Source organism: Paractinoplanes rhizophilus (assembly GCF_042664765.1).
Classification (GTDB): Bacteria; Actinomycetota; Actinomycetes; order Mycobacteriales; family Micromonosporaceae; genus Actinoplanes; species Actinoplanes rhizophilus.
On the sequence record NZ_JBHTBJ010000033.1, the window covers coordinates 1 to 57,671 of the forward strand.

The following is a 57,671-nucleotide window of genomic DNA, read 5'->3' on the forward strand; positions in this document are numbered from 1 at the left end:
GTTTCGGTGGTCATAGCGGAGGGGAAACGCCCGGTCTCATTCCGAACCCGGAAGCTAAGCCCTCCAGCGCCGATGGTACTGCACTCGGGAGGGTGTGGGAGAGTAGGACACCGCCGGACTCAACGTGACAGACGAGGGCCACCCCGGACGGGGTCGGCCCTCGTCTGCGTTTGTGCCTCCAGGCCCTAGTAACTTTGAGTGTTGAGGCCAAGCCCGCGACGACAGGGCCGCCGTATCGGAAGGATTGATCCGTGACTACAGGACCGCACGACGGCGGCTCCAGCAACCGCGACGACGAGCGCCGGCCCAGCCGAGGCCGTGACGGCGAGTCGTCCCGCAGCGGACGATCCTCCGGCGACCGCGGCCGCGGCGGCTATCAGGGTGGCGGCGACCGCGGTGGTTACCGTGGCGGTGACCGGGACCATGGTGGCTATCAGGGTGGCGGCGACCGTGGTGGTTACCGTGGCGGCGATCGTGACCGTGGTGGCTATCAGGGTGGCGGCGACCGTGGTGGTTACCGTGGCGGCGATCGTGACCGTGGTGGCTATCAGGGTGGCGGGGACCGTGGTGGTTACCGTGGCGGCGATCGTGACCGTGGTGGTTACCGTGGCGGCGATCGTGACCGTGGTGGCTATCAGGGTGGCGGGGACCGTGGTGGTTACCGTGGCGGCGATCGTGACCGTGGTGGCTATCAGGGTGGCGGCGACCGTGGCGGGTATCGCGGCGGTGACCGTGACCGTGGTGGCTATCAGGGTGGCGGCGACCGCGGCGGGTTCCGCGGTGGCGACCGGCCCCAGGGTGACCGTGGCGGGTATCGCGGTGGCGACCGGCCGCAGGGCGACCGGGGCGGGTATCGCGGCGGCGATCGCGACCGTGGTGGCTATCAGGGTGGTGGCGACCGTGGTGGGTATCGCGGTGGCGGCGACCGTGGTGGGTATCGCGGTGGTGACCGGGACCGTGGTGGCTATCAGGGTGGCGGCGACCGCGGTGGGTTCCGTGGTGGCGACCGGCCGCAGGGTGGCGGTTACCGGGATCGGGAGCGGCCGCAGGGTGACCGTGGCGGGTTCCGTGGCGGCGACCGGGACCGTGGTGGTTACCAGGGCGGCGGCGACCGCGACCGGGGTGGCTTCCGTGGGGGTGACCGGCCGCAGGGCGGTGGCTACCGTGGCGGTGACCGGCCGCAGGGTGGCGGCTTCCGTGGGGGTGACCGGCCGCAGGGTGGCGGTTACCGGGATCGGGAGCGGCCGCAGGGCGACCGTGGCGGGTTCCGTGGCGGCGACCGGGACCGCGGTGGCTATCGCGGCGGTGGCGACCGGGGCGGCTTCCGTGGCGGCGACCGGGACCGTGGTGGTTACCAGGGTGGCGGCGACCGGGACCGTGGTGGCGTCCGGGACGACCGGGGCGGCTTCCGCGGCGGTGACCGGGACCGTGGTGGTTACCAGGGTGGCGGGGACCGCGACCGTGGTGGCTTCCGGGACCGGGACGACCGTGGCGGGTATCGCGGCGGGGACCGGGACCGCGGCGCCGTCCGGGACGACCGGGATGGCTTCCGGGACGACCGGGGTGGGTTCCGGGGGGAGCGGGACCAGGAGCGTCGTGGGTTCCGCAGCGACCAGGACCGGGGCGAGGAGAGTTCGGAGCAGGGCGCCGCGTTCAAGGCGCCGGAGATTCCCGAGGAGATCGTCGCCGCCGACCTCGACCAGGAGGTCCGGGCGGAGCTGTTGTCGCTCGCGCGGGACATCGCGGACAAGGTGGCGCGCCACCTCGTGGCGGCCGGCCAGATCATCGACGACGACTCCGAGCTCGCGCTGCAGCACGCGATCGCGGCCCGGAGGCTCGCGTCGCGGATCGCGGTGGTGCGGGAGGCGGTCGGGCTCGCGGCCTACGCGGCGGGGGACTGGACGACGGCCATCGCCGAGCTGCGCACCTATCACCGGATGACCGGGCGGCAGACGCATCTCGCCGAGATCGCCGACAGCGAACGGGCGCTGGGCCGGCCCGAGCGGGCGATCGACCTGTACCGCGGCGCCGACATGGAGTCCCTCGACAAGGCGGGAGCCATCGAGCTGCTGATCGTGGCGGCCGGCGCGCGCGGCGACCTCGGCCAGCACGAGGCGGCCGTGGCGATGCTGCAGGTGCGCGAGCTGACCCACGACGAGGACGCCGAATGGGCGGCCCGGCTGCGCTACGCGTATGCGGACGCGCTGCTCGCCGCGGGGCGTCGCGACGAGGCGCGCGAGTGGTTCAGCCGCGCCGCCGCCGTGGACGAGGACCAGCTCACCGACGCGACCGAGCGGCTGCTCGAGCTCGACGGCATCACCCTCGAGGACGACGAGGACGAGGAGGACGAAGAGGGCCTCCGCGACGCCGACGAGGACGACGCCCGGGCGGACGAGGAGCGCGCCGAGTCCGGCCTCGACGGAACCGACGACGTCGACGACGACGACGAGGATCTGGGCGACGACGAGGACCTGGACGACGAGGACCTGGACGACGACGACCTCGACGAGGACGACGACGTGGAGCTCGCGGCTCGCGGCGCCGGCCTGCCCGATGACGAGGACGACGAAGACGACGAAGACGACGAAGACCTCGGCGACGAGGACGACGTGCAGGCCACGGCTCGCGACGGCGGCGGCGCGCGCGACGACGAGAACGACGACGACTTCGACGAGGTGGAGGACGACCTCGCGGAGGGCGACGAGGAGGACGAGTCGATCGCGGCGTTCGAGGACGACGTCGAGGCGAAGGCCAAGGCCGACGCGGAGACGGCCGGTGACGTGGGCGTCGCGGACCAGGGCGACGACGGGGACGCTCCGGAGACGGCCGGTGACGTGGGCGCGGCGGACCAGGGCGACGACGGGGACGCCGCGGCGAAGGCGGACGGCGAGGGCGACGCCAAGGCCTAGGCGGACGAGCAGGAGCACGCCGGGCCGGTGGGTCCGGCGTGGGTTTCGGGCGAGCTAGCGAGGGGCGAAGCGCGTGGGCGACGGGCTGGCGGGCGGCTACGACCTGGTCATCTTTGACCTGGACGGGGTCGTGTACCTGATCGACAAGCCGATTCCGGGTGCCGCGGAGGCGGTTGAGCGGCTGCGTGGCGACGGGATCGCCGTGGCCTACGCGACGAACAACGCCTCGCGCCGGGCCGCGGATGTCGCGTCGCTGCTGACCGGGATGGGTGTGCCGGCCAAGCCGGAAGAGGTGCTCAACTCGGCGGGCGCGGCGGCGGCGGTGCTCGCGTCGCGGCTGCCGGCGGGCGCGCCGGTGCTGGTCGTCGGCGCCGAGGCGCTGGTGGCCGAGGTGCGTGAGGTGGGGCTGACGCCGGTGTCGACGTTCGAGGACGGGCCGGCCGCCGTCGTGCAGGGCTACGGGCCCGAGGTCGGCTGGCGCATCCTGGCCGAGGCGGCGCTCGCGGTGCGGTCCGGAGCGACCTGGGTGGCGACCAACACCGACCGGACGCTGCCCAGCCCGCGCGGGCCGCTGCCGGGCAACGGCTCGCTGGTCGCGGTGCTGCGCACGGCGCTCGACCGGGAGCCCGACCTGGTCGTGGGCAAGCCCGAGCCGGGGCTCTTCACCACCGCGGCGGAGCTCTCCGGCGCTCGGCGGCCGCTCGCTGTCGGCGACCGGCTCGACACCGACATCCAGGGCGCGGTCGGCGCCGGCATGGACAGCCTGCTGGTCCTGACCGGGGTGAGCGGCCCGGCCGAGCTGCTGGCGGCGCCGCCCGAGCGGCGACCGACCTTCGTCGCGGCCGACCTGAGCGGGCTGTTCCGCCCGGCCGAGGATCTGCGGCTGCCGCTGCGGCTCGACGCGGCCGGCGGCTGGCACCTGACCCGCACCGGCGACCGGGTGGCCCGCGACGGCGACGGCGACCGGGTGGCCCGCGACGGCGACGGCGACCGGGTGGCCCGCGACGGCGACCGGGTGGCCCGCGACGGCGACGGCGGCCGGGCGGCTCTCGACGGCGACGGCGACCCGATCACCGCGTTGCGGCTGCTCTGCGGCGCGACGTGGGACGGCGTCCCGGTCGACGCCCTGGAGGCGGTCTCGCCGGCCGCTGCCGCGCTCTTCGAGAACTGGGGTTTGTAGGCCGGGACAGCCCGGCGGCCGCGCGCGGAGGGTGCGTTGCACCCGGCGTGGCGCTGCGCCGGGGGCCTGGCTGCGCCCGTACGGAAAAGGTCTTTAGCTTTTGTGATTCTCGACAGCGACGTGGTTCGACGGTCGATGATCAGCGTATGTCTTCCGCGCTTTCACGGCTGCCCCGGGGCGCGCGGCTGTCCGACGCCTCGTGGATGGCCCGGCATCGGATCGTGCACGGACTGCTCTGGTCGCACGTTCCGGTCTTTCTGCTGCTCGGTGTTCTCGGGCCGCGCCCGGTCGCCGAAGGGATTCTGTTACCGCTCGGAATCGCGGCCGTCGCGGTGGCCACCTCGCTGGTGCCGAGCGTTTCCGCGAAGTCGACGCTCACCAGCGTCGGGCTGATCAGTTGCACGTTCGTCGCGATCGAGCTGGCCGGCGGCGCGATGACCGCGCACATTCACCTCTACGCGATTCTGATTTTCGTGGCGCTGTATCAGCAGTGGGCGCCGCTGATCTGCTCGGTCCTGGTCGTGGTGGTGCACCACGGAATTTTCGGGGTGATATCGCCGCAGCGCGTGTTCGGAATGGATTTGAGTACGGCCGGAGCGATCGGTCTGGTGGCGTTGCACGCGGGGCTGGCGGCCCTCGAGGTCACCGGAATCGTGGTTTTCTGGCATTTCGCGGAGCTGGCGGAAAGGGAGAACGAGGCGCTGGCCGAGCAGGCGGAACAGGCGCGGCGGGCGACGCAGGAGGCGGAGCAGATGGCGCGCGAGCAGGCCGCCGCCGATCTGCGGCAGCGCTCCGACGAGGCGGCCGGCCATGCGCGGCAGATCACCGAGTCGGTCGCGGCGATCGGCGCGGAGGCGCACGCGGCGATCCGGGCGGTCGGCGAGGTCGACCGGCAGCTCGGCGAGTTCACGGCGTCGGTGCGGGAGATCGCGGAACGTTCGGGGCAGGCGGCCCGGACGGCGTTCGATGGCAAGGAGGCCGCGTCGTCGGCCGGCGCGAAGGTGCGCCGGCTGGAGCGGTCGGTCAGCGAGATCGCGGACGTGAACGCGTTCATCGCGTCGCTCGCCGACCAGACGAACCTGCTGGCGCTCAACGCGACGATCGAGTCCGCGCGGGCCGGCGAGGTCGGCAAGGGGTTCGCGGTCGTGGCGAGCGAGGTCAAGGATCTGGCCCGGGAGACGGCGACCTCGGTCGGAAAGGTCAACGAGGTGATCACGGCGATCGTGGCGGAGACCGGCGACGTCGCGACCACGATCGCGACCACGACGGACGCGGTCGGCGACATCCACCAGGTGCAGATGATGATCGCGGCGGCGGTCGAGCAGCAGGCCGCCGTGCTGGCCGAGGTCACCGACCAGCTCTCGAAGGCGACCGTCGCCGCCGACCAGGTGCTGGCGGGCCTCGACACGCTGATCGACAGGTCCGATTCCCGCTCGTCGGGCTGACGCGTGGGCGATGCCTAAAGCAGCTTCCGCAGCTTGAGCAGGTCGAACGGGTTCGCCTTGATCGAGATTTGCCGGGACGCGACCGCGCGCGTCACGTCGAGCCGGCCGCCCAGCAGGGCGATCAGGTCGTCGCTGTTCGCGGTCAGCGCGATCTTGGCCTTCGGGTCGTCGCCGTCGGCGATGTCGACCAGGCGGCCGCCGCTGAGCCGGGCGTGGAACGCGGTGCTCAGATCGGGGACGCGGCACGCGAGCGTACGCTCGAAATCGAGCTTGCCCTGGGCCGCACCGTTCGACGCCAGCTTGGCGGCGAGACCCTCCAGAGCCGCGCGGCATTCGTCCACCGTGGCCATCCGACACCCCTTCAATGCGACACCGCTCGCAATTGCGCACCGTACCTCACGATCGCATGCGATCAGCCCGGTAGCGTGACACCCGACGTGAGCCCCGAGAGGAGCGGAACATGCCGGACGCATGGCGGGCGTATCTGGAGATGGCGCTCGGACTGACCGAGACACCGCGCAAGCGTGCCCAGAAGGCGGTGGGCGACCTGGTCAACCGCGGTGGCGCGACCGCGGCCCAGCTGCAGGGCCTGGTCGAGGACCTGTTGCAGGCCGGCATGGCCAACCGCGAGGCGCTGACCAACATCGTGCGGTTCGAGGTCGACCGGGCGCTGGGCGTGGTCGGGCTGGCCACGGCCGAGGAGGTCACCGAGCTGACCACCCGGGTGCGTGAGCTGGAGAAACAGCTCAAGGAGGCGCAGGAGCACGGGGTGCCGGACGCGAGCGTGCCGGAGGCCGAGATCGGCGGGACGCGGCTGGAGCGGCCGGCGCCGCTGCCGAAGAAGGTGGCGAAGAAGGCCGTGAAGGCCACGCCGAACGCGATGCCGACGGCGGGGACGACGCCGGGCGGGCCGGTGGGCAACGTGGGAGCCTCCGCGCCCGCCGCCGCCCCGGCGCCGGTCAAGAAGGTCGCGAAGAAGGCGCTGAAGAAGGCGGCGCCCGAGCCGCTGAGCACGCCGATCGCCGAGGCGCTTCCGCCGGCGGAGGCCGCCGCGCTCGCGGAGGTGGCCTCGCCCGAGCCGCCCGCCGCAGCCGCAGCGAATCCGGAGCCGCTCGCCGGTGAGCCGGCAAAGAAAGCGGTCGCGAAGAAAGCGGTCGCGAAAAAGGCGGCCGCGAAGAAGGCGCCCGTGAAGAAAAGCGCGCCCGTGAAGAAGGCGGCGCCGAGCACCGAGCCGGAGAATTAGTCCATGACTTTCCCGTACAAGCCCGGTGGTGGGTTCCGGCCGGTGCCGCCGCCTCAGCCGCCCCAGGAGTACGCCGAGCGGCAGGTCGTCGAGGAGACCGGGCACCCGGCCGTGGACGCCGCGCTGCGGTCGCTCGCCAACGCCGCCCACCTGGCGCCGGGCGAGCAGATCGCCGCGTACGAGGCCGCGCACCAGGTGCTCCAGGAGACCCTCTCGAGCATCGAGGGCTGAGCGGATGGCACGTCGTGCCCGGCTCGACGCCGAGCTGGTGCGCCGCAAGCTGGCCCGCTCCCGGGAGCAGGCCGCGCAGCTGGTCGAGGCCGGCCGGGTCCAGGTGCGCGGCACCGTGGCCCGCAAGGTCGCCGCGATGGTCGACCCGGCCGACCCGGTGCTGGTGACCGGGGCGGACCCGGCCACCGAGTACGTCTCGCGGGGCGGCCACAAGCTGGCCGGCGCGCTGGCCGCGTTCGCCGGGCTCGCCGTCGAGGGACGGCGCTGCCTGGACGCCGGCGCGTCCACCGGGGGCTTCACCGATGTGCTGCTGCGCGCCGGGGCGGCCCAGGTGGTGGCGGTCGACGTCGGGTACGGGCAGCTGGCCTGGCCGATCCGCACCGACGAGCGGGTGGTCGTCCTCGAGCGCACCAACGTGCGCACGCTGACGCCCGAGATCATCGGCGGCCCGGTCGACCTGACCGTCGCCGACCTCTCGTTCATCTCCCTGCGGCTCGTGCTGCCCGCGCTCGCCGCGTGCACCAGCGCCGACGGCGACCTCGCGCTGATGGTGAAGCCGCAGTTCGAGGTGGGCAAGGAGCGGGTGGGCGCCGGCGGCGTCGTGCGGGACTGGCGGCTGCGGGCCGAGGCCGTGCTCGACGTCACCGCGGCCGCCGCCGAGCTGGGACTGGGCGTGGCCGGGACCACCGCGAGCCCGCTGCCGGGGCCGAGCGGTAACGTCGAGTTCTTCGTCTGGTTCCGCCGCGACGCACCGCCGGCCGACCGCGCGCGGATCGAAGGGGTGGTCGCCGCGGGACCGTCCGGGGAGGTAGCTTCTGGCGCGCCGGAAAACCCGGGCAAGTCTTGATGGAGGATGGATGATGCGGTCGGCCCTGCTGGTCACCCACACCGGGCGGCGCCAGAGCACGCAGCACGCCACGGCCGTCGCGCGCGACCTGCTCGCGGCCGGCTTCGAGGTGCGCGTGGTGGCCGAGGAGGTCGCCGACCTCGACCTGCCGGCCGAGGTCACGTCCGTCAGCGGGCCTGAGGCGGCCGAGGGCGTCGAGATCGTGCTCGCGCTCGGCGGGGACGGCACGTTCCTGCGGGCCGCCGAGCTGGCCCGCCCGGCGAAGGCGCCGCTGCTCGGCATCAACCTCGGCAAGGTCGGCTTCCTGGCCGCGGCCGAGGTCAGCGACATCGACGCCGCGGTCAAGGAGGTCGTCGACGGCACGTACAAGGTGGACGAGCGGCTCACGCTGGACGTCCGGGCCGAGTACGGCGGCCGGGTGATCGCCGAGTCGTGGGCGCTCAACGAGGTGAGCGTCGAGAAGGGGCAGCGGGCGCAGATGCTCGAGCTGCTGGTCGACGTGGACGGCCGTCCCCTGGCCCGCTACGGCTGCGACGGCGTGGTGTGCGCGACCCCGACCGGATCCACCGCGTACGCGTTCTCGGCCGGCGGCCCGGTGGTGTGGCCCGAGGTCGAGGCCCTGCTGCTGGTGCCGATCAGCGCGCACGCCCTGTTCTCCAAGCCGCTGGTGACCGCGCCGACCTCGTCGTTCGTGGTGACGGTCGACCCGTACACGTCATTTGCGGTTCTTTGTTGCGACGGCCGCCGCACCTGGGATCTGCCGCCGGGCGCGCGCGTGACGGTGGAACGTGGCCAGTTGCCGGTGCGGCTGGTGCGGCTGGCGCCGAGACCGTTCACCGATGTCCTGGTGGCGAAGTTCGCCTTGCCGGTGGAGGGCTGGCGCGGTAATCGACGTTAATCACGGTTTTCTTCTGGGGTTTTCCGCCGCGGGTTGGCTCAGCTCGTGGGATACCGCGCTGGGCGATTGTCGGTGGGTGCCGTTACTGTCTGCCGTGTGCTGGAGGAGTTGCGGATCACCGGGCTCGGCGTCATCGACGACACGACGCTGAAGCTGACGTCGGGCATGAATGTCATCACCGGCGAGACCGGTGCCGGTAAGACGATGGTGGTGACCGGCCTCGGGCTGCTCTTCGGCGGCCGGGCCGACGCCGGGCGGGTGCGCGCCGACCCGGGCCGCGCGGTCGTCGAGGGCCGTCTGCGCCTGCACGGCGCGCTGGCCGACGCCGTGCAGACCCGCATCACCGACGCCGGCGCCGAGGTCGACGACGACGGCTCGGTCCTGCTCAGCCGCACCCTGTCGATCGAGGGCCGGTCGCGCGCCCACGTCGGCGGCCGCGGCATGCCGGTCTCGATGCTGGCCGACATCGGTGAGCAGGTCCTGGCCGTGCACGGCCAGTCCGACCAGCTGCGCCTGCTGCGCCCGGCCGAGCAGCGCGGCGCGCTCGACCGGTTCGCCGGCCCCGAGCACGAAAAGCTGCTGGAGACCTATCGCGAGGCGTTCGCCCGCTGGCGCGCGGTGGTCGACGACCTGGCCGACCGGCGGCGCAACGCCCGGGCCCGCTCGCAGGAGGCCGACCTGCTCAAGCTCGGCCTCGACGAGATCACCCGGGTCGACCCGCAGCCGGGCGAGGACGACGAGCTGCGCGCCGAGGTGCAGCGCCTCGAGCACGCCGAGGGCCTGCGGGTGGCCGCGGCCACCGCCGCCCAGGCGCTCGCGTCCGGCGTCGAGGCGGCCGACGACGCCCCCGACGCGACCCAGCTGCTCGGCCTGGCCCGGCGCACCCTCGAGGCGCAGGCCCCGGTCGACCAGTCGCTGTCCGATCTGGCCGCCCGGCTGGAGGAGGCGGCCACCCTGGTCGGCGACGTGGCGTCCGAGCTGTCGGCCTACCTGAGCTCGCTCGATGCCGACCCGGCCCGGCTCGAGCAGATCTACGAGCGGCGGGCCGCGCTGCGCGCGCTGACCCGCAAGTATGCGGACGACGTCGACGGCGTGATCGCCTGGGCCGAGAACGCCCGCACCCGGCTGGCCGCGCTGGACAGCTCCGACGAGCTGCTCGACGAGCTCGACAAGGAACGGCAGCGGCTCGCGGCCCAGGTGGGCGAGCTGGCCGAGCGGCTGACCGCGGCCCGGGTCGAGGCGGCCGGCCGGTTCTCCGAGGCGGTCAGCGTGGAGCTGACCGGCCTGGCCATGCCGCACGCCCGGGTCGAGGTCGCGGTGGTCGCCCGGGCGCCCGGCCGGGACGAGCCGACGGTCTCCGCCGCGGGCGCCGAGCTCGCCGTCGGGCCGGACGGCGCCGACGAGGTCGAGCTGCGGCTGCTGGCCCACCCGGGCGCGCCGTCGCTGCCGCTGCAGAAGGGCGCGTCCGGCGGCGAGCTGTCCCGGGTGATGCTCGCGATCGAGGTGGTCTTCGCCGGCGCGGGCGGGCCGCCGACCCTGGTCTTCGACGAGGTCGACGCGGGCGTGGGCGGCACCGCGGCGGTCGAGATCGGCAAGCGGCTGGCCCGGCTCGCCCGCACCCACCAGGTCCTCGTCGTCACCCACCTGCCGCAGGTGGCCGCGTTCGCCGACCGGCATCTGGTGGTCGCCAAGGACACCGGCGGCGCGATCACCACCAGCGGGGTGCGGATCGTGGAGGAGACCGAGCGGGCCCGCGAGCTCGCCCGCATGCTGGCCGGGTTGCCCGACTCCGACCTGGGCATCGCGCACGCGGAGGAGCTGCTGGCGGTGGCCGCCCGGGAAAAGAGGGGCTGATCAGGCGGCGCGCGCGTGACATGATGGCGGGAGGGCTCTAGCGGGGCGTTATGCCCTATTTGTGGGTGAGATCGCGCATGTCGCGTGCCAGGCGTGTGATCCGGCATGTCAGGATGGCCGGGATGCGACTTCCCACCTTGCGCCGTGCCCGCAGCCTCGACCCCGAGGCCGTCACGGGCACCGCGCGCCTCGATCGCCGCACCAAGCGGCTCACCGGCCGGCTGCGCCCGGGCGACATCGCCGTGATCGACCACGTCGACATCGACCGGGTCGCCGCCGACGCGCTGGTCGCGGCCGGGGTGGCCGCCGTGCTCAACGCCAAGCCGTCGATCTCGGGCCGCTATCCCAACCTCGGCCCCGAGGTGCTGATCAAGAACGGCGTGCTGCTCGTCGACGACCTCGGCGAGGAGGTGTTCGAGCGGCTGCACGAGGGCGACCTGATCACCATCGACAACGACACCGTGCTGCTGGCCGGCGAGCCGGTCGCGAGCGGGGTCCGGCAGGACACCGACACCGTCTCGGCCGCGATGGCCGACGCGCGCGAGGGCCTGTCCGTGCAGCTCGAGGCGTTCGCGGCGAACACGATGGACTACCTCAAGCAGGAACGCGACCTGCTGCTCGACGGCGTCGGCGTGCCCGAGGTGCAGACCCGCATCGCCGGCCGGCACGTGCTGATCGTGGTGCGCGGCTACGACTACAAGGACGACCTGGACGTCCTGCGGCCGTACATCCACGAGTACAAGCCGGTGCTGATCGGCGTCGACGGCGGCGCCGACGCGCTGGTCGAGAACGGCTACACCCCCGACATGATCATCGGGGACATGGACTCGGTCACCGACGACGTGCTGCGCTGCGGCGCCGAGGTGGTCGTGCACGCGTACCCGGACGGCCGGGCCCCCGGCCTCGAGCGGGTCGCCAAGCTCGACGTGCCGGCGCTGACCTTCCCGGCCGCCGCCACCAGCGAAGACCTCGCCATGCTGCTCGCCGACGACAAGGGCGCCACGCTCATCGTCGCGGTCGGCACGCACGCCAACCTGGTCGAGTTCCTCGACAAGGGCCGCGGCGGCATGGCGTCGACGTTCCTCACCCGGTTGAAGGTGGGCGGCAAGCTGGTCGACGCCAAGGGGGTGAGCCGGCTCTACCGGCAGAACATCTCCGGATCGGCGCTGCTGCTGCTCGTGCTGGCGGCGGTCGCCGCGATGGCCTCGGCGGTGGCGGTCTCCACGATCGGCAAGGCGTACCTCACCGTGGTTTCCGAGTGGTGGGACAATCTCGTCTTCCAGCTCGGCCACCTCTTCTAAGACTCTCCGAGGCGTTGTTGTGATCAATTTCCGGTACCACGTGGTGTCGCTCACCGCGGTCTTCCTGGCCCTGGCCATCGGCCTGGTCGTGGGCACCGCCGCGCTCAACGGGCCGGTGGCCGACAGCCTCAAGAACCAGATCAGCGCGCTGAACAAGGACAACAGCAACAAGCGCGACCAGATCAACCAGTACCGCGAGGAGCTGAACCGCAGTCAGGACTTCGCCACCGAGATCGCCCCGTCGTACCTGAACAACGAGCTCGCCGGGCGCAAGATCCTCGTGGTGGCGCTGCCGAACACTTCCGAGTTCGCGGACGGCGTGATCGGCATGCTCAAGGTGGCGGGGGCCACGGTCACCGCGAAGGTCACGGTCCAGGACAAATTCTTCGACCCCGCCAACACGTACGAGTTGCTCGACCTCGCCGGGCAGTCGTCGCAGCCGACGATCCAGATGGAGGGGCTTCCCCTCAACAGCGACGGTGTCGAGACGGCCAGCGCCCAGCTCGCGCTCGGCCTGCTCCAGCGCGCCGGTGCGGTGCAGGCCAGCGCCGACGACGTGGCCGCGCTGCTGACGGCGTACACGAAACAGAGCTACATCACGGTCGACGACAAGGCCACAGGTGGCGCGGAGGGTGCGGTCTTCATCTCGGGCGAGCCGCCGACCGACAAGGACGCGGCCAAGAAGAACCAGGCGGCGCTGATGATGGTGAGCCAGTTCGCCACCAAGCCGGTCGTGGTGGCGGGCGTCGGCGTGGGCGACGGCAACGTGATCTCGGCGGTGCGCGGCGACCCCAAGCTGGTCCAGGAGATCTCCACGGTGGACAACGCGAGCACGGTGCAGGGACAGGTCGCGACGGCGATGGTCACCAGCGAGCGGCTGGTGCAGAACAAGGTCGGCCAGTACGGCCTCGGCGGCTCCTCGCTGGTGCCGAAGGCCGCGTCCTAGCGGCCGGTCTCTACACTTCGTCGCCATGGCCCTTCTCAGGTCGTTCGGCGCCGGCGCGTCCGTGGCCCGTGCCGCGCTCGGCTGGATCCGGCGTGACCCCACCTACGTGGCGGTGCTCGAGCGGACGAACTTTCACGGTCGCACGGTCTCGCTGGCCGGCGGCCCGGCGCTCGCGCTCGGCGCCACCGTCGGCGCGACGGCAGGCGCGCCCTCGCCACGCGTCGCCGCGGCGGCGCTGACGGCCGGCGTGGTGTCCGGTTCCGTCGGCCTCTACGACGACATCGCCGGCAACCAGCCCGCGCAGAAGGCCGCCAAGGGCTTCGCCGGGCACCTGGGCGCGTTGCGCGAGGGCCGGGTGACCAGCGGCCTGGTCAAGATCGCCGGAGTGGGTGCGGCCGGCCTGATCGCCTCGTCCTTGATCGGCAGCAAACGAACTAGCCTCCTAGGACGGACCACGGACGTGGTGCTGGGGGCCGGGGTGATCGCGGGGATGGCGAACTTCGTCAACCTGCTCGACCTGCGGCCGGGGCGGGCGATCAAGGCCGGCTTCGCGATCGGCGTGCCGGTCGGCGGGGGAGTGGCCGCCGGGACGCTGGGCGCGGCGACCGCCCTGCTGCCCGAGGACCTGGGCGAAGAGATCATGCTCGGCGACGCGGGGGCCAATGCGATGGGCGCGCTGCTCGGGGTGGCGCTCACGTCCCGTACGGGAATGGGTGGTCGGTTTGTGGCTCTCGCGGCCCTGGCCGCGTTGACCGCCGCGAGCGAGAAGGTCAGCTACACCAAGGTCATCCAGGACACGCCGTGGCTGCGGAAGGTCGACGAGCTGGGCCGCCGGCCGGCGTGACGGCCACGACCGCGCGAAAGATCGCCGGCGCCGCGGCGCTCATCACGGTCCTCACGGTGGCCGCCCGGATCGCCGGCTTCGCCCGCACCTTCGTCTTCCTGCACACCGTCGGCAAGCACAACCTGGCCGACATCTACAACGCCGCCAACACCATCCCGAACATCGTCTTCGAGCTGGTCGCCGGGGGCGCGCTGGCCAGCCTCGTGGTGCCGCTGCTGGCCGGGCACGTCGCCACCGGCGACAAGGAGCGGGTCAACGCCGTCGCGTCCGCGCTGCTCACCTGGGTGCTGATGCTGCTCGTGCCGCTCGCGCTGCTGGTCGGCCTGCTCGCCGGCCCGATCGCCGGCCTGCTGCCCGGTGTGCCCGCGAGCCACCAGGCGACCGCCGAGAGCATGCTGCACGTGTTCGCCCCGCAGTTGCCGCTGTACGGCATCGGGATCGTGCTCACCGGCGTGCTGCAGGCCCACCACCGGTTCGCCTGGCCGGTGATCGCGCCGCTGCTGTCCAGCGTGACGGTGATGGTCGCGTACCTCAGCTACGCCGTGATCGACGGCGCCGAGAGCGACTTCGCCGGGCTGACCCGCACCGGCGAGCTGACCCTCTCGATCGGCACCACGCTCGGCGTCGTCGTGCTCGCGCTCTGCCTGGTCATCCCGCTGCGCAAGCTGCGCCTGCGGCTGCGGCCGGCGCTGCGCTTCCCGGGCGGCGAGGGCCGGCAAGCAGCCCGGCTCGGCTGGGCCGGCGCGGTCACCGTCGGATCCCAGCAGCTGATCACCATCGTCGCGATCGCGCTGCTGGCCGAGCGCGGGCTCACCCTCTACACCACCGCGCAGACCGTGTTCCTGCTGCCCTGGGCCGTCCTCGCGGTGCCGCTGGCCACCGCGGTCTACCCGCCGCTGTCCGCGGCCGCGGCCGGCGGCGACGAGACGGCGTACGCGAAATCGCTCTCCGCCAGCGCCCGGACCGTGATCCTCGCCGCCGGGCTCGGCGCCGCGGCCCTGGCCGCGCTCGCCGGACCGGCCGCCCGCCTGATGAACGCCGGGTCGGCCGCCGCCGGAATCGCCGGCTTCGCGCCCGGACTGTTCGGCTACGCACTGTTCGCCCTGCTCTCCCGCGCCCTCTACGCCCGCGGCGCGACCCGGGCCGCGGCCGCCTCCACCGCCGCCGGCTGGATCGTCGCGACCGGCGTCGCGCTCGCCTTCGCCGGGCTGTCCGACCGGTGGCAGGTGCCCGCGCTCGGGCTCGCCAACGCGGCCGGCATGACGGTGATCGGGGTACTGCTCGTGCTGGCCGTCCGCCGCCACGCCGGCCCTTCGGCCCTGGCCGGGCTGGGCCGCTCCACCGTCGTCGGTATCGTTGCCGCGGGGACGGCCGCGGCCGCCGGGTATGGCGTGGTGACCGGTATCGGACACTGGGGCGGCACGGGCCCCGCGGTCGTCGGCAGCCTGGTGCAGGGCATGCTGGGCGGGCTCGCCGTGCTGGTGGTGTTCGCCGGGGTGGCTTTTGCCCTCGATCGCCGTTCGTTTGCCGTGCTCGCGGCCCGGCTGCGGCGGGTCAAAGCCTAGGAAGGGGAGACGTGGACGACGGATGGCGCGGCTCGGTGGCGCTCGTGCTCGCCTCGAGCACCGGCGGCGTCGGGCAGCACGTCGCCTCGCTGGCCCGGGGCCTTGCCGCGGCCGGATGTGCGGTGCTGGTCTGCGGGCCGGCCGCGACCGACGACCTGTTCGGCTTCTCTTCGTCTTCTCCAGAAGTGACTTTCGTCGCCGTGGAGATCCCCGCCAACCCGGGCGCGTCCGACGCCGGCGTGGTCCGCAAGCTGCGCGGCATCCTCTCCTCCCGCCCGATCGACGTGGTGCACGCGCACGGGCTGCGCGCCGGCCTGGTCGCGGGCCTGGCCCGCGGCGGCGCCCCGCTCGTCGTCACCTGGCACAACTCGGTGCTGGCCAAGGGCCTGCGCGGGCAGGCGTCGGCGCTGGCCGAGCGGATCGTCGCGCGCAGCGCCACGCTCACCCTCGGCGCCTCCGACGACCTGGTGGCCCGGGCCAAGGCGCTCGGCGCGCGCCACGCCCGGCTCGGCGCGGTCGCCGCACCCACTCTGACGCCGCCCAAGCGCAGCCGCGCCGCCGTACGCGCGGAGTTTCGCCTTCCGCCCGGCGCGCCGCTGATCCTCTCGGTCGGCCGGCTGCACCCGCAGAAGCGCTACGACCTGCTGATCGACGCGTCCGCCCGGTGGCGCGAGCTCACCCCCACCCCGGTCGTGGTGGTGGCCGGCTCCGGGCCCAGCTACATGTCGCTGGCCCAGCAGTCGTCCGAGCGGCACGCGCCGTTCCACCTGCTCGGCCGCCGCGCCGACGTGCCCGACCTGCTCGCCGGCGCCGACCTCGCGGTCGTCACCAGCGACTGGGAGGCGCGGCAGCTGTTCGCCCAGGAGGCGCTGACCGCCGGCACGCCGCTGATCGCCACGGCCGTGGGCGGGGTGCCCGGGCTGGTCGGCGACGCGGCGCTGCTGATCCCGCCCGGCGACGTCGACGCGCTCGACGAAGCCGTCCGGCGGATGCTGGCCGACGCCGATCTGCGGGCCGAGTACGCCCGGCGCGGGCCGGCCCAGGCCGCGACGTGGCCGTCCGAGCAGGACACCGTGGCCGCCGTCCGGGAGGCGTACGCCGAGGTCACGGCGCCGGCATGAGGCGCGTCTGGGTTCCGTACGTGCTGGTGCTGCTCGCGGTGGCGGCCAGCCTCGGCGGCCTGGCCGTGCGCCCGGCCACCGGCGCGCCGCAGAGCACGGTCGACTACGTGATCGTCGCGGGCGCGGCCGGGCTGCGCTGGGACGACCTCGACCCGCATCGCACGCCGGCGCTGTGGCAGGAGGCGAGCCGGGGCTCGATCGGCTGGCTGTCGGTGCGCTCGGCGCGGCGGGTCACCTGCCCCGCCGACGGCTGGGTCACGCTCGGCGCCGGCAACTACGCGGCGTACCCGCGGGTGGCCGGAGCCGGCGGCTGCGAGACGCCGAAACCCGATCTCGACCAGCCCGACGCGATCGGCGCGAACATCGTCAACCAGCGCAACATCGTGCGCGACAACCAGGACGGGTTGCCGTACGGCGCGGTGCCGGGCGCGCTCGCCGAATCGGTGCGCTGCACGGTCGCGGTCGGACCGGGCGCGGCCATCGCGGCGGCCCGCCCGTTCGGCCGGGTCGACAAGTACCGGGCCGAGCTGCCGCCGGACCCCGCCAACCTGCTGTCGGACTGCGTGCTCAGCGTCGTCGACCTCGGCACCGTCACCGGCTCCGGCCGCTCCCGCGCGGCGCTGGTCGAGCGGGCCGACGCGCTGCTGGCGCGGGTCGTCGCCGCCCGGCCCGCCCGGTCGCTGGTGCTGGTCGCCGGCGTCTCCGACACCGACCGCTCGTCCCGGCTGCACGTGGCGATCGCCGAGGGGGAGGGCTGGAACGGCGGCTGGCTCACCTCGGCCGGCACCGGCCGCGACGGCTACCTGCAGCTGATCGACCTGGCGCCGACGATCCTCACCGCGCTGGGCAAGGGGTCGCCCGAGAAGCTCATCGCCGGGCGGTCGGCCACGGTCGTGCCCGGCAAGCCCGGCGACGTCGCCGACGCCGTGCAGGGCGACCACGACGCCGACCGGCGGGCAAGCGCCCAGCGCGGCGTCGCCACGATCTTCTTCACCGTGCTGGCGATCCTGCAGCTCGTGTTGTTCGCGCTGCTCGTGCCGGTGATGGTGCGGGCCCGGCGGCACAGCGGGCCCAAGGGCCCGGCGCTGCCCGCGCCCCGGGTGGTCGCGGCGGTCGAGCTCGCGCTGATCGCCGCCGCGCTGGCCATCCCGGCCGCGCTGCTCGCCGACGCCTCGCCGTGGTGGCGCTCCGCGCACCCGGCCTGGGTCTTCGGGATCGTCACCGGGGCGCTGATCGTCGCCGGCACCGCCGCGATCCGGCTGGGCCCCCGCTACAAGCGCACCCTGTGGCCGATGGGAGCGGCCGCGGCGTTCGGGGCGGTGGTGGTCGGCCTCGACCTGCTCACCGGCGCCCAGCTCCAGCTCAACGGGGTGGCGGGATATTCGGCGGTCAACGGCGCCCGGTACGCAGGGGTCGGCGGCGTCGGCCTCGGCGTGTTCGTGACCGGCCTGCTCGTGCTGGCCGGCTGCCTCGCCCACGGGGTGCGCAAGCCGTTCCGCCCGCTGGTCGTGGTGGTGCTCGGCGGCCTCGGCGTGGTCATGGTCGGCAGCCCGTACCTCGGCGCCGACCCGATCGGCGCGATCGCGGTGACCGCGGGCGTCTGCGTGGCCGCGGCGCTGAGCACCGGCGGCTGGCTGACGTTCCCGCGGTTCGCCTGGTCGGCGCTCGCCGGGCTGGCGGTGACCATCGGGTTCGCGGCGGTCGACCTGCGCCGCCCGGCGCTCGAGCGGGGCAGCCTCGGCCGGTTCCTCACCGAGCTGGCCAGCGGCAGCGCCGGGCCGGCCCTGCAGCGGGTCGCCGCCGCGAACGGCGAAGCGCTGCTGAGCAGCCCGCTGACCGTGCTCGCGGTGGTCGGCGCGGTGATGATCGCGTTCTGCCAGTTCTCGCCGTGGGGCGGGCTCAATCGCCTGTTCGGACTGCACCCGGGGATCCGGGCGGCGTTCGCGGGCACCACCGTGGCCACGCTGATCGCCGGGGTGCTGGGCGGATCGGCGCTGACCGTCGCGGGCGCGGCCGCCGCGGCCCTGGTGCCGACCGCGGTGCTCACCGTGCTGCGGGTGCTCCTGCACGCCGCCGACCGCACCCGGCCGGAGGGCGAAACGGACGGCCCGGGCGGCCCGTTGCTGCGCCGGCCCGCGCTGACACGCGTCACGACCAGCCCAAAGACGCGCCCGCCGGGGTAGGTGTTACGGTGGACTCCCGTGGATGGGGCTGTCGAAGCCCCGGTCTGCATGTCCGACCACAGACAACCCACGGGAGCGGGCGTTGGCTTCATCAGTGCGCGACACGCGGCACATCTTCGTCACCGGGGGCGTCGCCTCCTCGCTGGGCAAGGGCCTCACCGCCTCGAGCCTCGGCAATCTTCTGACCGCGCGCGGACTGCGGGTCGTCATGCAGAAACTCGACCCCTATCTCAACGTCGATCCCGGCACGATGAACCCGTTCCAGCACGGCGAGGTCTTCGTCACCGAGGACGGCGCCGAGACCGACCTCGACGTCGGTCACTACGAGCGGTTCCTCGACCGGGCGCTGTCCGGCAAGGCGAACGTGACGACCGGGCAGGTCTACTCGGCGGTCATCGCGCGCGAGCGGCGCGGCGAATACCTGGGCGACACCGTGCAGGTCATCCCGCACATCACCAACGAGATCAAGAGCCGGATCTTCGCGATGGCCGACCCGGACGAGTCCGGCCGGGTGCCCGACGTCGTGATCACCGAGGTCGGCGGCACGGTCGGCGACATGGAGTCGCTGCCGTTCCTCGAAGCGATCCGCCAGGTGCGCCACGAGGTCGGCCGTGACCACGTCTTCTACCTGCACGTCTCGCTGGTGCCGTACCTGGCGCCGTCGGGCGAGCTCAAGACCAAGCCGACGCAGCACTCGGTGGCGGCGCTGCGCAACATCGGCATCCAGCCGGACGCGCTGATCTGCCGCAGCGACCGGGAGATCCCCGAGAAGCTCAAGCACAAGCTGGCCCTGTACTGCGACGTCGACCGCGAGGCGGTCATCGCGTGCCCGGACGCGCCGAGCATCTACGACATCCCCAAGGTGCTGCACCGCGAGGGCCTGGACGCGTACGTGGTGCGCCGGCTGGGCCTGTCGTTCCGCGACGTCGACTGGGCGACCTGGGACGACCTGCTGCACCGGGTGCACCATCCGAAGCGGACCATCACGATCGCGCTGGTCGGCAAGTACGTGGACCTGCCGGACGCGTACCTGTCGGTGAGCGAGGCGATCCGGGCGGCCGGCTTCGCGAACAATGTCAAGATCCAGATCCGCTGGGTGCCGAGCGACGACTGCGAGACGAACGCCGGCGCCGCCACCGCCCTGAAGGGCGTCGACGGCATCGTGATCCCGGGCGGGTTCGGCGTGCGCGGCATCGAGGGCAAGGTCAACACCTCGAGGTACGCCCGGGAGCACCAGATCCCGATCCTCGGGCTCTGCCTGGGCCTGCAGTGCATGACGATCGACGCGGCGCGCAACATGGCCGGGCTGGCCGGGGCCAACTCGCTGGAGTTCGACGACCGGGCGCCGTACCCGGTGATCTCCACGATGGCCGACCAGGAGGACATCGTGGCCGGCAAGGGCGACCTGGGCGGCACGATGCGGCTCGGCGCGTACCCGGCGGTGCTGGCCGCCGGTTCCGTCGTGTCCGAGGTCTACGGCGGCGCTTCGGAGATCTCCGAGCGGCACCGGCACCGGTACGAGGTCAACAACGACTACCGGGAGAAGCTGTCCCAGGCCGGGCTGGTCTTCTCGGGCACCTCGCCGGACGGCCGGCTGGTCGAGTTCATCGAGCTGGACCGGGCGACCCACCCGTATTTCGTGGCGACCCAGGCGCACCCCGAGCTCAAGTCGCGGCCGACCCGCCCGCACCCGCTCTTCGACGGCCTGGTCCAGGCGGCGGTCGAGTACGCGAAGGCGGACGAGCTGCCGGTCGCGGTGGACCAGCCGTGACGGCCTTCGCCCACTCCGTTGTCGCGCGGGTCGAGCGGTATGCCGGCCCGATCTTCACGGTTCACACCGACACGGTCACCATGTCCGGTGGCGGGACGGCGAACCGTGACGTCGTTGGCGCGAAGAGCGCGGTCGGCGTGGTCGCGATCGACGACGTCGATCGCGTGGTGCTGATCAAGCAGTATCGGCACGCGGTCGGCGGGTACCTGTGGGAGCTGCCGGCCGGGCTGCGCGACGTGCGCGGGGAAGACCTGGTCACCGGGGCGGCGCGGGAGCTGGCCGAGGAGGCGGACCTGCACGCGGGGCGCTTCGACCTGCTGATCGACCTGCACACGTCGCCCGGCTTCACCGACGAGAAGATCCGCATCTTCCTGGCGCGCGACCTCTCCGAGGTGCCGTCGCCGGACCGGCACGTGCGCACCGACGAGGAGGCCGACCTGGAGGTCATCCGGGTCGACCTGGACGAGGCGGTGGCCATGGTCTTCCGCGGGGAGGTCACCAACGCGGCGGCGGTCGGGGGGATTCTCGCCGCCGCGCGGGCCCGGGATGAGGGCTGGGCCACGCTGCGGCCGGTGGAGACGCCGGAGCCCTGAACCGCTGTCCCCTGTGGACCCGGCTCCCCGGCCTTCGTCGCGGGCTGCGGAGCCGGTCCGAAATGGACTAAGGTCGCGCCATGACGCAGCCATCGCGGTCTCGGGACGAGATTCTCGCTTCGCGGTCTCGGGACGAGATTCTCGCCGAGCTGGACACCAGCACGCCGCACTCGGCGCGGGTCTGGAACTACTGGCTCGGCGGCAAGGACAACTTCGCCGTCGATCGGCAGGTCGGCGAGCAGGTCATGCAGATGCTTCCCAGCATCGTCGAGCAGGCCCGGGCCGACCGGGCGTTCCTCGGCCGGGCCGTCAGCCACCTCGCGGGGGAGCGGGGGGTCCGGCAGTTCCTCGACATCGGCACCGGCCTGCCGACCGCCGACAACACGCACGAGGTCGCCCAGCGGGTGGCCCCGTCCTCGCGGATCACCTACGTCGACAACGACCCGCTGGTGCTGGTGCACGCCCGCGCGCTGCTGACCAGCGCCCCCGAGGGCGTCACCGACTATGTCCAGGCCGACTTGGAGGATCCGGAGACGATCCTGCGCGAGGCGGCCCGCACGCTCGACTTCGGCCGGCCGATCGCGCTGATACTGATGGGCGTGCTCCATCACGTCGCCGACACCGCCGAGGCGTGCGCGGTGGTCGACCGGCTGAAGGGCGCCCTGGCGCCGGGCAGCTACCTGGTGATCAACCATGCCACCAACGCGGTTTACGGCGAGGCCAGCGACGAGGGTGTGCGCCACTGGAACCAGTTCGGCAAGCCGAAGATCACGCTGCGCTCGCCGGACGAGATCGCCCGCTTCTTCGCCGGCTGGACGATCCTCGAGCCCGGCGTGGTGTCCTGCGCACGGTGGCGGCCCGGCACCATCGACGAGACCAGCGCCGAGGTCGACGAGTTCGGCGGCGTGGCCGTGCTGGGCGACCCTCGGTAATCGTCGCCCAGATGGTATGGATCTTCGGCGTGGAGGTCCGGTCGCGTCCCGGCCTGACCACCTGACCTTGGCCCGACCTGACTTGCGGGAGCTTTGCTCTGCTTCCTCTCAGTAAGCACGGGCATGCCGGTTGGCCCCGGCCGCAGGTTGACGGCCTGATTGCCAGGCGTCGAGGCTTCGGGTAGCTCGCCAGTGCGTCCCCGGAGTAACTCGCCAATGCTTCCCCGCTGTAAGCAGAGCAAAGTCTGTCCGCGCCCCTTCGAGGCGTCCATTTACGGGTCAGGCTCAGGGATCCAAGAGCCGACCGCGCCCGCCTGGCCATAGAACCGACCTCCACGACCCAATGGTCGCGACCTTCGGCCGCCCGCCGGTGCGGTCAGGGCGCGGCGTGCCGCCGTGCGTAGTGGTCGTGGAGCAGGTCGCCGCCCCAGTCGTCGCGCAGGTGCCGCCAGACGGAATGGGCGTGGTTGGCGCCGTCCTGGGTGTTGTCGTACTCGATGAGGAATTCGGGCGCCCGGACGCAGTAGTAGTGACCCTCGCCGGGCGCGGTCGGGCCCGCCCAGGCGAACCGGATCCGCTCCAGGCCGGCGTTCTCGGCGTCGCGCCAGCAGGCCAACGCGTACGCCGCCGGGGCGCGGCCGAGATATCGCCGGACCAGCTGGCCGAGCAGATCCTGCTGCTCCGGGCGCAGCTCGCCCCAGCCGATGCCGGTGGGCAGCACGTCCGGGTCGGCCACCGGATCGGCCCGGGTGAGGATGTCATCCGGCGCGCGGGCGGAGCTGATGCCGAGCGCCCGCTGCCCCGGGTCGAGCCCGGCGGCCAGCCGCCGGGCCAGGTCTTCCTCGGCGCCGAGGATCCGGCGGCCGGACGGCACGGTGGCCGGCTCCGAGCCGATGAAATGCGGCGTCAGCGTGGTGCGGTCCGGCCCGACCATCACGTGTACGGCCAGGTGGTGGCCGTTGATGCGCCAGCCCCACGGCCGGTCGCCGTCCGGGTCGCCGAGCACCCGCAGCCAGTAGCGGTCGCCGTCCGGCGGCGAGCCGGTCACCAGTTCCCGCCGGATCCGCTCGACCTCGATGGCGCCCACGGCGAGGTCGCCGCCCTCCGGCGAGTGCGCCGAGCGGAGCAGCTCCACCGCCAGGGCGTGCTGGGCGCCGGAGAGATGCTCCATCGGCAGCCCGGGCCGCTCACCCGGCAGGTAGGTCCAGCTCCGCAGCCCCGGGTCGGCGAGGTCGCCCCGAACGAGGTCGCGCTGCCGGCCGTCCAGGCTCGCAAGGAGCGCACGCGCACATCGTCGGGCGTCACTGGCGACTGTCGTCATGACCCGACCCTAACCGCCCGCCCCTTGGCGCGTCCGCACGGTCGCTCGGACTTTCATCCCGCCTTTCATGCCGCGTCATGCCCTCTCATGACACCCTCATGCCGCTCATGGTCGCCTCATGCCGCTTCATGCCGCTGAGGGGCGAGCAGATCCGCGAGAACCCTGCGGACGTCGGCCGGGTGCAGGTTCAGCGCTTCGAACTGATCCGCGGTCGCCCACAGGAGCTCATAGCTGTTGTCCGGACCGTTCTCCGCTGCCTCCGGCCCGGACAGCACGGGCACACCCTCGACATCGGCCATGAGGAAATAGAACGCGGGACGGCCGTTGTGCCGTCCCGCCCACAGTTGCCGGTCGATCGTGGCCCGCAGCCCGGTCTCCTCGGCGAGTTCGCGCACCGCCGCCACCTCGGCGGTCTCGCCGTCCTCGACATGACCCCCGGGAAGCACCGCGTAGCGATGACCGGGACAGCCCGGTCCCGCCCAGCCCCGGTCTTCGCACATGACGCAGACGGCCGAGGACTCCTGCCGGAGGAACCGTTTGATCAGCAACACACGAGATCCTTCGGTCACGATCGCGACCGCCCGGGGCACCTTCACCCGCTGAAGTATGCCGACCCGGAGGCAGCCGTGTGTGAACTGCCAGGTGTGTTGTCCGGGCAGGCGACCAGGCCCAGCCGCAGCCGCGGGTGCCCGCGGACAATTCGAACGCGCAGCGATCCGCTTGTGACGGGGGCATCGCCGACCCACAACGCAGGCAGATCGTCGGACCCCTCGAGTCCGCCAAACGCGCCGGACCAGAACGCCGACAACAACCGGATGTCGGCCAGGGCGCTCCCCCATGTCGTGCGGCTTCCCACCGGGGCCTGCGGCGTCGTCTCCGCCACGCACCGACAAATGGCCGACCCTTTCCCGAATCCAGTTGCGGCATGTTCTCGCCGGGACACGCCGGACCGGCGCCGCCGCGACAACCGCCTCTTCGAGCGCCGACTCGGACCCAGTGTTCCGGCCAACAGCCCCGACACTGTGCCCAGGCTGGCATTCCGCCGCGCCCACCGTCGCGACCCGTTCCGCGACGGCGGTCTCCGGCTCGGTCTGCTCCGGCAGCGTCTGCTCCGGCATGCTGGGCGTCGACTCTGGCGGAGCTGCCGGCCGGCTGTGGGTCTGCTCAGACGCTCCGGACGCGGACGCTGCTGCGCTGCGATCGTGCCACCCGGCCGTCAATTCCTCGTCGCTCGGCATGTGGCCGTAAATCGAGCGCAGCTTCCGCGCGTGACGTTGTGTCATTCCCCAAACGCGATGCCGCTGATGCTCCCGGCGGAATTCCTCGGCCTCGGCGGAATAGTTGCGACGCTTGGTCGTGTCGCGCATCGTCGCCAATTGCGCCGTGGTGAACAACTGCAGCTGCCGCATGAACCATTTTCCCGCAGACCGACCTGCCCCGCCATTTCTCGATCATCCCAGCGGGCAAATTATTTTCGCGGCATCCGAAGACGCCGCGGCATTCCTCTAATCGGTGAACAAACAGACAGAGCACGCGTTGTCATGCCGCCATGAGCGAGTCGGCTCAGCCGACTCTGATTGCAGCGGAGAACGCGACTGCCGGTCTGCTCGATCGAAGTAGGCGCCCAAGAGCGATTACCATGATCCGATTCCTTTCCGGTCGCTCGGCTTCGACGTGTCGGAACGCGAGACGCCCGTTGGTTTCAGTAGGCCGACGTGCCACCGTGCGACCCATGGTTGTCGATCTCGTGAACACCGTGGCAGGGCTGTTAGGTCTGGCGTTGACGGCGCTCACCCTGTCGCGTGTCCGTGCGGTACGCCGGGCTCAGCGCGACGAACGCGCATTGGCCCGCGCCCTTTACGGCACCGAGCCAGCGGCCATCCGGATCCGCGCGGCGGCCGGTTATCTCGCCCGCAGCCGGGACCTCCGACTTCCTGATCGAGGTCGCGTCTGGAGCGCGGCGCGCTATCGACATCCTGATGTACCGGCCGGTCACGGTGGCCCCTGGACCGGTCCTGGCCGCATTTCAGCGCGCGGCGCAACGCGGCGTCGAGATCCGGATGCTGGCCCTCTCCGTCGACGCCTCCGATGAGGTTGCGGCCTTTGCCCCCGATGAATGCAGGCCGGGAGGGCTTCGCATTTGGCTGGCTGGCTGGCTGGCGGGCGGATCGGTGCCTGTCGGGTTGTTCACACCGACTCAGCCGCCCCAGCCTGGCGGCGTCGAGCTAGGCCGTCAGGCCGGCTCGGCCACGATGAGGCCGGAGGGCGGTGGCAGCTCGCGCAGGCCGGCGAATCGCCAACCTGTCGCGCTGAGCCAGTCGGCGACCTCGTCCACCTGGTACAGGTCGCCGCCGCCGATCATCAGGAACTCGCCGGCGCCGAACCGCGCCGACGGGTGCGGTGCCACGTCGGTGCGCCACCAGTCGACCAGCAGCAGGCGTCCGCCGGGGGCGATCGCCGCGCGTGCCCGGCGGAACAGCTCGGCGATCTGTTCGGGCGGAAACAGGTGCACCACGTTGGCGACCAGCACGGCGTCGTGCCCGCCGGGCAGCGGTCCGGCGAAGATGTCCTGCCCGACGGCGGTGAGGCGGCCGGCGAGCGGCCCGTCCGCCGCCTCCGCGGCGACCGCCGACGCCACCTCCGGCAGGTCGACCAGGGTCGCGCTGAGATCGGGGTACGCGGTGAGGATCGGCTTGACGAACGTGCCGTAGCCGCCGCCCACGTCGAGCAGCCGCCGGTGCGGGCCGAAGTCGTATCCGCGGGCCAGGTCGGCGGCGGTCTCGGCGGTGACCAGCGCGACGGCCGACTCGTACGCCTCGGTCTGCGTTTTGTCGAGCTGCGGCCGCAGGCCGCGCCGGGTGCGGTATGCCTCGCTGGCGTGTTGCCAGGTCGGGTAGCTCACCAGATCCCAGTAGCGGGCCAGCGGCCGCAGGTCGAACGGGCCCCGCCCGGCGAGGAACGCCTCGGCGTCGGGCGCGTTGCGGAATCGGCCGCCGTCGCGCACCAGCAGGCCCGCGTCGGCCAGCAGGTCGGCCATCGCGCGGGCGCTGCGCTCGGGAATGGAGCACCGCTCGGCCAGCTCGGCCGGGGTGCGGCCGTCGGGCGCGGCGGCCGCGAACAGTCCCACCTCGATGGCCGCGAACAGGGTCTTGGAGACCATGAAGCCGGCGGCCAGCTCGATGATGCGGGCGGGCGCCGGCGGCCCGGCCGCGGCGCCATCGGTCTGCTCGGTCGGCGTGAACATGCGCTGCGGCTCGTCGGACATGGCGTGGCCCCCTGTCACCCGTCGTCGAGTCCCATCCTAGGCCGGTCCTTTGTGGTCGCGTCACCCAGCGATTCGGCCGGGACGCGCTCGGCGACAGCGCGGGACTCGTCGTCGAAGAGGACAAGCCGGGCCGACTCGGCCGTGCCCCGGGTACCCACCCAGCGCGGCCAGCGCTTGCCGGGCGGCGGCGTCGCGCACCCAGCCATACACGCCGGACCAGATCAGCGGAACGCGACCGTACGCATGCCCAGCCCTTCGGCCACCGCGAGCAAGGCGGTGTAGCAGGCGCCGCCTGCCCTGATGGATCAGCATCGACGGCGATCTCCATGGCCATGCGCGACCGAACGGCGGCCGACACCAACTTGATCAAGTGCACGGATCTGCCGATGACAGAGCGTTCGGTGGCGTGCAGGCGAGCCCAGCGGACACCTTTTATAGGGTCTTATCCGAGTATCGAGATGACCACAGGAGCACTGCCATTGCTGCCAACCTTCGGTCGGCGGCCAGCGAGTGCCCCGGCCAAGGAACCTCTGGATAGCGCTCGATCGAGCAGCCCGAAGTGAGTCGCTCAATTAGACATTCCAAGAGTCAGCCAGTTGCTCGACCGCAAACTACGCTGGAAATGCTTGCAACACCTTCTACCAAACGAAACCGCCATTTTGAAAGAGCTCGCACCCGCCGAGAAAATCCTAGAACGGGCGATCGATCAGGCAAAGGGTCAACTGCCATCGAATCGACGGCGCTTCGGGTGCGTCGGGAGCCGGATACATGCGCCGGGTCACAAGTTCGCTGTCCAGCATGTAACACTCACCTGGGTCCGACGGCTCGGTCTTCAATGCCCAGATTCCCCCTCCCCTTGAGTCGACCGTGACCGGATGTGAAGTAAGGTAGTCCATGACTGTGACGCCGTCGGATTCCCTCGTATGAGGGTTGTGGTATATGCGTATCTGAACAGTTGAATTTGGCTTATAGCCGCCGACGGCCAGGCGAACCGTGCCGCCGGGCTTCATCCAAATGAATCCGCCTTCGTCGGCGAGCCCCTGATGATCGTTAACATATCCGATGAACTGCGGAGTCGGTGCGGGACGTACTTCAATGACTGTGCTGACCGTAAGGCCATTTTGAGTGGCTTCTATCAGATAACGTCCTGATGGATCGGAATGAATTCTCCTAAAGGGGAAAGCGTTGAGCGAGTCAAGCGTGGCAGGACTGAACGTTCTGGACTCGGTGTGCTTCCCCGACGGATCAAAGATGTTCACAACGACGTCCCCATCAGGAGCATAGCCATAGATACAGACGTCCAGCACATCAGGAGCCGCCATGAAGTCAAGATCGGGCCGGTTTCGTACAGCGACGGCGAAATTGGAGAGACCAAATCCGCACGCATCCCCGCCGCCCTGGAAGTACTCCAACTGGGCAGCGATGCCCGGTGGAACGGGATCAGCCCTGGAGAGGACGCCGACAGCCGGCACGTGAATGCTTGAGTAAGAAGGCTTGGGATCTACTCGACCGATCCCGGGCGTTGAGGTAAGCGGCGGGGATTGACCAGGAGTTCCTGGCTCTGTGCGAGGCGATCCCGACGCTGATCCCGGGCGAGGTACGGCCGTCCGAGTCGATTCCGGCGGCGTTGCGGTGGACGGCTCGGCCGACGGAGCAGATGACAATCCGCCACCAGTCGATCCATCCGTCGTGGGGCCGGAGGGCGCGGGCTGCCGACCTTTCGATGCAGACCCGCCGTCGGACTTCTCGCCGCTCACCGCATTCAGCAACAAGATCAACGATACTCCGACAACAGCAATTATGAATGTGAGCTTTCTTCGCGTACCCACGAGTCAACCTAGTCCACTGCTCTCGGTCATGGATGATCCATTGCTCCAGACCGCAATGATACGGCACAGCCGCATCTAGCTAGGCCGATGGCAAGGTCAGCCGCCGCGCGTATGCTGATGCGGTATCGCAAGGGAGGAGCCCCGCCTGAACGCCCGAGCCGCCGCTTCATCGGTTCACTGCAGCGCAGGACTGCACAGTACTCCGTTCACATTGAACGCTTAGCAGGTCCAACTTGGGGCCCGACTCGAACTGCCCTGTGGTAACGGAGAATCCCCCCAAGCTATCGAAATGCTCTCAGGGAGTGAAGAGCTTGGCCAACGAGTCGACGCCCGACGGGGCGGAGGAAGTGTCAGCCATCGGGGCGGGCGAAAGATTTTATGCATGGCGCGAGCGAAAACTGATTCGTTGGTCGATAATCATCTTTCTGGCCACCCTCGCATTGACGGCCTTGGGAACTGTGGCTGACTGGCAGGGCGCTAAGCCCGTGTTTCCTTGCTGGGCCAAGGGTGAGCAAAGAATAAGTGACCCGTACGGCATAGCGGTTGCTAACATTGCAATAAGTAATGGCGGCAAGGAAAAATTCTCAGACAGTCTAGAAGCGAGAGCCAGGGACATCAACGAGAGCCTGTTCAAGCAAATCTCCAGTGGCTTCGCAGGCGAGGAGGGTAAGGTTGGCGTTGGTCGAACCTGCAATCAAGACGTTCAATCGACGCGCGAGCGAGAAGCGTACCTGGCAAAAGTTCTGGACGAATTGAACGGTGACATCGTGGTGTCAATGACGCTGACCCCCACCGGCCACCACGTCAAGACCGATATTGAACTGGCTATCGGCTCGAATGGCGAATGGAACGAGGCGCAGGAACTAGCGGGGTACTACATGCTCGACGGCGTCACGATAGAGGACTCGCTCGAATTCAAGGCGAGCATCCTAAACGCATCCGTCACAGAGCTTCTTTCACCGTACATCGAACTTCTCCGGGCAATAGCCAGTTACGCAAGCTCGGAGTACAAGGCAGCGATTGAAGTACTCGACAAAGTACTCACCTCCTCGTCGGCGTCTAGCGACCTCAAGAAGCTGGCGTACGTACTAAAGGGAAATTCCCAAGGCCGCCTAGGTGGACCGGGATCAATAGACAAAGCTGCGTTGGCATTCAAGGCTGCGCTAGCCGTCGATAAGAGCTATGCCAGAGCAATGCTAGGACTTGCTGAAGTCGATTACCAGACGGGGCTGTCGTCAACTAGATCCGGAACCGTCAAGTGCGATGGTCAGCTTACGCCTCAAGCGCGTTCCCATTTGGATGCCGCCGTTCGTACATACGAACAGGTGTACTCCAATGCAGGCGGTTCGGGAGTGCCAGATGTCGATGTAAGGGCGAAGTACGGAATCGGCCGAACATATGCCTGCATGCTGCTACTGGGCGATAGCAGTAAGGAAGAGCCCGCGGTGAAGGCGCTCGAGTACGTCACCGGCAGGTTCGAGTCTGATGACACGAGGTCATGGCTTTGGACATCGGCGTCTGGCGCATATGGCGATCTTGGAATGATCTATTGCCGTCAAGGACGGCGGGAAGATGCGATCCGCAGCTACAAGAGAGCGTCTGACTTAGCTGTGGATGATGTCCGAAGGAAGAACTACGACTTTGCCTTGAGAACAATCGGCGCAGACTGGCAATCTTGCCTGTAATGACGTCTTCGATGCATTTAGTCGTCCGCGTCCCTGAGCGCACTCACATGCCGCCGACAGCGCGTTGGCGCGGGCCGCAGCCAGCAGGGCAGCGAACAGGGTCAAGATTGTGACGTTGGGACTGTCGGTTACTGTCCAGCGATCCACCGGCTGAGATCCGCCTCGTTGGGCCTGTGCCGTCAGCTCCGCCGTCAGGCACGAGGTCACGAGCACGACCAGGACGAACGGGATGGCCGTCAGCAGCAGATCCGACGGGTTCTCGAACAGGCCGCCGCCGATGCCCGCGGCGAGGAACGCGAACAACGCGGTTCTCAAGGCTCTTCCCCGCGCAGGGGTTCCCTCCGTGATCGACCGCAGCACCCCAGCCCTTAGTCCTTCACCTGCGCGTATTCTGGGATGGTCTCACCTGGTGCAAGGTCATCTGGCCGATTGACCCGCTCCGGGAGCGCGGATCTGCCGCCGAGCGGGCGCGCTGGCCGGCGCGGACTGGCCACCCGCGCCCTCGCCCCGGGCTAGCTGACCGTCGTTGCGATCGGGTAGCCGGTCGCGGCGATCTCCGTGCGGAGCGCGGCGAGGCTCGACGTCGGGTTCAGCGCCCGGACCACGTCGTCGGTGAGTGGCCGTAGCGCCGCGATGTGCGCCACAGCGTCCCGGTCGATCTCGGTCTCGTAGTAGTCACTGGCGAAGTCAACGTACTGGTCGACGATGTCGTCGCACAGGATGCTGAGCCGGTCGGTGCCGTCGGGGCTGATGTCGTAGGGGCCGCGGGACGGCGGGAACGTGATGCCGGCGCCGGCGTGCCAGCGGTCGTCGGTGGTCCGCCGCCACAGCACCGCTGTCGCGATCAGGTCGTCGCCGTCGCAGAACGCCGGCTCGGTGACATATTCGGCGAACTCCGGCGGCAACCCGTCGAGCAGTCCCGGCCACAGCGCCATATCGTCATTGGCGGCATAGGGCGACATCGCGGACTCGTGGTCGAACAGCCGGATGAACACGCCCGCCTCGCCGAAGACGATGGTGTACTCGTCGCCGCTGCCGTTGCTCAGCAGCGCTGCCTCGTCGTTACCCCAGGCGGTGTAGCTGTAGTACTCGTACCCGGTGCCCTGGATCAAGTCCAGGACGGCCAGGGCCCGGCACCGGTCGCGCAGCACCGGAATCGAGGGCAGTCGGCCGACGATGTCGTAGACGTTCACCCGATGACCTTACGAGCCCCGCCGTCACCCGCCCGCAGCACCCGCCGGACGTCTTGCGCAAGCCCCGGCCGCGACCCAGCGCACCGTGACGGACGCCCTGCGACAACGCCTGGCGCGCCGGCCGAGGCTACTTGATCGACTCGGCGCAGCGCTCCGGCCCAAGAGTCTCACTCACTTGGCGCCGATCGTACGTGCCAGCATTTGACGAATACGTCACGCGCCGTGCCAGACGGTGCCGCTTGCGCCGGGCGGAGAACCCGCGAGTTGATCAGAAGGCGTTACGCTCGCGACGAGCTCTGATCTGTCAGCGAGTTGGGAGACGTGCTTCTCGGCGCACGCAAGCCATCGACAAGCGATGATGTTGGGACGTCAGGTTCATCTGGGGGTTCGGCGGGAGCCGGGTCGCCGGCCGCCACGCGCCGGCCCGGAACCGCGGGGCCGGGTCGGCTGATCGGCCGGGGCATCGACGGCGCCGGGGCTGGAGAACGACACCGACGGGGCTGCCGGGCGGGAAGACTTCGGTGGCGGCCATTGTGACGCGGTGATCTGGGCGCCGGTTACCGGTGGGGTGGGCGAGATCTGGTCGAGCAAGCGCTGCGCCACGGCCGCGTCGATCTCGAGGTCAGCGCTGATGCGAACGTCGGCCGCGGTCGCCAGGTCCACGACGTCGTCGCTGGTGAACGTGTCGGCTCCGAGAGTGCTCAGCCGCCGCGCGAACTCCTGGGCATTGATCATTTGCAGCCTCATCGTCGGATTGGTGGAGTATCCACCGTAACCGGCGGCGTCGGTCGGCGGGTCGCGCGGCGCGGTGGAGATCCGGTCAGACGGTGAGGTGCATGCGCTCGCAGAGGCCTCGCAGGTCGGCGCCGGCCGCTCGGGAACGGGAGCGTTCCAGCAGCGTGCGGGCCGATTCCGCGGCCTGCGCCGAGGTGTGCACGTGCTGGGGCGCCAGGCGCTCCGCGGTGAGCAGGAAGCGGATCGCCTCCCGGTCCCGGCCGCCCAGCTGGGCCAGCGCCCGCGCCGTGTCGGCGTAGTAGTAGACCTGGCGCAGGCCGGCCGGGACGGCGGCGGGGGTGACGCGGCGGGCGACCTCGGCGGCCCGGGCCGGGTCGCCCTCGTTCACCTCGATGCTGATCCGCCAGAAGTCGACGTTGGTGGGGCCGAAGGACAGGCCCATGGTGGTGGTCTCGCCGGTGCGGCGGGCCAGCTCGCCGGCCTCGGTCAGCCAGCCGCGGCTGTCGTCCAGGCGGTCGCGGCCCTGGCTCGCGTACGCGCAGATCAGCTGCAGCGAGCCGAGCACCTCGGCGCCGCCGGGGCGGCTCAGGTGCGGGCGCAGGTCGTCGGCGGCCCGCTCGGCCAGGGTGAGGCCGCGCTGGTAGGAACCGCAGGCGTTGGCGGCGCCGGCGAGCGAATAAGCGGCGTAGCCCCGCAGCACCGGATCCCCGGTGGCGTCGGCCGCCTCCCGGCAGCGCTCGGCGCCGACCCACGCCTCGGCGGGGTGACCGAGCTGGCGCAGCACCGACGAGGCGATGAAGGCGGCGTCGCAGAGCAGGCGCAGAGCCGGGCCGCGGCCGGGGCCGGCCGTCTCGGCGTGCAGGTCGCGCAGCAGGCGGGGCAGCAGGCGGGTGACGGCGGCGTAGTCGCAGGCGTCCAGGCGCGCGCCGGCGAGCTCGAGTTGCGCGGCGAGCGACGGCAGCGGGGGCGCGCCGGTCGTGCCGGGTTCGGCCAGGTCGATGTCGACCAGGGCCCGGCGGATGCCGTGCACGCCGGCGAGGGCGGCGGCCGCGGCGCGGTCGGTGGCCGGGACCGGGATGCCGGCCAGGTCGGCGGGGGAGCACTCCAGCGCGGCGGCGATGTCCGCCAGCATGAACCGGTTGTCCGCCGCCTGCCGCCCCCGTTCGATCCGGCTCCAGGTGGCGTGCGAGATCCCGGCCCGGCTGGCGGCGTACCGCATGCTCCACCCGCGCAGCAGGCGGCGGGCCCGGATCCGCTCCCCGATGCTGGGATCCGGGGACGGTCGTGGAGTCATGCCGGGAAAGGTAACTCGCCGGGCGGCCCGCGGTGGTACATGCCGGTACCACCGCGGGCGTACGCGTCAGGCCTTGGTGATTTTGATGTTGTCGACGGCCGCTTCGATCAGCGAGGCCGTCCCGGCGTCGGCCGCGCCGACCTCGATGCGGATGGTCTGGCCGGCGTAGGCGGAGAGGTTCACCGACGCCGTCGACCAGGCGGCGCCCCGGTTGCTCGCCGCGGCGGCCTGGGTGAAGACGGTGGTCGCGGTGCTGCCCGAGACGACCCGGACGCGGAAGTAGTCGGCGCTGGTCGCGTTGTTCAGGTGCGCGAGGTACCAGCTGAAGCCGAGCGTCAGCGTGCCGGTGGGCAGGGTGATCGACGGTGAGAGCAGCGTGGTGAGGCCGCCGTCGACGTCGTAGGCGCCCGCGCTGGAGCCGGCCGCGGCGCCGGTGACCAGGTCATACGTTCCGCCCGCGGCGGTGCCGAGCTGGGTGGTGACGCCGGCCGAGGTGGTCGTCGCGGGATCGCCGCGCTCGAACTTGCCCAGCGTCGCCGTGTCCGCGGCGCCGGCGGTCCAGCCCTTGGCGGTCTCGAAATCATCGGACCAGACGGTGGTTCCGGTGGGCGGGGCGCCGCCGGCGGCGAGCGTCCACACCGCGTACGCGATGGCATCGCTGTTCCGGTCGAGCGCGGTGTCGCTGATGTTGGACGTGGTGTCGCAACTCGCGTGGTAGCACGGGTCGAAGGTGCTGGCCGTGCCGCCCCAGAGTTGCACCTGGGCGGCGGTCTTGCGGCCCTCGGCGCCGGTGAAGATGCCGCCCGCGGGGATGCCGGCGGCGATGAACGGGCCGTAGTCGCTGCGGCCGTCGAAGTCGGTGCCGCGGGTGGGCACGCCGATCGAGGCGAAGTAGTCGGCCAGGGTCTGCTCGATCTGGGCGGAGCCCGCGGGGCCGGGGCCGGCGCCGGTGCCGTCGGAGTTGTCCCCGTCGTACAGGAAATAGCCGGGGTTGGGGGAGCCGACCATGTCGAAGTTGAGGTAGCCGGTGATCGCGGCCTTCTGGGCCGAGGTCAGCGAGTTGACGTAGTAGGCCGAGCCGCGCAGGCCCAGCTCCTCGGCGCCCCACCAGGCGAAGCGCAGGTGCCGGCTGGGCTGGAAGCCGGTGCGGGCGACGGCGAGCGCCACCTCGAGGTCGGCGGCCGAGCCGGAGCCGTTGTCGTTGATGCCGGGGCCGGCCGTGACGCTGTCGAGGTGGGCGCCGATCATCAGGGTGTCGGCGGTGTCCCCGCCCGGCCAGTCGGCGATCAGGTTGTAGCCGGTGGCGCCGTTGTAGGTGAAGCTCTGCCGGGTGGTGCTGAACCCGGCCGCGTCGAGCAGGCCTTTCACGTACGTGACGGAGGCCAGGTGACCCGGCCGGCCGTGCGCGCGGTTGCCGCCGTTGGCCGTGGCGATGCTCTGCAGCTGGCTGAGGTGTGCCTTGACGTTGGCGAGCGGGATGTCCGGGGCCGCGGCCGCGGCGGCCGCCGGTGTCGGTACGGCGGCGATGCCGGTGACCAGCAGGGCCACCGCGATCAGGGGGGATGCGCGCACGAAGGTCCTCCGTGTGGCTCGGGCGGGGTAATGGATGCGCCGAGCATGGCATCGATGCTTGTCTAAGCACCCATCCCAGAGCACCCATACCGCCGGCGCGCTTGACAACGATGTCGGCGGGTTCGATTCTGGGAGCGCTCCCATATCGTCCCCCGTCGATTGGCATCTCCATGAGACCTCGCTCCTTGTGCCTGGCCGCGGCCGGTTTACTGGTCGCCGGCGGCACCCTGGCCGTGACGTTGTCCCCGGCGTCCGCGGCCACCACCGGCTGCTCGGTCGCCTACCAGGTCATCGGCTCCTGGCAGGGCGGCTTCCAGGGCGACATCGCGATCACCAACCTCGGCGACCCGGTCTCGTCCTGGTCGCTCGGCTTCGACTTCCCCACCACGACGCAGACGGTCATCCAGGGCTGGGGCGGCAGGTTCAGCCAGTCCGGCGCGCACGTGACGGTCGGCAACGAGAGCTGGAACGGGTCGCTCGGCACCGGCGCGACCGTGTCGGCCGGGTTCATCGGGTCCTGGTCGGGCAGCAACCCGGTGCCCACCTCGTTCACGCTGAACGGCGTGGCCTGCACCGGCGGCACCACGACGCCGCCGACGACCCCGCCCACGACCCCGCCGACCACGCCGCCCACGACACCGCCGACCACCCCACCGACTACGCCGCCCACCACACCTCCCACCACGCCGCCGGCCGGGGCCGCGCCGGCGCTCAAGGTCTCGGGCAACAAGCTGGTCGACAAGGCCGGCGGCGCCACCGTGAAGCTCTACGGGATCAACCGCTCGGGCGGCGAGTTCGCCTGCATCCAGGGCAACGGCTTCTGGGACGGCCCGATGGATCAGGCGTCGATCAACGCGATGCGGACGTGGAAGGTGCGCGCCGTCCGGGTGCCGCTCAACGAGGAGTGCTGGCTGGGCACCGCCGACGTCCCGGCGGCCTACGGCGGCGCCGCGTATCAGAACCAGGTCATGACGTACGTGAACCTGCTCGTCCAGAACGGGATCACACCGATCGTCGAGATGCACTGGAACTACGGTCTCTACACCGGCAACTCGGCGGGCTGCAGCGACGTCAAGGCGACGTGCCAGAAGCCGATGCCGGACGCGCAGTACGCGCCCTCGTTCTGGACCGGCGTGGCCACCGCGTTCAAGGGCAACGACGCGGTCATCCTCGACCTGTTCAACGAGCCGTACCCGGAGCGGGCCACCGGCGACGAGACCTCGGGCTGGAAGTGCTGGCGCGACGGCGGCACCTGCGCCGGCATCGGCTACCAGGTGGCCGGCTTCCAGTCGCTGGTCGACACCGTCCGGGCCACCGGCGCCACCAACGTCATCATGATCGGCGGGCTGGCGTACTCGAACAACCTGAGCCAGTGGCTGGCCTACCAGCCGGCCGACCCGCTGAACAACCTGTCGGCGTTCGCGCACATCTACAACTTCAACTCCTGCGCGAACACGTCCTGCTGGGACAGCCAGATCGGCAGCACCGCGCAGACCGTGCCGGTGACGCTCACCGAGATCGGCGAGAACGACTGCGCGCACGGCTTCGTCGACTCGCTGATGAACTGGGCCGACGCGCACGACATCGGCTACCTCGGCTGGACCTGGAACACCTGGGACTGCTCGAGCGGCCCGTCGCTGATCAGCAACTTCGACGGCACGGCCACCGCGTACGGCCAGGGTCTCAAGAACCGCCTCGCGACCGTCTCCCACTGAATTGTCCGGACACCCGGGTCTTCGGGCCCGGGTGTTCGGCCCATATCGACGCCGCGCTATTGACTCTCCCCGCGGAGGAGACTCCACTGTGTGACGGGAACGCAACCCGATCGGGGGTCGTCATGGTCAAGCGCCTCGCCGTCCTGCTGGCGGTCCTGCTCGGCCTGGTCGCCACGCCGGCCGCCGCGCTCGCGTCGCCGCGATGCCAGGTGCAGGGTCAGATCGTCCGGGCCGGCCACCTGCGCGTCCAGGTGCTGAGCCCGACGCTGCTGCGGCTGGAGTATTCGGCCGCCGACGCCTTCGAGGACCGGCCCACCTTCAACGCTGTCGACCGCTCCCCGGGCCACACCTGGTTCGTCGCCGGCACGACCGGCGGCGAGCTGCGGGTCCGGACCAGCGCGGTCACCCTGCACTACCGCCTCGGCAGCGGCCCGGTCACCGCGGCCAACACCACCCTCGACCTCACCGTCGCCGGCCGCCACGTCAGCGTGCACCCCGAGTTCGGCACGCCGGCCCGCGACGACGCGCTGGGCGGGTGGTATCGCGGGCTCGACTACTACGCCGGGCAGGCCGGCCCGGTCGACCAGCTCACCCTGCACCCCGGGATGCTGAACCGCTCGGGGTGGTACCTGCTCGACGACACCGCCACCGCCCTGCGCACCGGCGACGACTGGCTCACCCCGCGGCCCGCGCCCACCGGCGCCTACCAGGACGGCTATCTCTTCGGGTACGGCCACGACTACCGGCGGGGCCTCGCCGACCTGCGCGCGCTGACCGGCCCGTCGCTGCTCCCGCCGGAATGGGCCTTCGGCACCTGGTTCTCGAAGTACCAGGCGTACAGCACCGCCGACTACCGCACCCAGCTGCTGCCCGCCTTCAAGCAGCACGACGTGCCGCTCGACAACCTGGTCGTCGACACCGACTGGAAGGCGCCCAACCAGTGGGCCGGGTGGAACTGGAACCCGAGCCTGTTCCCCGACCCCGAGGCCTTCCTGGCCGAGCTGAAGCGGCAGGGCATCAACACCACGCTCAACGTGCACGCCGCGATCAGCGGCGACGATCCGCGCTTCGCCGCCGCCCAGGCCATCGCGAAGGACAAGCTGAAGCCGGCGACGGCCAGCTTCGCGCCGAACCCGTACCGGTTCGACTGGGGCGACGCCGACCAGGCCGCGGCGTACGCGGCGCTGCACGACCCGTTCGAGGCGCAGGGCGTGCAGCAGTGGTGGCTCGACTACTGCTGCGACGACAGCACGGTCAGCACCCCCGGCGTCACCGCCGACGCCTGGGTCAACGAGCTGTACAAGCGCGACGGCGACGCCCGCGGGCTGCGCGGCTTCTCGCTGGCCCGGATCGGCGCGTCGTACCCGGCGTACACGGTGCCGGGCGGCTCCGGCCCGTGGGGCGAGCACCGCAGCACCGTGCACTTCACCGGCGACACCCGGCCGGACTGGCCGTCGCTCGCCTTCGCGGCCATGATGACGCCCGCCGAGGGCAGCATCGGCATGTCCTACGTCAGCCACGACATCGGCAGCTTCGCCGGCAAGCACCTGCCCGACGACCTCTACCTGCGCTGGGTGCAGCTGGGCGCGTTCCAGCCGGTCCTGCGGCTGCACTCCGACCACGGCGACCGGCTGCCGTGGGAGTACTCCGACGCGGTGAGCGGGCCGGCCGCCGACTTCCTGCGGCTGCGCGAGTCCCTGGTGCCGTACCTCTACACCGCGGCCCGGCAGAGCTTCGACACCGGCCTGCCGATGGCCCGGGCGCTCTATCTGCAGTGGCCGGAGCTGAGCGAGGCCTATCAGCACGACACCCAATACCTGCTCGGCGACGACCTGCTCGTCGCCCCGGTCACCAAGCCGGGGCTGAGCACGACCACGCCGGTCTGGTTCCCGCCCGGCACGTGGACCGACTTCTTCACCGGCGCGACCTTCCGCGGGCCGGCCACCCGCACGGTGGGCGCGACGCCCGGCCACATGCCCGTCTACGTGCGGGCCGGCGGGATCGTCGCGCAGAGCACCGGTACGGCCAACGTCGCCGGCCAGCCGAAGAACCGGCTCACCCTCACGGCCTACCCGCACGGCGACGGCGCCACCAGCGTGTACCGCGACGCCGGCGACGGCCTCGGCTACCGGTCCGGCCAGTACCAGCGGATCCCGGTCCGTTACGACGAGGGCCGCACGTCCGCGCTGACCGTCGGCCCGGTCGCCGGCAGCTACCCGGGCGCGCCGGCCGCCCGCTCGTACACGGTCAACTTCGCCGGCGTCTCGCGCCCGCACACGGTCACGGTCGGCGGCCGGACGGCTGCCTTCTCCTACGACGCGGCCAGGCGCCTGCTGACGGTGGCCGTCCCGCCGACCTCGAACGGCCGCGCGGTCACCGTCCGGCACGACGGCAAGCCGCTCACGGTGGCCCCGCCGCCCGCCGTCGACGTCTCGTTCGAGGCGCCCGACGGCCTGCAGTCCGGCGCCACCAGCCGGCTGGTCACGACCGTCCGCAACGCCGGGCCGGGCACGATCCGCAACGTGGCGGCGAGCGTCGCGGCCCCGGACGGCTGGGTGGTCGAGCCGCGCGGCGCCACCACCCGCTCGTCGCTGGCGGCCGGCGCCACCTTCACGGTCACGTACGACGTCACCCCCACCGGCGACTCACCCCGCACGGCGAATGTGATCGCGCGGGTCGCGTACCGGAACCCGGACGGCACCGCGACCAGCGCGCCCGCCTCGCTCACCGTGCCCATCCGGCCGGTCGCGGTGACCTTCCGGGTGCTCGCGCCGCCCGGCACGCCGCCGGACGCGACGCTGTTCCTGCCCGGCAACATCGACCTGCTCGGCCCGTGGGATCCCGGCAAGCAGGCGATGACCTACCGCGGCGACGGCATCTGGGAGACCACGATCACCGTCCTGGACGGCACCGACATCCAGTACAAGTACACCCGCGGCACTTGGGAGACGGTGGAGGACTGGGGCTCGATCGTCGGCACCACCAACCGCGACGTGGTCGTCGACGGCGGCATCACGCGAACCATGCTGGTCGACGACACCTCCACCCAGTGGGGCGTGCCCGGCGTGCCCGACAACCACCTGGCCATCCAGTATTGGCGCGACCCGCTGGTCGTCTCCACGAGCACCGCCGCCGACGCGGTTACCGTCCGCTTCCAGCGCGACGTCCAGCCCACCGGCGCCGACTTCGGCGACTCCGTCGTGGTGAGCGGCGTCTTCGGCGAGGTGGCCGGCTCGGTCGCCGAGACCAGCCCCGGCGTGCTGGTGTGGACCCCGACCGAGGCGCTGTCGCCGGGCACCTACAACGGCGTGGTGCGCAACGTCAGCAGCACCGGGGCGGGGGGTGTGCCGATCCGGGAGCCGTACGCGTTCACCTTCACCGTGCCGTAGCACCCGGCGGTGGTCCACCGTGGACGCCGTCGCCTATCGTCTGATCGGTGGGTGTTGATCTGTTCGCCAAGGCCGGGTTGCACCAGGCCGAGGCGGTGCTGCGGGCGCACGGCGTGGACGCGTTCTTCCGGGCGGCGGCCGAGCGCACCGGGGACTCGCACGTCGTCATCGACGGGCGCAAGGTGTTGATGGCCGGCTCGCACGACTATCTCGGGCTGTCCACCCATCCGCGGGTGGTCGAGGCCGCCGTCCAGGCGGTCCGCCGGTGGGGCACCACGGTGAGCGGCTCGCGGCCGCTCAGCGGATCGCTCGTGCTGCACGCCGAGCTCGAGGAACGCCTCGCGGCTTTCCTCGGCCAGGAGGCCGCCACCCTGACCAATTCCGGCTTCCAGGCCAACCTGGCGCTGTCGGCGCTGATCGGCCGGGACGACCTGGTCTTCGCCGACGCCCGCAACCACGCCTCGCTGGTCGACGCGGCCCGGCTGGGCTGGGGCCGGGTCCGCCGCTACCGCGACCTCGGCCAGCTGCGCGCGCAGCTGGCCGCCGCGCCCGCCGGGACCGGGCGGCTGATCCTCACCGACGGCGTCTTCTCGATGGACGGCGACGCCGCCGACCTGCACGGGCTGCGTGCGCTGGCCGACGAGCACGGCGGGACGCTGGTCGTCGACGCCGCGCACGACCTGGGCGTGCTGGGGGAGCGGGGACGCGGGCTGGTCGAGCACTGCGGGCTCGACGACCGGGTCGATCTGATCTCGGTGACGCTGTCGAAGTCGCTGGCGTCGATCGGGGGCGCCCTGGCCGGCCCGGCGGCGAACGTGAACTACCTGCGGGCCAACGCCCGGCCGATCCTGTACTCGGTCGCGGTCCCGCCGGCCAGTGCGGCCGCCGCGCTGGCCGCGCTCGAGGTCGTCGAGGCCGAGCCGGAACGCCGCCGGCGGCTGTGGGAGCTCGCCGAGGGACTGCACAACGGGCTGCGCGGGCTGGGCTTCGACACGCGACCGTCGACCACCCCGATCGTGCCGGTGCGGTTTGCCGACATGGCGGCGGCCGGGGCGTTCTGGGCGGCGCTGTTCGAGGCCGGCGTTTTCACCAACCTGGTCGGCCCGCCCGCCGCCGGCACCGCCATGCTGCGCCTGACGCTCACCGCCAACCACGACGAGACTCACCTGGCCACCGTGCTCGAGGCCTGCGATCGGGCGGCCCGGCGGCTCGGGGTGCCACGGGTGCCGGATATTCCGGAGGTGGCGCTCACCCGCTGAGAGGTAACATGGCCGCGCAGGGCGTTGATGGGGACGAGTACCGCCGCACGCAGCCGATAGAGACCCGGGGACGGTGGAAGCCCGGGGGCGTGCGCGACGGGAAGATCACCCCGGAGCCGCCGGAGGAAAGGCTCCCGAGCCGAGTAGAACCGGCCGCACCCACCAAGAGTGGGCCGCTTCAGGCAGGCGGCCAAGGAGGGTGGTACCGCGGGGCCGAGGCCTCGTCCCTCCGTTGGCGACAACCGACGGAGGAAACGCGATGTACCGCCCCGTGCCGGCCCAGGTCGATCTGCCCGCGCTCGACCACGAGATCCTCGGCTTCTGGCGCCGCGAGAACGTCTTCGAGCGCAGCCTCGAACAGTCCCGCGGCCGCCCGGAGTGGGTGTTCTACGAGGGCCCGCCGACCGCGAACGGCATGCCCGGCGCGCACCACATCGAGGCGCGCGTCTTCAAGGACGTGTTCCCGCGCTACCGCACGATGAAGGGCTTCCACGTCGAGCGCAAGGCCGGCTGGGACTGTCACGGCCTGCCGGTCGAGCTGGCGGTGGAGAAGGAGCTGGGCTTCACCGGCAAGAAGGACATCGAGGCGTACGGGATCGCCGCGTTCAACGAGCGCTGCCGCGAGTCCGTCACCCGGCACACCGACGCGTTCGCCGAGCTCACCGAGCGGATGGGCTACTGGGTCGACCTCGGCGACGCGTACTGGACGATGGACCCGGAGTACATCGACTCGGTGTGGTGGTCGCTCAAGCAGATCTTCGACAAGGGGCTGCTGGTCGAGGACTTCCGGGTCGCGCCCTGGTGCCCGCGCGACCAGACCACGCTCTCGGACCACGAGCTGGCCCAGGGCTATGAGACCGACGTCGACCCCGCGGTCTACGTCCGCTTCCCGATCACGTCGGGGCCGCTGGCGGGCCGGGCCAGCCTGCTGGTCTGGACCACCACGCCGTGGACGCTGGTCTCCAACACCGCCGTGGCCGTGCACCCCGACGTGACCTATGTCGTCGCCACCGACGGCACGGAGCAGATCGTCGTGGCCGAGCCCCTGGTGCCGGCCGGCTGGGACAAGACGGGCGAGGAATTTCGAGGCCGCGAGATGGAGCGCTGGACCTACCAGCCCCCGCTCGACCTGGTCGACGTGCCGGGCGCGCATTTCGTCATCCTCGCCACCTACGTCACCACCGACAGCGGCACCGGCCTGGTCCACCAGTCACCGGCGTTCGGCGCCGACGATCTGATCAATTGCCGCGCGTACGGGCTGCCGATGGTGAACCCGGTGCGGCGCGACGGCACGTTCGAGCCCGAGGTGCCGCTGGTGGGCGGCCTGTTCTTCCGGGCGGCGAACGACCCGATCGTGGCCGACCTGCGCGAGCGCGGGCTGCTGTTCAAACATGAGCCGTACGAGCACCAGTACCCGCACTGCTGGCGCTGCCACACCGCGCTGATCTACTACGCGATGCCGTCCTGGTACATCCGGACCACGGCCGTGCGCGATGCCCTGCTGCGGGAGAACGAGAAGACCACCTGGCAGCCGGAGACGGTGAAGCACGGCCGCTACGGCGACTGGCTCACCAACAACGTCGACTGGGCCCTGTCGCGCAACCGCTACTGGGGCACGCCGCTGCCGATCTGGCGCTGCGCCGAGGGCCACCTCACCTGCGTCGGCTCCCGCGACGAGCTGACCCGCCTGGCCGATCGCGACCTGTCCGGGCTGGATCCGCACCGGCCGTTCATCGACGAGGTCACCTTCACCTGCCCGGAGTGCCCCAACCCGGCGACGCGCGTGGCGGAGGTGATCGACGCGTGGTACGACTCCGGCTCGATGCCGTTCGCGCAGTTCGGTTACCCGTACGCGAACAAGGATCTTTTCGAGAAGCGCTTCCCGGCGCAATTCATCTCGGAGGCCATCGACCAGACCCGCGGCTGGTTCTACACGCTGATGGCGGTGAGCACGCTCGTCTTCGACCGCTCCTCCTACGAGACCGTCGTCTGCCTCGGCCACATCCTGGCCGAGGACGGCCGCAAGATGTCCAAGCACCTCGGCAACATCCTGGAGCCGATCCCGCTGATGGACACGCACGGCGCCGACGCGGTCCGCTGGTTCATGGCCGCGGTCGGCTCGCCCTGGTCGGCGCGGCGGGTCGGGCACAACCTGATCCAGGAAGTGGTCCGCAAGACCCTGCTGACCTACTGGAACACGGTCGCCTTCCAGGCCCTCTACGGCCGCACCGCCGGGTGGCAGCCGTCGCCGGCCGACCCGGCGCCGGGGGATCGGCCGGTCCTCGACCGCTGGCTGCTCTCCGAGCTGGCCGCCCTGACCGACCGGGTCGACGACGCCTATCAGCGCTTCGACACCCAGGAGGCCGGCCGCCTGCTCGGCGCGTTCGTCGACGACCTGTCCAACTGGTACGTCCGCCGCAGCCGCCGCCGCTTCTGGCGCGGCGACCCGGCCGCGCTCGCCACCCTGCACGAGGCGCTGCGCACCGTCACGCTGCTGATGGCGCCGCTGACCCCGTTCATCACCGAGCGTGTCTGGCAGGATCTGGTCCGGCCGGTGGAGAACGACGCCCCGTCGTCGGTGCATCTGACCGCTTTTCCGGGATCGGATGCATCGCGCCGCGATGACGGCCTCTCGGCTCAGATGGCCGTCGCGCGAAGGCTGGTCGAGCTGGGCCGGGCCGCCCGCGCCGAATCCGGCCTGAAGGTCCGCCAGCCGCTGTCCCGGGCTCTGGCGTCGAGCGCCGACCTGCCGGAGGACCTGCTCGCCGAGATCGCCGCCGAGCTCAACGTCGGCGCCGTCGCCCCGCTCACCGGATCCTTCGTCGATGCCACGGCAAAGGCCAATTTCCGTACGCTCGGCAAGCGTTACGGGAAGCTCGTGCAGGACATCGCCCGCGCGATCGCCGCGTCGGACGCCGCGGTGCTGGCCGCCGATCTGCGGTCCACCGGTACGACATCGGTCACGGTCAACGGCGAGACCGTCACGCTCGGCCCCGACGAGGTGATCATCAGCGAGACGCCGCGGGCCGGCTGGGCCGTCGTGTCCGATGCCGGCGCCACCGTGGCGCTCGACCTTTCGCTGACGCCCGAGCTGCTCCGGGCCGGCCGGGCCCGGGAGGCGATCCGCCAGATCCAGGAGGCCCGCAAGGCCGGCGGCCTCGACGTCGCCGATCGCATCGCGCTGGGCTACGCGACCGGCGACGAGGAGACCGCCCTGGCCCTGACCGAGCACGCCGGCCTGGTGGCAGACGAGGTTCTCGCCGTGTCGTTCGCCCCCGGGACGCCCGCTCCGGACGCCCAGGTCTTCACCGACGAGTCACTCGGCCTGCGGTTCTGGCTGGCCCCGGCGACGAACGATCAGATCGCCGGATCGTCCCAGAACACGTAGACCGCGCCGTAGGGAACCTGCACCGTCTGCCCGGCGGTGCAGGACCCGGCCGGCGCCACCCCGCCCGAGGTGTAGAGCCGGTTGATCCAGTCGGCCTTGCTCAGGATGCCCTTGCCGGTGTGGCTGTTCACCTTCAGCAGCAGCTCCGGGATGGTCCCCGCGCGCGGCGAGGACTGGTCCTTGACCGCGGTGACCAGCGAGCCGTCCCGCAGCGACTGCCAGCTCGGCCCGGCGAAGTGGTGGATCCGCCCACCGGTGCCGATCAACTGCGCCTCCGGCACCGACGCCCCCGTGTAGGCGCCCGTCGTCGTCCCGTCCGCGACCACGCAGGTGTAGTTCTGCGTTCCCTTGGTCACCACGAACGCGCCCACCGGGCGCGACCCGGCCGGTGGCTTGATGATCGTGGGAATGGCCGGGATCGCGACGGAACGCGCGTCCGGCGCCGTCGTGGCCGCGCTGGCGTCATAGGTCACCGCACCGATGGCGGCGACGGCGACGGCCAGGCCGGCCACGGACAGCGCGCGCACGCGCGACCGAGTCGTGCTCAACAATGTGTCCCCCCAGGGTTGGATGGCGGGTTCCGATGACCCGCCGCCGGGTGACACGGGGGAGCGTCATCCATCGATCGAGATCAACCCCACTATGGCCCGTTCGTACCATGTGGACAGTCCGATCATCCTAGTAATGATGCGGTTACTCTCGCCGATCGATCGCGGGTGCCGGGCGCATCTTTTCCAGCTGGGGCACGTCCTCGGGCGGCGTGGCGAGCACCAGGCGGGCCAGCACGGTGGCCTGGGCGACCGGATCCGCCGCGGCGGCCGGGGCCAGGCGGCGCAGCTGCATGACCAGCCGTGGTCCCGGGCCGGAGGCGACCACGACCGCGGCCGAGAGCCGTGCGGCGATCAGGGCGCGCAGGCGCGGGTCGGTGGCGCGGTCGCGCAGGAGGGTGATTGTTGACTCGTACGGGTCGGGCGGGGCCGGCCACCAATGCTCGACGAGCTCGGTGACGTGCGCCCGCACGGTGGGATCGGGCTGGACGCGGGCCGCGGCCTCGGCGGCGTCCAGGGCTATCCGGATCGACTCGGTGTCGCACGGCGCGACGATCGACACGGCCTCGGCCAGGGTGAGACCCGCGGTCGCGGCGTGGCCGAGCGGGCGGGCCAAAGCCGTCGCGACCAGCTCGGCCGCGACCGGGACGCCGCCGGGCAGGCGGGTGTACGCCTCGGCGAGCGCGGCCAGGTGACGCTGCTCCGACCCGTACGCGTCGGCATTTGCCTTTTTTGCGGCCTTGTGAAACGCCCGGGTCCGGCGGCGTTCCAGCTCGTGGCCGGCGGCCGGATCGCCCGCCATGTGGACGCGGGCCAGCAGCGCGACCTCGAGACCGTCACGGAGGTCCACCCGGGTGAGCAGCGCCGTCATGCTGCTGACCAGGTCCGCGAGGGCAGGCGTCGCCGGTGCCGGGTCCATGTCGATCCATGATAGTTACTCTGGGTGATCAAGGGGTTGCGCGTTGCGGAATGGACCAACGGGTGACTACCCCGCGTCGTGCTCCCCACCTACATTGCGTAGGCAGAGGAGGCGAGGATGCCGGGCGAGTTCAAGGTGGGCGATCTGGTCACGGTGCTGCCGCCGTACGAAGGTGACCCGTACATCCTGAATTTCCAGCATTACGGGCGGATCGCCGCGGTCGAGCATCGCGAGAACATGGGCGCCGATCACTACCTGGTCGAGCTGGACTCCACATTGCCACCGCGGCGGCAGGTGGGCCCGTTCCCGGCCGGGCGGCTGGCCAAGGGATGGCGCGATCAGAAGGGCCGCTGGCTGGTCGAGTGAGCCGGCGCCGCGCGGGAGTAGAGCAGCTGTCAGTTCTTGACGGCCACGCCCCCGGACATCTGCACGTGGGTGTCCTCGATCGCCTCCGCCTCGGCGTCCGGCCGCCACCGGTTGACCAGCACCACGCCCGGGTCGACCAGCTCGAGGCCGCGGAACAGCGCCCGCACCTCGTCGTCCGTGCGCTCCTTGGCCGGGATGCCGCGCGCCCGGTAGACCGCCGCCGCCTCGACCGCCTGCAGGTTGTGCGCCGTCACGGTCGAGATCGACAGGGTGCTGCCGGGCGGGAACGGGGCCAGCAGGCCGTCGATGATGGCATGCGCCTCGGCCTCGTCGGTGATGAACTGCAGGACCGCGATCAGGCTGATCGAGACCGGCTCGGCCGGGTCGAGGTTTTGCCGCACCTCGGGGGAGGTCAGGATCGCCTCGACGTCGCGCAGATCGGCGTCGATGTACGCGGTCGTGCCCTGCGGCGCCGAGGTGAGCAGCGCGCGGGCGTGGACCAGCACGATCGGGTCGTTGTCGACGTACACGATCCGGGACGCGGCGTCGACGGACTGGACCACCTCGTGCAGGTTGGGCGAGGTGGGCAGGCCGGTGCCGATGTCCAGGAACTGCCGGATGCCGCGCTCGGCGGCCAGGTAGTGCGCCACCCGCGCCATGTACTGCCGGTTGGCCCGCATGGAGATGGGCAGGCTCGGCGACGACTCGACGATCGCGGCGGCGGCCTGCCGGTCGGCCTCGAAGTTGTCCTTGCCGCCGAGCAGGAAGTCGTAGATGCGCGCCGAATGCGGCACCGAGGTGTTGAGATCAACCGGCATGGGAAGAACTTATCGCACGGTCCATTTGATACCCCGACGAAGTTCGATCTCTTGAAGCGGACGAATCGGGCGTCCGCCGGGCAAATCCGGGGGTACTCTGCGCGGTGACGGGACGTCACCTCAGCGTTGAGAAAGGACGGTGTCGGCGGTGCGGGTCGGCATTCCCAGCGAGATCAAGAACAACGAGTTCCGGGTGGCCATCACCCCTGCGGGCGTCTACGAGCTCGCCCGCTCCGGACACGAGGTCTATGTGCAGGCGGGCGCCGGCGCCGGCTCGTCGATCACCGACGGTGACTTCAAGGCGGCCGGTGCGACGATCCTGCCGTCGGCCGACGACGTCTGGCAGACCGGCGAGCTGATCCTCAAGGTCAAGGAGCCGATCGCCGAGGAGTACCCGCGGATGCGAGCCGGCCAGGTGCTCTTCACCTATCTGCACCTCGCCGCGTCCAAGGAGTGCACCGACGCTCTGGTCGACCGCAAGATCACCGGCATCGCGTACGAGACGGTGGAGCTGCCCGACCGGTCGCTGCCGCTGCTCGCACCCATGTCCGAGGTGGCGGGCCGGCTCGCGCCGCAGGTCGGCTCGTACCATCTGATGCGTTCCGGCGGCGGGCGCGGCGTGCTGATGGGCGGCGTGCCCGGGGTCTATGCCGCCAAGGTGGTGGTCATCGGGGCCGGGGTCTCCGGCATGAACGCGGCCGCCATCGCGCTGGGCATGCAGGCCGAGGTCCTGGTGCTCGACCGCAACATCGCCAAGCTGCGCGCGGCGGACGCCGACTATCGCGGCCATCTGCAGACGATCGCTTCCAACGCGTACGAGATCGAGAAAGCCGTCGTGGACGCCGACCTGGTGATCGGCGCCGTGCTGGTGCCCGGAGCGAAAGCTCCGAACTTGATCTCGAACGAGCTGGTGAGCCGGATGAAGCCGGGCAGCGTGCTCGTCGACATCGCCATCGACCAGGGCGGCTGCTTCGAGGACTCGCGGCCCACCACGCACGCCGACCCGGTCTACCGCGTGCACGAGTCGATGTTCTACTGCGTGGCCAACATGCCCGGCGCGGTGCCCCACACCAGCACCTACGCGCTCACCAACGTCACTTTGCCGTACGCTCTGGAGCTGGCCAACCTGGGCTGGCGCGCGGCGTTGACGGCCGACCCCGCGCTCGCCCTCGGGCTGAACACGTACGACGGACACGTCACCTACGGACCGGTCGCGGAGGCGCACGGCATGCCGGTCCGGCCGATCGCCGAGGTGCTCAGCTGAACATCGCGCGTGCCATCGACGCCTATCTCGATCATCTGACGGTCGAGCGTGGGCTGTCGCGCAACACGCTCGCCTCCTACCGGCGCGACCTTTCGTCGTACGCGAAGTTCTTGGATGGCTCGGGGGTCTCCGATCTGTCCGGCGTGCGGGCGGCGGACGTCACCGCGCACCTCGCCGCGCTCCGCGACGAGGGCCTGGCGTCGGCGTCGGCCGCGCGGGCGATCAGCGCGGTGCGGGGATTCCACCGGTTCGCGGCGCGCGAGGGCCTGGTCGCGGCCGATGTCGCCGCCGAGGTCAAGCCGCCCTCGCCCCCGAAGAGACTGCCCAAGGCGCTCGACGTGGACCAGGTCGAGCGCCTGCTGGCGGTGGCCGACGACACGCCGCTCGGCCTGCGCGACAAGGCTCTGCTGGAGTTCCTCTACGGCACCGGGGCGCGGATCTCCGAGGCGGTGGGCGCGGCCATCGACGACCTCGATCTGGCCGGCGAGCCGGCCGCGATCCTGCACGGCAAGGGCGGGCGCACGCGGCTGGTCCCGGTGGGTGGGTACGCCAAGGCCGCGATCGACAATTATCTGGTACGGGGACGGCCCGCGCTCGCCGCCCGGGGCAAGGGCACGCCGGCCGTCTTCCTCAACGCCCGCGGGGGACGGCTGTCGCGGCAGAGCGCCTGGACGATCCTGCACCGGGCCGCCGAGGCCGCGGGCATCCCGGCGGTGAGCCCGCACACGCTCCGCCATTCGTATGCCACGCACCTGCTGGACGGGGGCGCCGACGTGCGGGTCGTGCAGGAGCTTCTCGGGCACGCCTCGGTGACCACGACGCAGGTGTACACGCTGGTGACAGTGGATCGGCTGCGCGAGGTCTACGCGACCGCTCACCCGCGCGCTCGTTAGACGCTGCGCACCCATAGATGGCGACACGCCGGACCGGCACCCCGAACGGGCGCCGCGCGTGGCGTACAGTCGGGCATCGGCTCCGGCTGCACGAGTCGGAAGGGGGCGAGGGCGATGTCGGACAACGGATCACGGGCGGAGGCCTGGACCTCCACGCTGCGGGAGCAGCAGAACTCCCTGGATCTCGGCGCCGACCTGGGCCCGGCCGACCCCACGGCGTACACGATGCGCCGCCCGATCCCCGAGCCGATGCCGACCGACCGGCACGGCCCCGCGCGGATCATCGCCCTGGCCAACCAGAAGGGCGGCGTCGGCAAGACGACCACCACCATCAACCTGGGCGCCGCGCTGGCCGAGTACGGCCGCAAGGTCCTGCTCGTCGACTTCGACCCGCAGGGCGCCTGCTCGGTGGGCCTCGGCGTCAACCCGCACAACCTCGACCTGAGCGTCTACAACCTGCTGATGCAGGACGACGTCGCCACCGAGGACGTGATCATCAAGACCGACGTGGCCGGCCTGCACCTGCTGCCGGCCAACATCGACCTGTCGGCCGCCGAGATCCAGCTGGTCAACGAGGTCGCCCGCGAGATGGCCCTGGCGCGGGCGCTGCGCTCGGTCCGCAAGGAGTACGACTTCATCCTGATCGACTGCCAGCCCTCGCTGGGCCTGCTGGCGATCAACGCGCTGACCATCGCGCACGGCGTGCTCATCCCGCTGGAATGCGAGTTCTTCTCGCTGCGCGGCGTGGCGCTGCTGCTCGACACCATCGACAAGGTGCGCGAGCGGCTCAACTTCGACCTCGAGCTCGAGGGCATCCTGGCCACCATGTACGACTCCCGCACCACCCACTGCCGCCAGGTGCTGCAGCGCGTGGTCGAGGCGTTCGGCGACAAGGTGTACCAGACCGTCATCACCAAGACGGTCAAGTTCCCCGAGTCCACCGTGGCCGGCGCCCCGATCCTCACCCTCGACCCGGCGTCCTCCGGCGCGCGCAACTACCGCCAGCTCGCCCGCGAGGTCATCGCCGCCAAGGCCGAACGCGGCTGACCCGTGCTGTTCGCTCTCGGGACGCCGGTGGCGTTCGCCGCCCTCGTCTGCTCCTTCCTGCTCGCCCTCGTGCTGCGCGCGGTCGCGATCCGGCTGGCCGCCCGCAGCCTCGGCTTCGCCCACCGCGGCGAGTCGATCACCCCGCGCCTGCGCGAGGACGTCGACCCGTTCGGCGCGGTCGCGGCCGCGATCGGCGGCATGGGCTGGGGCAAGCAGCTCTCGGTCGACGAGATCCCGCGGCACCGCGGCCGCGGCCGGGCCGCCCTGGTGTTCCTGGCCGGCCCGCTGACCTGCCTCGTCATCGGCGAGATCCTGATCGCGGCGTACTCGTTCGCCTTTCCCGGCGACCTGCTGGCCTTCATCGGCCCCGCCGACGTGCTGCGCGGCATCGACCTGCCGGCCGGCCAGGCCATCCTGCTGTCGCTCGGCGTGGGGCTGGTCTGCTTCGGCCTGCTCGCGCTCATCCCGATCCCGCCGCTCGACGGGTTCGGCGTGCTCTACAGCGCGCTGCGCCGCCCCGGCAACGGCATGCAGTGGATGCGGCTGTGGTTCGAGGACAAGAACATCGGCGTGCTGATTTTGCTGATCTGCTGCCTGTTCCCGCTGCCGGCCCCGTTCCTGCTGCGCATCGTCGACGCGCTCGGGCTGTTCTTCGTGCGGGTGTGGGGCTGAGCCATCGTGACGGGCGCGACCGTCACCGGCTCGGGCGCGGTGGCGTCCCGCGACGCCGTCCGGCGGCGGGCGGCCACCCGGCGGACCAGCTCGGCGACGCCGCCGAACACCAGCGATAGGCCGAAGCCGAGGGCCAGGGCGAGCAGCGGGTTCTCGGCGAACGCCGCCCCGCCCAGGAAGCCCAGCCCGGCGGTGTAGGCGGCCCAGGCCAGCGCGGCGACCGCCGAGGCCGGGCTGAACCGGGACAGCGGCAGCCGGGCCGACCCGCAGGCCAGGTTCATCGCCACGCGTCCGCCCGGCAGGAACCGCGAGGCCACGATGAGCAGGGCGGGACGGCGGTCGAGCTGGCGGCCGGCCGCGGCCACGGCCCGGCTGACGTGCCGGGACCGGCCGATCAGCCGGGGGCCGAAGACGCTGCGGCTGAGGCCGTACGCGAGATGGTCGCCGATGAAGACGCCCAGCGCGGTGGCCACCACGACCAGCGCCAGGATCGGCGTGCCGCCGTGCGCGAACACGCCCGCGGACAGCACCGCGGCCTCCGACGGGATCATCGGCAGCACGCCGTCCAGGCTGCTCAGCCCGGTCAGCACCGGATAGAGCACCGGCGCGGCCATCAGCGGTTCCACCAGGGTCATCAGGTTCATGCGCTGCAGCGTGAGCCCGCGGCACCGGCCGGGGCGTCGGCCCTCGGTATCGGGCGCGGTCCCTCCCGGGTAGGGGGCCGGATACCTCCGCGGTTGGACGCGTCCCCGAGGGCGATCTTGTTAGGGTCGCCGGATGAGGCCGCGCTGGGTGACGGACCGGCGGCGCCGGCGACTCCGGCCGGCGCTCGCGCCGCTGCTGTGGTGGGCGGGCACGACCCTGTTCGCGCTCGGGATGCTCTTCTTCAACGTGGGAGTGGCCGCGACGGAGTTCGCGGTGCCGCCGGTGATCGCGCTGGTGGCGGGCTTCGGGCAGAGCGCCGCGCTGGTCCTGATCCGGATCCGGCCGACCGAGGCGACCGCGCTTCAGCTGGTGTCCGTCGCGGTGCTCGGGGTGGCCATCCCGTCCGGCGCCGGACCGACCTGGCCGCTGACCGCGGCGGGCGCGATCATCCTGATCGCGCACGTCGGCCTGACCACCGCGCGTACCGACCGGCGCACGGCGGTGGCCACCTTCTGGGCGATCGAGCTGGTGCTGCTGCTGGTGATGCTGCTCGACCCGCGCGAGCGGGAGGTCTCCGACTGGCTGCCGATCATGATCCTCTACCCGGTCTTCGCGGGCCTGGCGCTCGGCGGCGTGCTGATCGGCCGCCGGTGGCGGGAGGTGCGCCGGGAGCTGGCCGACGCGCGGCGCGACGTCGAGGCCGAGCAGAGCCAGCGGGCGGTCGCCGAGGAGCGCACGCGGATAGCGCGCGAGCTGCACGACGTCGTCGCGCACAACATGTCGGTGATCCACATGCAGGCGACCTCGGCGTCGTACCGGCTGAAGAACCTGGACCCGGCGGCGAAGGCTGAGTTCGCGCAGATCGCGGCGGGCGCGCGCTCGACGATGCGCGAGATGCGGCAGCTGCTGGCCGTGCTGCGCGACGAGAGCGCGGACGCCGAGCTGGCGCCGGTGCCCGGCCTGGACCGGCTGGCGGAGCTGGTCGAGTCGGCCGCCCGGGCCGGGGTGCCGGTCGAGGTGCACGAGGCGGCCGGAACCGTCGTGCTCCCGGAGAGCGTCGCGGTGGCCGGCTATCGGATCGTCCAGGAGTCGCTGAGCAACATCATCCGGCACGCGCCCGGCGCCCGTACCCGGATCGATCTTGATCTTGAAGGTCCGGACCTGATGCTGTCGATCGTGAACGAGGCGGCGGCCCGGCCGGCCGAGCCGATGGAGGCGCCCGGTCGGGCCGGTCACGGACTGGCCGGAATGCGGGAACGGGCGCAACTTGTCGGCGGAACGTTGGAGAGCGGCCCGCGCGACGACGGTGGGTACAGCGTCGTGGCGCGGCTGCCGATCGGAGGTCAGGAGTGATCCGCACGTTGATCGTGGACGACCAGTCGATGATCCGGGTGGGCATCCGCGCGATCCTGGAGGCACAGGACGACATCACGGTCGTGGGCGAGGCCGAGAACGGGCAGCTGGGCGTCGAGCGGTGCCGCCGGCTGCGCCCCGACGTGGTGCTGATGGACGTCCGGATGCCGGTGCTGGACGGGCTGGCCGCGACCAGGGCGCTGCTCGGCCCGGAGCGCATCGAGGGGCACACACCGCGGGTGCTGATGCTGACCACGTTCGACCTGGACGACTACGTCTATGCCGCGCTGGCGGCCGGCGCCAGCGGTTTCCTGCTCAAGGACAGCGAACCGGAAGACCTGCTGCGCGCCGTGCGGGTGGTGGCGGCCGGCGAGGCGTTGCTGGCGCCCAGCATCACCCGCCGCCTCATCGAGAACTTCGTCGAGTCGAGGCCGCGCCCGCCCGCCGCCGCCACGGCGCTCAACGGGCTCACCGACCGCGAGCGGGAGGTGCTGCGCCTGATGGCGCTCGGCCGGTCGAACGCCGAGATCGCCGCGTCGCTGTTCATCGCCGAGCAGACCACCAAGACGCACGTCAGCCGGATCCTGCAGAAGCTCGATCTGCGCGACCGGGTGCAGGCCGTGGTCTTCGGGTACGAGAACGGACTGGTCACGCCGGGCAACCAAGGATGATCTTCCGCGGCGGGCCAGTCACCCGCGGACACGCTGCGGCGTTGTATCGGTACGCAGCGCTGTTCTCGAGGCGGTCGGAGGTGCCGGAGTGAGCCCGGAACAGGTCGTCGTACCGGTGGTCTACGGTCAGCAGGTGCCTGACGACGCCGCTTCGCCGACCCCCGAGGATCTCGACGCGGTCCCGGCCGGGGACGATTCGGGCAAATTTCTCGTCCGGCTGGACAACTTCACCGGCCCGTTCGACCTGCTGCTGCAGCTGATCGGCAAGCACAAGCTCGACGTCACCGAGGTCGCCCTGCACACGGTGACCGACGACTTCATCGCCTACATCCGGGCCATGGGCGACGACTGGGACCTCGGCGAGGCCAGCGAGTTCCTGCTGGTCGCCGCGACCCTGCTCGACCTCAAGGCGGCCCGCCTGCTGCCCGCCGCCGAGGTGGAGGACGAGGAGGATCTCGCCCTGCTCGAGGCGCGCGACCTGCTCTTCGCCCGCCTGCTGCAGTACAAGGCGTTCAAGGAGGCGGCCGCCCACATCGCCGAGCTGGAGGGCACCGGCGCCAAGCGCTATCCCCGGGCCGTCTCGATGGAGCCGCGGTACGCCGAGGCCCTGCCCGACCTGGTGCTGGGCGTCGGGGTCGAGCGGTTGTTCAAGCTCGCGCTCAAGCAGTTCACCCCCAAGCCCGGCCCGCCCCAGGTGTCGATCGCGCACATCCACCAGGCCCGGGTCAGCGTCCGCGAGCACGCCCAGCTGCTGCGCGACCGCCTGCGCCGGGCCGGCAGCGCCACGTTCACGCTGCTGGTGGCCGACTGCGCGAACACGCTCGAGGTGGTCGCCCGGTTCCTGGCGCTGCTCGAGCTGTACCGCGAGGGCCTGATCGAGTTCGAGCAGCCGGTGTCGCTGGACGAGCTGACCGTCCGCTGGGTCGGCGGCGACGCGGCCGACGTGGAGCTCGACATCGACGACTATGAGGGCAGCAAGCCGGAGCCGGATCAGGCCGCCGAGCCGCCGCCGGAGGGGCCGGGTGGTTCGGGTGGTTCGGATCTGTCCGCGGAGGGGAACGCCCTCGACGCGGACGACGGGTTCGACGGGGAGTCGGGCCGGGGCGATGACGAAGAGTTCGGCGACGTGTCCGGCGGGGGCGACGTCGCGGGTGCGGCCGTGGTGGAGGAACGATCGTGAGCAACGACGAGCAGCCCGAATCGCTGGCGCAGCAGGCGGCGGCCTGGGTGCCGCCGTGGGAGCGGCAGCCGCGGACGCCGGACCGGGCATATCAGGCCGAGGCCGAGGCGCGCGCGGCGGCGGGCGACGGCGAGGAGCAGCCCGACGACGATGAGGTGCGGTCGGAGGCGGAGATCTCCGACGATGACGACTACGACGAGGCCTTCGAGGGTGCCAACCCACCCGGGTATTGGACGTCCAGCCGGGCGGAGGACGCGGGCGGGCAGGCCGAGGGCGACGAGCAGGCCGAGGGCGACGAGCGGGCCGACCCCGACGAGCGGGCCGACTCCGACGAGGACGCCGACTCGGACGAGCGGGCCGACGCGGACGAGCAGGGCGACTCCGACGAGCAGGGCGACTCGGACGAGCTGGGCGAGGGCGAGCCCGAAGAGGCGGCGCTGGGCGGGGCGGGGGACGAGCCGGTCAGCGTCGATCAGCCGATCGAGGTGGGCGAGGAGGAGCCGGAGCCGTCGGCGGGCGAGGTCGGGCCGGAGCTGCCGCTGCCGGAGGCGGTCGAGGAAGCGGCGGAGGAAGCGGCGGAGGAGGCCGAGGAGGAGGGCGAGGACGGCGTCCCGGCCGACGCGCCGTTGCCGGCCGACGGGGACGACGCCGGGGACGTCTTCGACCAGGCCGCCGATGACGACGTCAGCGATGACGGGGCCGATGACCTGCCGTTCGGGGACGGGGATGACGCGGCGGGGGAGGACCTCGGCGAAACCGGCCCGTCGAGCACGACGCCGGCGGCGGACGATGACGCTCGGGCGGCGCGTTCCGCGAACCCGGTGCCGGAGCAGGGCGGGCGGCGGAAGGACCCCGCTGCTGCGGTCGGGGACGCCGGATCCCGTACGGATAATGATCTTCCGGAATTGGCCGACGACGGTGAGTTGACCGCCGCGCTCGAGGCCATCCTGCTGGTGGTCGACGAGCCGGTGGCGGAGATGCAGCTCGCCCAGATCCTGGAGCAGCCGACCGAGCGCGTGGCGGCGCTGCTCGAGGACATCTCGGCGCGGTACACGGCGGCCGGGCACGGCTTCGATCTGCGCCGGGCCGCCGGTGGGTGGCGTCTCTACACGCGGCCGGAATACGCGGCCTACGTGGAGCGGTTCGTCCTCGACGGGCAGTCGGTGCGGCTGACCCAGGCGGCGCTCGAGACTCTCGCGGTCGTCGCCTACAAGCAGCCGGTGACCCGATCGCGGATCTCGGCCATCCGCGGCGTCAACTGCGACGGGGTCATGCGTACGCTTGTCACGCGCGGACTGATCGAGGAATGCGGCATCGAGGGCGAAACGGGGGCTCACCTGTATCGCACCACGCCGCTGTTCCTCGAGAAGCTCGGCCTCAACTCCGTTGACCAGCTGCCGCCGCTCGCCCCGTTCCTGCCCGACGATGTGGAAGAAGTGCTCGATGCCCCAGGCTGACACCGCCGAACGCCTCCAGAAAGTGCTGGCCGCCGCCGGTGTGGGGTCCCGCCGCGCCTGCGAAGATCTGATCTTCCGGCGGCGGGTCACCGTCAACGGCAAGGTCGCCAAGCTCGGCGACAAGGTGGATCCGGCGACCGCCGAGATCCTGGTCGACGGGCAGCGGGTGATCACCGACACCAAGCTCGTCTACATCGCGATGAACAAGCCGCGCGGCGTCGTCACCTCCCTCGACGACGAGAAGGGGCGCACCGAGCTGGCCGACTTCCTCGGCCAGTTCGACCAGCGGCTGTTCCACGTCGGGCGGCTCGACGCCGACAGCGAGGGCCTGCTGCTGATCACCAACGACGGCGAGCTGACCAACAAGCTCACCCACCCGTCGTACGGGATCTCCAAGACCTACCTCGCCGAGGTGATGGGCCCGCTGCCGCGCACCGTGGGCCGGCGGCTGCTCGCCGGGGTGGAGCTCGAGGACGGCCCCGCCCGCGCCGACGCGTTCAAGCTCGTCGACGCGCTCGGCAAGACCGCCCAGGTCGAGATCGTCCTGCACGAGGGGCGCAAGCACATCGTCCGGCGGATGATGGAGGCCGTCGGGCATCCGGTCACCCGGCTGATCCGTACGGCGGTCGGGCCGATCCGGCTCGGTGACCTGCGGCCGGGCGGCTTCCGGCATTTGTCGAACGCGGAGATCGCCGCGCTCTACAAGGCCGTGTCCCGCGACGCCTAGGGTCGCCGCCTGTGGGCGCTCGGTTGAGGCGATCTTGATAAGTTGCGGTGAAGTGCGCGCGGCGACTCATCATCCTTCGCTGCGCGCCGAGTTCGCCGACCGGAAATAGGCAGATAAATCGGGCGGATGGCGCGGCGGTTCCGCGATGCGGCCTGCGATTTCAGCCCATCGGGACGGACAGCATCTACGTCTCCGCCCGGGTAGGCAATTATCAGGAGTTTCCGTATTACGGCGCTCCGCTGATCGACCAGATGTGGGTCCGGTAGTCACGCGGCCCGGGTGTCTGACAGATCACATCGGTCGCGATCAAGTCATGGGACGTCCTGTCGACCATAGGGAACACCTCCCCCGGACGAGGAGGGAAGCTCTCGAGGAGGATCCGTGACCCGCCTGCCGATCCGTTTCGGCCTGCCTGTCGCCGCGTTGCTGCTGATCGGCGCGACCGGCTGCGCCGGCGCCGACCCGTCCGGGGCCGCGGCCGACGCCGCCGCCCCCAACCCCGGCACGATCGGGATCGCCATGCCGACCCGCGGGGAACAGCGCTGGATCGCGGATGGCGACAACATGGTCAAGCAGTTCCAGGCGCTCGGCTACGGCGTCGAC

At 71.4% G+C, this 57,671-nt stretch carries 46 protein-coding genes, 1 rRNA gene and 1 pseudogene (1 of these 48 running past the window's edge); 34 read left to right on the forward strand and 14 right to left on the reverse strand.

Annotated elements, in window-relative coordinates; translation table 11 throughout:
- The first annotated feature begins 2 nt into the window (after positions 1-2).
- Positions 3-119 (forward strand): 5S ribosomal RNA (rrf, locus tag ACFQS1_RS31035).
- Positions 120-185: 66 nt separating this feature from the next.
- Here rrf and ACFQS1_RS31040 read toward each other — a convergent pair.
- Entirely contained in the window at positions 186-1,817 is a 1,632-nt protein-coding gene (locus tag ACFQS1_RS31040; RefSeq protein WP_378975278.1) for a hypothetical protein, read from the reverse strand.
- On the opposite strand from ACFQS1_RS31040, the gene ACFQS1_RS31045 reads away from it, so the two are divergent.
- From ACFQS1_RS31045 to ACFQS1_RS31055, 3 genes are all read left to right on the forward strand, one after another.
- Entirely contained in the window at positions 1,752-2,909 is a 1,158-nt protein-coding gene (locus tag ACFQS1_RS31045; RefSeq protein WP_378975280.1) for a hypothetical protein, read from the forward strand. The two genes, ACFQS1_RS31040 and ACFQS1_RS31045, sit on opposite strands and share 66 nt — an antisense overlap.
- A 73-nt stretch (positions 2,910-2,982) precedes the next feature.
- Positions 2,983-4,089, forward strand: coding sequence for an HAD-IIA family hydrolase (locus ACFQS1_RS31050; protein ID WP_378975282.1), 1,107 nt, complete (start codon positions 2,983-2,985; stop codon positions 4,087-4,089).
- A 146-nt stretch (positions 4,090-4,235) separates the two neighbouring features.
- Positions 4,236-5,534, forward strand: a complete 1,299-nt coding sequence (locus ACFQS1_RS31055; RefSeq protein WP_378975284.1) for a methyl-accepting chemotaxis protein — start codon at positions 4,236-4,238, stop codon at positions 5,532-5,534.
- A 14-nt stretch (positions 5,535-5,548) separates the two neighbouring features.
- Here ACFQS1_RS31055 and ACFQS1_RS31060 read toward each other — a convergent pair whose 3' ends face one another.
- Positions 5,549-5,884, reverse strand: coding sequence for an alkyl sulfatase C-terminal domain-containing protein (locus tag ACFQS1_RS31060; protein WP_378975286.1), 336 nt, complete (start codon positions 5,882-5,884; stop codon positions 5,549-5,551).
- Positions 5,885-5,994: 110 nt separating this feature from the next.
- Between ACFQS1_RS31060 and ACFQS1_RS31065 the strand changes: the two genes are divergently transcribed.
- The 14 genes from ACFQS1_RS31065 to ACFQS1_RS31130 all read left to right on the forward strand — a co-directional run bounded on the left by ACFQS1_RS31065 (position 5,995) and on the right by ACFQS1_RS31130 (position 21,863).
- Complete coding sequence (locus ACFQS1_RS31065) at positions 5,995-6,777, forward strand: phasin family protein (RefSeq protein WP_378975288.1); 783 nt, start codon at positions 5,995-5,997, stop codon at positions 6,775-6,777.
- A 3-nt stretch (positions 6,778-6,780) separates the two neighbouring features.
- Positions 6,781-7,008 (forward strand): hypothetical protein, encoded by a 228-nt coding sequence (locus tag ACFQS1_RS31070; RefSeq protein ID WP_378975290.1) that lies wholly within the window; start codon positions 6,781-6,783, stop codon positions 7,006-7,008.
- 4 nt (positions 7,009-7,012) lie between these two features.
- Positions 7,013-7,855, forward strand: a complete 843-nt coding sequence (locus ACFQS1_RS31075) for a TlyA family RNA methyltransferase (RefSeq protein ID WP_378975292.1) — start codon at positions 7,013-7,015, stop codon at positions 7,853-7,855.
- Positions 7,856-7,865: 10 nt separating this feature from the next.
- The gene (locus ACFQS1_RS31080) at positions 7,866-8,753 is read left to right on the forward strand and encodes an NAD kinase (protein WP_378975294.1); all 888 of its coding nucleotides are present in this window, start codon (positions 7,866-7,868) and stop codon (positions 8,751-8,753) included.
- Positions 8,754-8,849: 96 nt separating this feature from the next.
- Positions 8,850-10,607, forward strand: a complete 1,758-nt coding sequence (gene recN, locus ACFQS1_RS31085; RefSeq protein WP_378975296.1) for a DNA repair protein RecN — start codon at positions 8,850-8,852, stop codon at positions 10,605-10,607.
- A gap of 122 nt (positions 10,608-10,729) precedes the next feature.
- Entirely contained in the window at positions 10,730-11,908 is a 1,179-nt protein-coding gene (steA, locus tag ACFQS1_RS31090) for a putative cytokinetic ring protein SteA (RefSeq protein WP_378975298.1), read from the forward strand.
- A 19-nt stretch (positions 11,909-11,927) separates the two neighbouring features.
- Entirely contained in the window at positions 11,928-12,854 is a 927-nt protein-coding gene (locus ACFQS1_RS31095) for a copper transporter (RefSeq protein WP_378975300.1), read from the forward strand.
- A gap of 25 nt (positions 12,855-12,879) precedes the next feature.
- Positions 12,880-13,698, forward strand: coding sequence for a hypothetical protein (locus ACFQS1_RS31100; protein ID WP_378975302.1), 819 nt, complete (start codon positions 12,880-12,882; stop codon positions 13,696-13,698).
- On the forward strand, positions 13,695-15,263 hold the full coding sequence (gene murJ, locus ACFQS1_RS31105; protein ID WP_378975304.1) for a murein biosynthesis integral membrane protein MurJ: 1,569 nt from the start codon (positions 13,695-13,697) through the stop codon (positions 15,261-15,263). The genes ACFQS1_RS31100 and murJ overlap by 4 nt, the downstream gene beginning before the upstream one ends.
- An 11-nt stretch (positions 15,264-15,274) precedes the next feature.
- A complete protein-coding gene (locus ACFQS1_RS31110) occupies positions 15,275-16,384 on the forward strand; it encodes a glycosyltransferase family 4 protein (RefSeq protein ID WP_378975306.1) in 1,110 nt (369 codons plus the stop codon).
- Complete coding sequence (locus tag ACFQS1_RS31115) at positions 16,381-18,567, forward strand: hypothetical protein (protein WP_378975308.1); 2,187 nt, start codon at positions 16,381-16,383, stop codon at positions 18,565-18,567. Before ACFQS1_RS31110 ends, ACFQS1_RS31115 begins: the two co-directional genes overlap by 4 nt.
- 82 nt (positions 18,568-18,649) lie before the next feature.
- The gene (locus tag ACFQS1_RS31120; protein WP_378975310.1) at positions 18,650-20,338 is read left to right on the forward strand and encodes a CTP synthase; all 1,689 of its coding nucleotides are present in this window, start codon (positions 18,650-18,652) and stop codon (positions 20,336-20,338) included.
- Positions 20,335-20,931: an NUDIX domain-containing protein gene (locus ACFQS1_RS31125; protein ID WP_378975312.1), complete on the forward strand. Its 597-nt coding sequence runs from the start codon at positions 20,335-20,337 to the stop codon at positions 20,929-20,931. The genes ACFQS1_RS31120 and ACFQS1_RS31125 overlap by 4 nt, the downstream gene beginning before the upstream one ends.
- 80 nt (positions 20,932-21,011) lie before the next feature.
- Entirely contained in the window at positions 21,012-21,863 is an 852-nt protein-coding gene (locus ACFQS1_RS31130; RefSeq protein WP_378975314.1) for an SAM-dependent methyltransferase, read from the forward strand.
- Between the two features lie 376 nt (positions 21,864-22,239).
- Here the strand turns inward: ACFQS1_RS31130 and ACFQS1_RS31135 are convergent, their stop codons facing one another.
- The 4 genes from ACFQS1_RS31135 to ACFQS1_RS31150 form a co-directional block, all read right to left on the reverse strand.
- Positions 22,240-23,184, reverse strand: coding sequence for a DUF3500 domain-containing protein (locus tag ACFQS1_RS31135; protein ID WP_378975316.1), 945 nt, complete (start codon positions 23,182-23,184; stop codon positions 22,240-22,242).
- Between the two features lie 116 nt (positions 23,185-23,300).
- Positions 23,301-24,593 carry an NUDIX hydrolase gene (locus ACFQS1_RS40700; protein ID WP_465263225.1) on the reverse strand — a complete coding sequence of 431 codons (1,293 nt, stop codon included), beginning with the start codon at positions 24,591-24,593 and terminating at the stop codon, positions 23,301-23,303.
- A gap of 824 nt (positions 24,594-25,417) precedes the next feature.
- Entirely contained in the window at positions 25,418-26,449 is a 1,032-nt protein-coding gene (locus ACFQS1_RS31145; protein WP_378975320.1) for a methyltransferase, read from the reverse strand.
- A 689-nt stretch (positions 26,450-27,138) separates the two neighbouring features.
- The gene (locus ACFQS1_RS31150; protein WP_378975322.1) at positions 27,139-27,921 is read right to left on the reverse strand and encodes a hypothetical protein; all 783 of its coding nucleotides are present in this window, start codon (positions 27,919-27,921) and stop codon (positions 27,139-27,141) included.
- A gap of 668 nt (positions 27,922-28,589) precedes the next feature.
- Between ACFQS1_RS31150 and ACFQS1_RS31155 the strand changes: the two genes are divergently transcribed.
- Positions 28,590-29,963 (forward strand): tetratricopeptide repeat protein, encoded by a 1,374-nt coding sequence (locus ACFQS1_RS31155; protein WP_378975324.1) that lies wholly within the window; start codon positions 28,590-28,592, stop codon positions 29,961-29,963.
- A gap of 512 nt (positions 29,964-30,475) precedes the next feature.
- Here the strand turns inward: ACFQS1_RS31155 and ACFQS1_RS31160 are convergent.
- The 4 genes from ACFQS1_RS31160 to ACFQS1_RS31175 form a co-directional block, all read right to left on the reverse strand.
- Positions 30,476-31,156 carry a hypothetical protein gene (locus ACFQS1_RS31160; RefSeq protein WP_378975326.1) on the reverse strand — a complete coding sequence of 227 codons (681 nt, stop codon included), beginning with the start codon at positions 31,154-31,156 and terminating at the stop codon, positions 30,476-30,478.
- Between the two features lie 375 nt (positions 31,157-31,531).
- Positions 31,532-31,891, reverse strand: a complete 360-nt coding sequence (locus ACFQS1_RS31165) for a hypothetical protein (RefSeq protein ID WP_378975328.1) — start codon at positions 31,889-31,891, stop codon at positions 31,532-31,534.
- An 85-nt stretch (positions 31,892-31,976) separates the two neighbouring features.
- Positions 31,977-33,185, reverse strand: a complete 1,209-nt coding sequence (locus ACFQS1_RS31170) for a helix-turn-helix domain-containing protein (protein WP_378975330.1) — start codon at positions 33,183-33,185, stop codon at positions 31,977-31,979.
- A 66-nt stretch (positions 33,186-33,251) separates the two neighbouring features.
- Entirely contained in the window at positions 33,252-34,757 is a 1,506-nt protein-coding gene (locus ACFQS1_RS31175; protein ID WP_378975332.1) for a M20/M25/M40 family metallo-hydrolase, read from the reverse strand.
- Between the two features lie 170 nt (positions 34,758-34,927).
- On the opposite strand from ACFQS1_RS31175, the gene ACFQS1_RS31180 reads away from it, so the two are divergent.
- The 4 genes from ACFQS1_RS31180 (at position 34,928) to ileS (ending at position 44,508) form a co-directional block, all read left to right on the forward strand.
- Positions 34,928-36,472 (forward strand): cellulase family glycosylhydrolase, encoded by a 1,545-nt coding sequence (locus ACFQS1_RS31180; protein ID WP_378975334.1) that lies wholly within the window; start codon positions 34,928-34,930, stop codon positions 36,470-36,472.
- A 122-nt stretch (positions 36,473-36,594) separates the two neighbouring features.
- Positions 36,595-39,861, forward strand: coding sequence for a TIM-barrel domain-containing protein (locus ACFQS1_RS31185; protein ID WP_378975336.1), 3,267 nt, complete (start codon positions 36,595-36,597; stop codon positions 39,859-39,861).
- Between the two features lie 47 nt (positions 39,862-39,908).
- Positions 39,909-41,120, forward strand: coding sequence for an aminotransferase class I/II-fold pyridoxal phosphate-dependent enzyme (locus ACFQS1_RS31190; protein ID WP_378975338.1), 1,212 nt, complete (start codon positions 39,909-39,911; stop codon positions 41,118-41,120).
- Between the two features lie 259 nt (positions 41,121-41,379).
- A complete protein-coding gene (gene ileS, locus ACFQS1_RS31195) occupies positions 41,380-44,508 on the forward strand; it encodes an isoleucine--tRNA ligase (RefSeq protein ID WP_378975340.1) in 3,129 nt (1,042 codons plus the stop codon).
- On the opposite strand, the gene ACFQS1_RS31200 is transcribed toward ileS, so the two are convergent.
- Positions 44,478-45,056, reverse strand: coding sequence for a DUF3455 domain-containing protein (locus tag ACFQS1_RS31200; protein WP_378975342.1), 579 nt, complete (start codon positions 45,054-45,056; stop codon positions 44,478-44,480). The two genes, ileS and ACFQS1_RS31200, sit on opposite strands and share 31 nt — an antisense overlap.
- Before the next feature lie 145 nt (positions 45,057-45,201).
- Complete coding sequence (locus tag ACFQS1_RS31205) at positions 45,202-45,975, reverse strand: hypothetical protein (RefSeq protein ID WP_378975344.1); 774 nt, start codon at positions 45,973-45,975, stop codon at positions 45,202-45,204.
- 117 nt (positions 45,976-46,092) lie between these two features.
- Here ACFQS1_RS31205 and ACFQS1_RS31210 point away from each other — a divergent pair, with 117 nt between their 5' ends.
- Positions 46,093-46,341, forward strand: coding sequence for a hypothetical protein (locus ACFQS1_RS31210; RefSeq protein ID WP_378975346.1), 249 nt, complete (start codon positions 46,093-46,095; stop codon positions 46,339-46,341).
- A 29-nt stretch (positions 46,342-46,370) separates the two neighbouring features.
- Here ACFQS1_RS31210 and ACFQS1_RS31215 read toward each other — a convergent pair whose 3' ends face one another.
- Positions 46,371-47,159 (reverse strand): SAM-dependent methyltransferase, encoded by a 789-nt coding sequence (locus ACFQS1_RS31215; RefSeq protein ID WP_378975348.1) that lies wholly within the window; start codon positions 47,157-47,159, stop codon positions 46,371-46,373.
- 148 nt (positions 47,160-47,307) lie between these two features.
- Between ACFQS1_RS31215 and ald the strand changes: the two genes are divergently transcribed.
- The 4 genes from ald to ACFQS1_RS31235 all read left to right on the forward strand — a co-directional run bounded on the left by ald (position 47,308) and on the right by ACFQS1_RS31235 (position 51,035).
- On the forward strand, positions 47,308-48,423 hold the full coding sequence (ald, locus tag ACFQS1_RS31220) for an alanine dehydrogenase (protein ID WP_378975350.1): 1,116 nt from the start codon (positions 47,308-47,310) through the stop codon (positions 48,421-48,423).
- Entirely contained in the window at positions 48,420-49,316 is an 897-nt protein-coding gene (xerD, locus tag ACFQS1_RS31225; RefSeq protein WP_378975407.1) for a site-specific tyrosine recombinase XerD, read from the forward strand. The genes ald and xerD overlap by 4 nt, the downstream gene beginning before the upstream one ends.
- 114 nt (positions 49,317-49,430) lie before the next feature.
- Positions 49,431-50,363: a ParA family protein gene (locus ACFQS1_RS31230; RefSeq protein ID WP_378975352.1), complete on the forward strand. Its 933-nt coding sequence runs from the start codon at positions 49,431-49,433 to the stop codon at positions 50,361-50,363.
- Positions 50,364-50,366: 3 nt separating this feature from the next.
- On the forward strand, positions 50,367-51,035 hold the full coding sequence (locus ACFQS1_RS31235) for a zinc metalloprotease (RefSeq protein WP_378975354.1): 669 nt from the start codon (positions 50,367-50,369) through the stop codon (positions 51,033-51,035).
- A 191-nt stretch (positions 51,036-51,226) separates the two neighbouring features.
- Here the strand turns inward: ACFQS1_RS31235 and ACFQS1_RS31240 are convergent.
- A pseudogene (locus ACFQS1_RS31240) lies at positions 51,227-51,679 on the reverse strand (DedA family protein); the annotation flags it as partial.
- A gap of 133 nt (positions 51,680-51,812) precedes the next feature.
- On the opposite strand from ACFQS1_RS31240, the gene ACFQS1_RS31245 reads away from it, so the two are divergent.
- The 6 genes from ACFQS1_RS31245 to chvE all read left to right on the forward strand — a co-directional run.
- On the forward strand, positions 51,813-53,033 hold the full coding sequence (locus tag ACFQS1_RS31245) for a sensor histidine kinase (RefSeq protein WP_378975356.1): 1,221 nt from the start codon (positions 51,813-51,815) through the stop codon (positions 53,031-53,033).
- A complete protein-coding gene (locus ACFQS1_RS31250; protein WP_378975358.1) occupies positions 53,030-53,704 on the forward strand; it encodes a response regulator in 675 nt (224 codons plus the stop codon). The genes ACFQS1_RS31245 and ACFQS1_RS31250 overlap by 4 nt, the downstream gene beginning before the upstream one ends.
- A gap of 115 nt (positions 53,705-53,819) precedes the next feature.
- The gene (locus ACFQS1_RS31255; protein WP_378975409.1) at positions 53,820-54,884 is read left to right on the forward strand and encodes a segregation and condensation protein A; all 1,065 of its coding nucleotides are present in this window, start codon (positions 53,820-53,822) and stop codon (positions 54,882-54,884) included.
- Between the two features lie 707 nt (positions 54,885-55,591).
- Positions 55,592-56,341 carry an SMC-Scp complex subunit ScpB gene (gene scpB / locus ACFQS1_RS31260; RefSeq protein WP_378975411.1) on the forward strand — a complete coding sequence of 250 codons (750 nt, stop codon included), beginning with the start codon at positions 55,592-55,594 and terminating at the stop codon, positions 56,339-56,341.
- A complete protein-coding gene (locus tag ACFQS1_RS31265; protein WP_378975360.1) occupies positions 56,310-57,068 on the forward strand; it encodes a pseudouridine synthase in 759 nt (252 codons plus the stop codon). Before scpB ends, ACFQS1_RS31265 begins: the two co-directional genes overlap by 32 nt.
- 381 nt (positions 57,069-57,449) lie before the next feature.
- Positions 57,450-57,671 carry the 5' portion of a multiple monosaccharide ABC transporter substrate-binding protein gene (gene chvE, locus ACFQS1_RS31270; protein WP_378975362.1) on the forward strand. It continues 858 nt past the right edge of the window, so only the first 222 of its 1,080 coding nucleotides appear in the window; its start codon is at positions 57,450-57,452; its stop codon lies off the right edge, out of view.

Excerpts from the sequence above, each read along its gene's own strand:
- ACFQS1_RS31245 (WP_378975356.1), top strand. The coding sequence starts at position 51,813 with ATGAGGCCGCGCTGGGTGACGGACCGGCGGCGCCGGCGACTCCGGCCG.
- ACFQS1_RS31145 (WP_378975320.1), bottom strand. The coding sequence starts at position 26,449 with ATGTCCGACGAGCCGCAGCGCATGTTCACGCCGACCGAGCAGACCGAT.
- ACFQS1_RS31230 (WP_378975352.1), top strand. The coding sequence starts at position 49,431 with ATGTCGGACAACGGATCACGGGCGGAGGCCTGGACCTCCACGCTGCGG.
- steA (WP_378975298.1), top strand. The coding sequence starts at position 10,730 with ATGCGACTTCCCACCTTGCGCCGTGCCCGCAGCCTCGACCCCGAGGCC.
- ACFQS1_RS31080 (WP_378975294.1), top strand. The coding sequence starts at position 7,866 with ATGATGCGGTCGGCCCTGCTGGTCACCCACACCGGGCGGCGCCAGAGC.
- ileS (WP_378975340.1), top strand. The coding sequence starts at position 41,380 with ATGTACCGCCCCGTGCCGGCCCAGGTCGATCTGCCCGCGCTCGACCAC.
- ACFQS1_RS31070 (WP_378975290.1), top strand. The coding sequence starts at position 6,781 with ATGACTTTCCCGTACAAGCCCGGTGGTGGGTTCCGGCCGGTGCCGCCG.
- ACFQS1_RS31205 (WP_378975344.1), bottom strand. The coding sequence starts at position 45,975 with ATGGACCCGGCACCGGCGACGCCTGCCCTCGCGGACCTGGTCAGCAGC.
- ACFQS1_RS31180 (WP_378975334.1), top strand. The coding sequence starts at position 34,928 with ATGAGACCTCGCTCCTTGTGCCTGGCCGCGGCCGGTTTACTGGTCGCC.
- ACFQS1_RS31115 (WP_378975308.1), top strand. The coding sequence starts at position 16,381 with ATGAGGCGCGTCTGGGTTCCGTACGTGCTGGTGCTGCTCGCGGTGGCG.
- ACFQS1_RS31165 (WP_378975328.1), bottom strand. The coding sequence starts at position 31,891 with ATGATCAATGCCCAGGAGTTCGCGCGGCGGCTGAGCACTCTCGGAGCC.
- ACFQS1_RS40700 (WP_465263225.1), bottom strand. The coding sequence starts at position 24,593 with ATGCGGCAGCTGCAGTTGTTCACCACGGCGCAATTGGCGACGATGCGC.
- ACFQS1_RS31100 (WP_378975302.1), top strand. The coding sequence starts at position 12,880 with ATGGCCCTTCTCAGGTCGTTCGGCGCCGGCGCGTCCGTGGCCCGTGCC.
- ACFQS1_RS31055 (WP_378975284.1), top strand. The coding sequence starts at position 4,236 with ATGTCTTCCGCGCTTTCACGGCTGCCCCGGGGCGCGCGGCTGTCCGAC.
- ACFQS1_RS31135 (WP_378975316.1), bottom strand. The coding sequence starts at position 23,184 with ATGACGACAGTCGCCAGTGACGCCCGACGATGTGCGCGTGCGCTCCTT.
- ACFQS1_RS31060 (WP_378975286.1), bottom strand. The coding sequence starts at position 5,884 with ATGGCCACGGTGGACGAATGCCGCGCGGCTCTGGAGGGTCTCGCCGCC.
- ACFQS1_RS31210 (WP_378975346.1), top strand. The coding sequence starts at position 46,093 with ATGCCGGGCGAGTTCAAGGTGGGCGATCTGGTCACGGTGCTGCCGCCG.
- ACFQS1_RS31130 (WP_378975314.1), top strand. The coding sequence starts at position 21,012 with ATGACGCAGCCATCGCGGTCTCGGGACGAGATTCTCGCTTCGCGGTCT.
- ACFQS1_RS31075 (WP_378975292.1), top strand. The coding sequence starts at position 7,013 with ATGGCACGTCGTGCCCGGCTCGACGCCGAGCTGGTGCGCCGCAAGCTG.
- ACFQS1_RS31265 (WP_378975360.1), top strand. The coding sequence starts at position 56,310 with ATGTGGAAGAAGTGCTCGATGCCCCAGGCTGACACCGCCGAACGCCTC.
- ACFQS1_RS31185 (WP_378975336.1), top strand. The coding sequence starts at position 36,595 with ATGGTCAAGCGCCTCGCCGTCCTGCTGGCGGTCCTGCTCGGCCTGGTC.
- ACFQS1_RS31215 (WP_378975348.1), bottom strand. The coding sequence starts at position 47,159 with ATGCCGGTTGATCTCAACACCTCGGTGCCGCATTCGGCGCGCATCTAC.
- ACFQS1_RS31065 (WP_378975288.1), top strand. The coding sequence starts at position 5,995 with ATGCCGGACGCATGGCGGGCGTATCTGGAGATGGCGCTCGGACTGACC.
- ACFQS1_RS31170 (WP_378975330.1), bottom strand. The coding sequence starts at position 33,185 with ATGACTCCACGACCGTCCCCGGATCCCAGCATCGGGGAGCGGATCCGG.